General features: G+C 62.7%; 47 protein-coding genes (1 of these 47 cut by a window edge). 30 read left to right on the forward strand and 17 right to left on the reverse strand.

Going from position 1 to position 48401, the window contains the following annotated elements; translation table 11 throughout:
* Nucleotides 1-97, forward strand: partial view of a DUF1045 domain-containing protein gene (locus MGEO_RS07425; protein WP_085636086.1) — the 3' portion only. Its footprint begins 575 nt before the window's first position; only the last 97 of its 672 coding nucleotides appear in the window; the start codon falls outside the window, past its left edge; it ends in the stop codon at nt 95-97.
* 150 nt (nt 98-247) lie between these two features.
* Here MGEO_RS07425 and MGEO_RS07430 read toward each other — a convergent pair whose 3' ends face one another.
* Together MGEO_RS07430 and MGEO_RS07435 are read right to left on the reverse strand one after the other, a co-directional pair.
* The gene (locus MGEO_RS07430) at nt 248-1009 is read right to left on the reverse strand and encodes a FadR/GntR family transcriptional regulator (RefSeq protein ID WP_085636087.1); all 762 of its coding nucleotides are present in this window, start codon (nt 1007-1009) and stop codon (nt 248-250) included.
* Nucleotides 1010-1133: 124 nt separating this feature from the next.
* Entirely contained in the window at nt 1134-1796 is a 663-nt protein-coding gene (locus MGEO_RS07435) for a DUF1028 domain-containing protein (protein WP_085636088.1), read from the reverse strand.
* Between the two features lie 91 nt (nt 1797-1887).
* Between MGEO_RS07435 and MGEO_RS07440 the strand changes: the two genes are divergently transcribed.
* The 5 genes from MGEO_RS07440 (at nt 1888) to MGEO_RS07460 (ending at nt 9085) form a co-directional block, all read left to right on the forward strand.
* Nucleotides 1888-3462, forward strand: a complete 1575-nt coding sequence (locus tag MGEO_RS07440; protein WP_085636089.1) for an ABC transporter substrate-binding protein — start codon at nt 1888-1890, stop codon at nt 3460-3462.
* Between the two features lie 137 nt (nt 3463-3599).
* Nucleotides 3600-4547, forward strand: a complete 948-nt coding sequence (locus MGEO_RS07445) for an ABC transporter permease (protein WP_085636090.1) — start codon at nt 3600-3602, stop codon at nt 4545-4547.
* Nucleotides 4544-6430: a dipeptide/oligopeptide/nickel ABC transporter permease/ATP-binding protein gene (locus tag MGEO_RS07450; protein ID WP_085636091.1), complete on the forward strand. Its 1887-nt coding sequence runs from the start codon at nt 4544-4546 to the stop codon at nt 6428-6430. The genes MGEO_RS07445 and MGEO_RS07450 overlap by 4 nt, the downstream gene beginning before the upstream one ends.
* Nucleotides 6427-7392: an ABC transporter ATP-binding protein gene (locus MGEO_RS07455; RefSeq protein ID WP_085636092.1), complete on the forward strand. Its 966-nt coding sequence runs from the start codon at nt 6427-6429 to the stop codon at nt 7390-7392. The genes MGEO_RS07450 and MGEO_RS07455 overlap by 4 nt, the downstream gene beginning before the upstream one ends.
* 136 nt (nt 7393-7528) lie before the next feature.
* Complete coding sequence (locus tag MGEO_RS07460; RefSeq protein WP_085636093.1) at nt 7529-9085, forward strand: trimethylamine methyltransferase family protein; 1557 nt, start codon at nt 7529-7531, stop codon at nt 9083-9085.
* 9 nt (nt 9086-9094) lie between these two features.
* On the opposite strand, the gene MGEO_RS07465 is transcribed toward MGEO_RS07460, so the two are convergent.
* From MGEO_RS07465 to MGEO_RS07480, 4 genes are read right to left on the reverse strand one after another with little or no spacing between them, the layout of a single operon-like run.
* Nucleotides 9095-10435: an NAD(P)/FAD-dependent oxidoreductase gene (locus tag MGEO_RS07465; RefSeq protein ID WP_211297940.1), complete on the reverse strand. Its 1341-nt coding sequence runs from the start codon at nt 10433-10435 to the stop codon at nt 9095-9097.
* Nucleotides 10432-11928 carry an aldehyde dehydrogenase gene (locus tag MGEO_RS07470; RefSeq protein ID WP_085636095.1) on the reverse strand — a complete coding sequence of 499 codons (1497 nt, stop codon included), beginning with the start codon at nt 11926-11928 and terminating at the stop codon, nt 10432-10434. Before MGEO_RS07470 ends, MGEO_RS07465 begins: the two co-directional genes overlap by 4 nt.
* On the reverse strand, nt 11925-12839 hold the full coding sequence (locus MGEO_RS07475; RefSeq protein WP_085636096.1) for a dihydrodipicolinate synthase family protein: 915 nt from the start codon (nt 12837-12839) through the stop codon (nt 11925-11927). The genes MGEO_RS07470 and MGEO_RS07475 overlap by 4 nt, the downstream gene beginning before the upstream one ends.
* Nucleotides 12836-13546 (reverse strand): GntR family transcriptional regulator, encoded by a 711-nt coding sequence (locus MGEO_RS07480; RefSeq protein WP_085636097.1) that lies wholly within the window; start codon nt 13544-13546, stop codon nt 12836-12838. Before MGEO_RS07480 ends, MGEO_RS07475 begins: the two co-directional genes overlap by 4 nt.
* A gap of 181 nt (nt 13547-13727) precedes the next feature.
* Here MGEO_RS07480 and MGEO_RS07485 point away from each other — a divergent pair, with 181 nt between their 5' ends.
* The 10 genes from MGEO_RS07485 to ubiG all read left to right on the forward strand — a co-directional run bounded on the left by MGEO_RS07485 (nt 13728) and on the right by ubiG (nt 23585).
* Entirely contained in the window at nt 13728-14678 is a 951-nt protein-coding gene (locus tag MGEO_RS07485) for a GlxA family transcriptional regulator (RefSeq protein WP_085636098.1), read from the forward strand.
* Nucleotides 14679-14901: 223 nt separating this feature from the next.
* On the forward strand, nt 14902-15609 hold the full coding sequence (locus MGEO_RS07490; protein ID WP_085636099.1) for an ABC transporter permease: 708 nt from the start codon (nt 14902-14904) through the stop codon (nt 15607-15609).
* A complete protein-coding gene (locus MGEO_RS07495; RefSeq protein ID WP_085636100.1) occupies nt 15602-16357 on the forward strand; it encodes an ATP-binding cassette domain-containing protein in 756 nt (251 codons plus the stop codon). Before MGEO_RS07490 ends, MGEO_RS07495 begins: the two co-directional genes overlap by 8 nt.
* A gap of 25 nt (nt 16358-16382) precedes the next feature.
* Nucleotides 16383-17201, forward strand: a complete 819-nt coding sequence (locus MGEO_RS07500; protein ID WP_085636101.1) for a substrate-binding domain-containing protein — start codon at nt 16383-16385, stop codon at nt 17199-17201.
* A 200-nt stretch (nt 17202-17401) separates the two neighbouring features.
* Nucleotides 17402-19009: a GMC family oxidoreductase gene (locus MGEO_RS07505; protein WP_085636102.1), complete on the forward strand. Its 1608-nt coding sequence runs from the start codon at nt 17402-17404 to the stop codon at nt 19007-19009.
* A gap of 190 nt (nt 19010-19199) precedes the next feature.
* Nucleotides 19200-19547 carry a hypothetical protein gene (locus tag MGEO_RS07510; protein WP_085636103.1) on the forward strand — a complete coding sequence of 116 codons (348 nt, stop codon included), beginning with the start codon at nt 19200-19202 and terminating at the stop codon, nt 19545-19547.
* Between the two features lie 270 nt (nt 19548-19817).
* The gene (locus MGEO_RS07515; protein ID WP_158090982.1) at nt 19818-21050 is read left to right on the forward strand and encodes a DUF4214 domain-containing protein; all 1233 of its coding nucleotides are present in this window, start codon (nt 19818-19820) and stop codon (nt 21048-21050) included.
* 96 nt (nt 21051-21146) lie between these two features.
* Nucleotides 21147-22070, forward strand: a complete 924-nt coding sequence (locus MGEO_RS07520; protein ID WP_085636105.1) for an NAD(P)/FAD-dependent oxidoreductase — start codon at nt 21147-21149, stop codon at nt 22068-22070.
* Nucleotides 22067-22906: a hypothetical protein gene (locus MGEO_RS07525; protein WP_085636106.1), complete on the forward strand. Its 840-nt coding sequence runs from the start codon at nt 22067-22069 to the stop codon at nt 22904-22906. The genes MGEO_RS07520 and MGEO_RS07525 overlap by 4 nt, the downstream gene beginning before the upstream one ends.
* Complete coding sequence (gene ubiG, locus MGEO_RS07530) at nt 22878-23585, forward strand: bifunctional 2-polyprenyl-6-hydroxyphenol methylase/3-demethylubiquinol 3-O-methyltransferase UbiG (protein WP_085636107.1); 708 nt, start codon at nt 22878-22880, stop codon at nt 23583-23585. The genes MGEO_RS07525 and ubiG overlap by 29 nt, the downstream gene beginning before the upstream one ends.
* Before the next feature lie 15 nt (nt 23586-23600).
* Here the strand turns inward: ubiG and MGEO_RS07535 are convergent, their stop codons facing one another.
* Nucleotides 23601-23804 carry a hypothetical protein gene (locus MGEO_RS07535; protein WP_143746242.1) on the reverse strand — a complete coding sequence of 68 codons (204 nt, stop codon included), beginning with the start codon at nt 23802-23804 and terminating at the stop codon, nt 23601-23603.
* Nucleotides 23805-23860: 56 nt separating this feature from the next.
* Here MGEO_RS07535 and MGEO_RS07540 point away from each other — a divergent pair, with 56 nt between their 5' ends.
* The 11 genes from MGEO_RS07540 (at nt 23861) to MGEO_RS07590 (ending at nt 35940) form a co-directional block, all read left to right on the forward strand.
* Nucleotides 23861-25126, forward strand: a complete 1266-nt coding sequence (locus MGEO_RS07540) for a DEAD/DEAH box helicase (RefSeq protein ID WP_106299152.1) — start codon at nt 23861-23863, stop codon at nt 25124-25126.
* A gap of 202 nt (nt 25127-25328) precedes the next feature.
* Nucleotides 25329-25790: a (2Fe-2S)-binding protein gene (locus MGEO_RS07545; RefSeq protein ID WP_085636109.1), complete on the forward strand. Its 462-nt coding sequence runs from the start codon at nt 25329-25331 to the stop codon at nt 25788-25790.
* Nucleotides 25791-25792: 2 nt separating this feature from the next.
* On the forward strand, nt 25793-28039 hold the full coding sequence (locus MGEO_RS07550; protein ID WP_085636110.1) for a xanthine dehydrogenase family protein molybdopterin-binding subunit: 2247 nt from the start codon (nt 25793-25795) through the stop codon (nt 28037-28039).
* A 174-nt stretch (nt 28040-28213) separates the two neighbouring features.
* Complete coding sequence (locus tag MGEO_RS07555) at nt 28214-28924, forward strand: succinate dehydrogenase/fumarate reductase iron-sulfur subunit (protein WP_106299153.1); 711 nt, start codon at nt 28214-28216, stop codon at nt 28922-28924.
* The gene (locus MGEO_RS07560) at nt 28921-29250 is read left to right on the forward strand and encodes a succinate dehydrogenase (protein WP_085636112.1); all 330 of its coding nucleotides are present in this window, start codon (nt 28921-28923) and stop codon (nt 29248-29250) included. Before MGEO_RS07555 ends, MGEO_RS07560 begins: the two co-directional genes overlap by 4 nt.
* A complete protein-coding gene (gene sdhC, locus MGEO_RS07565; RefSeq protein ID WP_085636113.1) occupies nt 29247-29585 on the forward strand; it encodes a succinate dehydrogenase, cytochrome b556 subunit in 339 nt (112 codons plus the stop codon). Before MGEO_RS07560 ends, sdhC begins: the two co-directional genes overlap by 4 nt.
* Before the next feature lies 1 nt (nt 29586).
* A complete protein-coding gene (locus MGEO_RS07570; protein WP_085636114.1) occupies nt 29587-31350 on the forward strand; it encodes an L-aspartate oxidase in 1764 nt (587 codons plus the stop codon).
* Nucleotides 31351-31534: 184 nt separating this feature from the next.
* A complete protein-coding gene (locus MGEO_RS07575; RefSeq protein ID WP_085636115.1) occupies nt 31535-32491 on the forward strand; it encodes a fumarate hydratase in 957 nt (318 codons plus the stop codon).
* Nucleotides 32492-32606: 115 nt separating this feature from the next.
* Nucleotides 32607-33272: a fumarate hydratase C-terminal domain-containing protein gene (locus tag MGEO_RS07580; protein WP_085636116.1), complete on the forward strand. Its 666-nt coding sequence runs from the start codon at nt 32607-32609 to the stop codon at nt 33270-33272.
* Nucleotides 33269-34375 carry a sulfite oxidase gene (locus tag MGEO_RS07585; RefSeq protein WP_085636117.1) on the forward strand — a complete coding sequence of 369 codons (1107 nt, stop codon included), beginning with the start codon at nt 33269-33271 and terminating at the stop codon, nt 34373-34375. The genes MGEO_RS07580 and MGEO_RS07585 overlap by 4 nt, the downstream gene beginning before the upstream one ends.
* Nucleotides 34372-35940, forward strand: coding sequence for a thiamine pyrophosphate-binding protein (locus MGEO_RS07590; protein WP_085636118.1), 1569 nt, complete (start codon nt 34372-34374; stop codon nt 35938-35940). Before MGEO_RS07585 ends, MGEO_RS07590 begins: the two co-directional genes overlap by 4 nt.
* Before the next feature lie 2 nt (nt 35941-35942).
* On the opposite strand, the gene MGEO_RS07595 is transcribed toward MGEO_RS07590, so the two are convergent.
* The 3 genes from MGEO_RS07595 to MGEO_RS07605 are packed head-to-tail and all read right to left on the reverse strand — an operon-like array spanning nt 35943 to nt 38239.
* Complete coding sequence (locus MGEO_RS07595) at nt 35943-36560, reverse strand: glutathione S-transferase family protein (protein ID WP_085636119.1); 618 nt, start codon at nt 36558-36560, stop codon at nt 35943-35945.
* Between the two features lie 24 nt (nt 36561-36584).
* Nucleotides 36585-37328, reverse strand: coding sequence for a sulfite exporter TauE/SafE family protein (locus MGEO_RS07600; RefSeq protein WP_085636120.1), 744 nt, complete (start codon nt 37326-37328; stop codon nt 36585-36587).
* The gene (locus tag MGEO_RS07605; protein WP_085636121.1) at nt 37325-38239 is read right to left on the reverse strand and encodes a LysR family transcriptional regulator; all 915 of its coding nucleotides are present in this window, start codon (nt 38237-38239) and stop codon (nt 37325-37327) included. The genes MGEO_RS07600 and MGEO_RS07605 overlap by 4 nt, the downstream gene beginning before the upstream one ends.
* A 126-nt stretch (nt 38240-38365) precedes the next feature.
* Here MGEO_RS07605 and MGEO_RS07610 point away from each other — a divergent pair, with 126 nt between their 5' ends.
* From MGEO_RS07610 to MGEO_RS07620, 3 genes are all read left to right on the forward strand, one after another.
* On the forward strand, nt 38366-39343 hold the full coding sequence (locus MGEO_RS07610; protein ID WP_085636122.1) for a Bug family tripartite tricarboxylate transporter substrate binding protein: 978 nt from the start codon (nt 38366-38368) through the stop codon (nt 39341-39343).
* Nucleotides 39344-39418: 75 nt separating this feature from the next.
* Nucleotides 39419-39916, forward strand: a complete 498-nt coding sequence (locus tag MGEO_RS07615; RefSeq protein WP_085636123.1) for a tripartite tricarboxylate transporter TctB family protein — start codon at nt 39419-39421, stop codon at nt 39914-39916.
* Nucleotides 39913-41403 carry a tripartite tricarboxylate transporter permease gene (locus MGEO_RS07620; protein WP_085636124.1) on the forward strand — a complete coding sequence of 497 codons (1491 nt, stop codon included), beginning with the start codon at nt 39913-39915 and terminating at the stop codon, nt 41401-41403. The genes MGEO_RS07615 and MGEO_RS07620 overlap by 4 nt, the downstream gene beginning before the upstream one ends.
* On the opposite strand, the gene MGEO_RS07625 is transcribed toward MGEO_RS07620, so the two are convergent.
* The 7 genes from MGEO_RS07625 to MGEO_RS07655 all read right to left on the reverse strand — a co-directional run.
* A complete protein-coding gene (locus MGEO_RS07625) occupies nt 41396-42814 on the reverse strand; it encodes a 3'-5' exonuclease (RefSeq protein ID WP_085636125.1) in 1419 nt (472 codons plus the stop codon). The genes MGEO_RS07620 and MGEO_RS07625 overlap by 8 nt on opposite strands.
* Before the next feature lie 4 nt (nt 42815-42818).
* Nucleotides 42819-43319, reverse strand: a complete 501-nt coding sequence (locus MGEO_RS07630; RefSeq protein ID WP_085636126.1) for a hypothetical protein — start codon at nt 43317-43319, stop codon at nt 42819-42821.
* Nucleotides 43320-43344: 25 nt separating this feature from the next.
* Entirely contained in the window at nt 43345-45168 is a 1824-nt protein-coding gene (locus MGEO_RS07635) for a DUF294 nucleotidyltransferase-like domain-containing protein (protein ID WP_085636127.1), read from the reverse strand.
* Between the two features lie 99 nt (nt 45169-45267).
* Nucleotides 45268-47052 (reverse strand): sodium:solute symporter family protein, encoded by a 1785-nt coding sequence (locus MGEO_RS07640; RefSeq protein ID WP_085636128.1) that lies wholly within the window; start codon nt 47050-47052, stop codon nt 45268-45270.
* 5 nt (nt 47053-47057) lie between these two features.
* A complete protein-coding gene (locus MGEO_RS07645; RefSeq protein ID WP_085636129.1) occupies nt 47058-47345 on the reverse strand; it encodes a DUF4212 domain-containing protein in 288 nt (95 codons plus the stop codon).
* A gap of 93 nt (nt 47346-47438) precedes the next feature.
* Nucleotides 47439-48125 carry an adenylate kinase gene (locus MGEO_RS07650; protein ID WP_085636143.1) on the reverse strand — a complete coding sequence of 229 codons (687 nt, stop codon included), beginning with the start codon at nt 48123-48125 and terminating at the stop codon, nt 47439-47441.
* 5 nt (nt 48126-48130) lie between these two features.
* On the reverse strand, nt 48131-48401 hold a 271-nt coding region (locus tag MGEO_RS07655; protein ID WP_408607490.1), incomplete at its 5' end, for an AMP-binding enzyme.

Raw genomic sequence — 48401 nt, forward strand, 5'->3', positions numbered from 1 at the left:
ACTGCCGGCACCTTTCGTCATGGACGAGGTTGCCCTTGTCGGAGAGCGTGAGGATGGGCAGTTCGAACTCATTCAACGCTACGCCCTCACAGGTTGAAACGCATCATGCGCCTGCGCAACGGCGCCTTCCCGCGCGCCGACCGGCGTGATGGTTACGGCATTCTGCCCGTTTGGCAACGCTTTGTCGGCCTGCGCCAACGAAACCGGTCAGGGTAGAGACAGGGGGTGGTCAGAGGCACCATCCGCCTCAATCGTCCACGAACCGGCGCATCAACTGGGCTTCCTGTTCCTGCATGAAGGCTTCAGCAACCTGCATATGGGATGCCATGACCTCGCGGGCGCGGGCAGCATCTCCCCGCCTGAGTGCCTCGACAAGCTGAAGCTGGTGTTCGCGACCTTTGCGCCAGAGGTCGACGTTCGGCGGATCATAAAGGCCCCGGAACACCGTCAGATCGGTCAGGATCCGGGCCATGAACCCAATCACGAATCCCAGCAACCGGTTGTCCGAGAAATCCGCCAGCCGAGCATGGAATTCTAGGGATGAGATATGCTGCTGCTTCTCTTCTTCGGCGCTTCGGGCGGGTTCGGGATGGCGCTCGGCCAGAGCCTGCAATTCGTCGATCTGTTCGGCACTCAGGTGACCGGCGAGGCTGGCAACGAGCTCGGGCTCGAGCGCCTTGCGCATCTCATAGATGTCGGCGACGGAAAGGTTCTGAAAATAGAAGTAGTTTGCCAGAAGCGACCGGGCCCGCTCTGCGGACACCTCGCCAACGATGCTGCCACCGCCCGGGCCGGTCTTGGTCACGATGAGGCCCTGAGCCTCCAGAATTCGGAGTGCTTCGCGCACGGTGCCTTTGGAAACGCCGAATTCTGCGATCATCTCGCTTTCATTCGGGAGCTTGTCGCCCTGTTTCAGATCGCGCTCGACAACCCATTGCTTGATTTCGTCCGCCACCCGCACTGGGCGGGACCGTCGGGGTTTGGGTGCCTGCGCCGCACTGCCATCCATCGGGAACCTCAGATTTTATTATGATAAAAATATAGAGAGCCTGATCCGCCATGTGTAGCGGAATATTTATCATGATAATTTTGCGGTGTCCTGCCTTTGGTCCCGGCAGCTCGCGGAGGCAGGGTCAGGCCGGGCGTCGGGTCTTGTCGCTGATCACCGGCACTTCAGACAGCCAGTCGTGGTAGGGGGGCTGCTGTGCCTTTTGCAACAGTGTTGCCAGCGCGCCGAGGGGATCTTCGGAACAGTCGATCCGCAGGTCGAGCGGCGGGGCATCGGGTGTCAGTACCAGCAGGGCCGCTGACTGAAGCCCGCGACTGTCGCCCCCTGCGAACTTGGCGGCATTGAGGATGCGCAGCATCCGCTCTGCGGGCCGGTCCCGTGTGTCGCGCGCCGCGTCGGCCATCGCATCGAGCACCTCGGGTCCGGCCAGCATATTGCCCGATATGACCTGACCCGGTTCCGCCATGTGGTCCGCATGGGGAATGCTGTTCTGGCCGGTGAAAGCGGCGGTCGTGCCATTGCGGTCCAGCGCGGCAACCTGCCGGAACGCGCGCCCGTCATCCGCATCGGTCACTTTTGCCACGGCATCGCTGGCGGAGGTTCCACCGTACATGGCGCGCAGAATGTCGTCGCGCCAAAAGGTGCTGGGGGCGGTGCCCTGGGATGCGACCAACCCTGATTCGATGTCGCCGCGCAGCACCCATCCGCCGACGCATAGACTGCCCGTCGCCGCAGCGGCGGCGAAAACGCCCGTTTTCCGATCAAAAGTGAGAATCGAGAGGGTCATTCCTTGGGCCTAACACATTTTCCTTGAATTTATCATGATAATTTGCGTGACTTCAATTGATCATGATAAATAAACAGGGAAGGACTACCCAATGTCACTGCTGAAACTGTCCCGCCGGGCGATGTTGGCTGCCGGAGCAGCCACAGCACTTGCCCTTTCCCCGATGACGCTGTCTGCCCAGACGCCCCAAGGCGTTCTGATCGTTGGCCAGATTGCCGAACCCAAGGCGCTGGATCCGGCGGCGGTCACCGCCGTGAACGATTTCCGCATCCTGATGAACGTCTATGATGGTCTGGTCCGGTACAAGGACGGCACGCTTGAGGTCGAACCGGCGCTGGCCACCTCCTGGCAGATCAGCGACGACGGAACGGTCTACACCTTCACCCTGCGGGAAGGTGTCAGCTTCCATGACGGAAGCCCTTTCAATGCAGAGGCGGTGAAGTTCAACTTCGACCGGATGCTGGATGAGAACCACCCGTATCACGACACGGGTCCGTTCCCGCTTGCCTTCTTCTTTTCGTCGGTGGAGTCGGTCGATGTGGTTGATGACCTGACCGTGAAGTTCACTCTGAATGGACCATATGCGCCGTTCCTGTCGAACCTCGCCTATCCCACGGGTCTGATCGTTTCGCCAGCGGCGGTCGAGCAGCATGGCGCGGATTTCGGTCGTAACCCATCCGGCACCGGCGCGTTCAGGTTTGCGGAATGGCGATCGAACGAAGCGGTGGTGATCGAAGCCAACCCGGACCACTGGGACGGCACGCCCGAGCTTCAGGCGGTTGTGTTCCGCCCGATCACTGACGCCAACACCCGCACCGCGGAAATGCTGGCCGGTGGTATCGACCTGATGGTGGAAGTCCCACCCGTGGCTCTGAGCGAATTCCATGGCGACAGCTACACAGTGCATGAACAGGCCGGGCCGCATGTCTGGTTCCTGATCCTGAATGCCAAGGAGGGTCCCTTTGCGGATGTACGCGTCCGTCAGGCGGCGAACTACGCGATCAATAAAGAGGCCATCGTCAATGATGTGCTCGAAGGCACCGCCGAAGTTGCGGCGGGCCCGACACCTCCGGCTTTTGCGTGGGCGTATAATGAAAGCCTGGAGCCCTATCCCTACAATCCCGAAAAGGCGCGGGAGCTTATTGCGGAAGCCGGTGCGGAGGGCGCGGAACTGACCTTCTTCGTCACCGAGGGCGGATCTGGCATGCTCGATCCGGTCGCGATGGGAACGGCCATTCAGGCCGACCTTCAGGCGGTAGGTCTTGAGGTCAAGATCGAGACCTACGAGTGGAACACGTTCCTTGGCGAAGTGAACCCCGGTCTCGAAGGTAAGGCCGACATGGCGGAAATGGCGTGGATGACCAACGATCCGGACACGCTGCCATTCCTTGCTCTGCGGACCGCTGCGTGGCCGGATCAGGGTGGTTTCAACTCGGGCTACTATTCCAATCCGAAAGTAGACGAGCTTCTCGAAGCGGCCCGCGTTTCGACGGATCAGGACGAACGTGCGCGGCTTTACAAAGAGATGCAGACCATTGTGCAGGAGGACGCACCATGGGTCTTTGTTGCAAACTGGAAGCAGAACGCCGTCACCTCTGACCGGGTGGATGGCTTCAAGCTGCAGCCTTCCTTCTTCCTGCTGCTGGATGAGGTCGTAAAGAACTAAACGCGGGTCGGGCGGTTTTCGCCCAACCTGAACAGGGGGCATCGCCATCCGGACCCGGATCAGAGCCGGGCAAATGGCGAAGACCCCCTGTCGCCCCCCGGAGGTATCTGGAACACTGAGGCGGGAAGGGGGACTTGATGGCAGGCTACATTCTTAAGCGGTTGGTGTCGGCGATCCCGGTTCTTCTCGGGATCTCCGTCATCGTTTTCGTGATCATGGCAATGATTCCGGGCGATCCTGCCACAGCGATACTTGGCTCCTACGCCACGCCGGAAAACGTTGAGAAGCTGAACCGGGACCTTGGCTTGGACAAGCCGATGGTGCAGCGGTACTTCATCTGGCTGGGGAACATGCTGCAGGGGGACTTCGGGCGCAGCTTCTCGCTCAACAGAGCGGTGCTGGACGAGGTGATGGAGCGGTTCGGCGCGACATTGATCCTGGCCGGCACGTCCTTCGTCCTGTGTTCGATCCTCGGCATCGCGGCTGGCGTGGTTTCTGCGGCGCGACAGTACGGTTTTGCCGACAAGGCCATCACCTTTGCGGTGCTGCTGGGTATTTCGATCCCATCCTTTTTCCTCGGCATGATGATGATCCTGATCTTTGCGGTCCAACTGCGCTGGTTTCCGGTCTCGGGCATGTGGCCAATATACGGGGCGCGGGACCTCTCGGCGCTGATCAGTCATCTGACGCTTCCGGCACTGGCTTTGGCCGTCGTGGCGACAGGGGTGATCGCCCGGCTGTCTCGCTCTGCCATGCTCGAAGTGCTGCGACAGGATTTCATCCGAACCGCGCGCGCGAAGGGCGTGCATGAACGCTCGGTCATCTGGCGTCACGCGCTGCGCGCGGCCATGGTCAGCATCATCCCCGTTCTGGGCGTGCAGGCCGGGTTCGTCCTGTCCGGGGCGGTCTATATTGAAATGGTGTTCCAGTGGCCCGGCGTGGGACGGATGCTGGTGGATGCAATCCTCAAACGTGACATCCTGCTGGTTCAGGGCGGCGTTGTCTTTGTCGCTGCCTGCTACGTTCTGTTCAACATCGCGGTGGATGTGGCGCAAAGCCTGCTTGATCCGAGGATCAAGACATGAGCGGTTTTTTCCGGCTTCTTGCCCGAAACAGGCTGGCGCTGGCCGGGCTGATCGTGATGGGGCTTGTCGTGCTGCTGGCGCTTCTGACGCCGCTTCTTCCCTTGGCCGATCCGGATGTGACCAACACCGCCAACCGGTTCAAGCCGCCGCTGTCCGAGGGCGCGCTTCTGGGGACGGATCACCTGGGCCGCGACTTGCTGAGCCGTCTGATGTGGGGCACCCGACTGTCTCTTGCCGTGGGGTTCGCGGCAGCGGTGATCGCCGCAACGCTCGGGGCCGCCATCGGGATCATTGCCGGGTTCTACGGCGGGCGCACGGATAACGTGATCATGCGCGGCGTCGATATGTTGATGGCCTTTCCCTATATCCTGCTGGCGCTGGCGATCGTGGCTGCGCTTGGCCCCGGTCTGATGAACGCGCTGATTGCCGTGGCTGCGGTGAACATCCCGTTTTTCGCGCGCAACATCCGGGGCATCACCGTTGGCATTGCGCACAAGGAATTCGTCGATGCCGCACGGCTGTCGGGCATGACGGACGCGCGGATCATCGCGACCGAAGTGTTGCCCAACGTGGTCCCGGTGATCGTGATTGCCATGTCGACGACGGTGGGGTGGATGATCCTCGAAACCGCAGGTCTGAGCTTCCTCGGGCTGGGCTCGCAACCGCCGCAGGCGGATCTGGGATCGATGCTGGGCGAAGCGCGTTCGGCGCTGATCACCAATCCGCACACGTCCGTTGTGCCGGGCGTGATGATCCTGATCATCGTGATGGCGATCAATCTTCTGGGCGACGGCGTGCGCGATGCGCTCGATCCCCGGCTCAAGTCGGGGGCCCTGTCGCGCCCCATGCCGACAACGCTGGTCGACCGCTCCGCCCCCGTGCCCAAACCGTCCGACGACGGGCTGCTGTCGATCACCGCGCTCGAGACGCAGTTTCGCGTCAAGGACCGGGTCTATCGTGCGGTCGGTGGCGTCGATCTGCATGTGGAGCCGGGCGAATGCCTTGGCATCATCGGCGAAAGCGGATCGGGAAAATCGGTCACCGCTCTGAGTATCATGGGCCTTGTCGCCTCACCTCCGGGCGTCATCACAGGGGGGGCGGCGTACTACAGGGGCGACGATCTGATCGGTGCGCCCTATGAAGTGCTGCGTTCCCTGCGCGGCCGTCATGTGGCGTATATCTTTCAGGACCCGCTGGCGACCCTGCACCCGCTCTACACCGTCGGCGACCAGTTGATTGAGGCGGTCCGCGCGCATCATCCGACACCTCGGGCCGAGGCGCGGGTCCGTGCGATATCGTTGCTCAAATCGGTGCGTATCCCCAATGCCGAGCAGCGGATCGACAGCTATCCGCACGAGATGTCCGGCGGGATGCGGCAGCGGGTCGGCATTGCGATGGCTTTGGCAAATGATCCCGACATCATCATTGCGGACGAGCCGACAACGGCGCTCGATGTCACGGTGCAGGCGCAGATCCTGTCGCTCCTGAACGACCTGCGGCGCGAACGCGGCCTCGCGATCATCTTCATCACGCATGATTTCGGTGTGGTGGCGCAGCTGTGTGACAGGGTTGCCGTGATGTATGCTGGTCGGATTGTCGAGGGAGGGCCGACCGACACCATTCTGAATGCTCCGGCGCATCCCTATACGTCGCGTCTCATGGCCTGCGTGCCCGAGCTGGGGCAGGGCCGACGCGTGCTCGCAGCGATCCCGGGGCTTCCACCCGCAGTGGATAACCTGCCCACCGGCTGTGCCTTTGCCGACCGATGCCACAAGGTTCAACCGGCCTGCCGGACGGCTGACATTCCTCTGTCCGGGCCAAGTGACGGCAACCGGGTCCGCTGCATTTTCCCCATGACGGCATCATCGGAGGCATCGGCATGACACTGGCGCTCAGGCTGACCGGTCTGTCCAAGGATTTCCCCGTAGGCAAACGCCTTTTCGGTCCGCCGCGGGCTGTCGTGCATGCGGTTCAGCCGGTCACTCTGGATGTCGAGGAAGGCGAAACGCTGGGCATTGTCGGCGAATCCGGCTGTGGGAAATCCACGCTGGCCCGGATACTCGTGGGTCTCCTGCAACCCACCTCCGGCACAATCGAAATTGCGGGAAAGCCCCTGGACAACGCCGATCCGGCGGTTTTTGGCCGGATGATCCAATATGTGTTCCAGGACCCGATCAGCAGCCTGAACCCGCGCAAGACGATCCGGCAGATTATGGAAGCACCACTTCGGCACCTGCATGGCATGAGCGCCGACGCCCGCAGCGCGCGCATCCGCGAAATCTTTGCCGCCGTGAACCTGCGCGAAGAGTTTCTGGATCGGTACCCGCACGAGTTTTCCGGCGGTCAGGCGCAGCGGATCGGGATCGCGCGTGCGCTGGCGGCAGATGCCCGCATCCTGATCCTAGATGAGCCGGTGTCAGCCCTTGATGTGTCGGTGCAGGCGCAGGTGCTCAATCTTCTGGCTGATCTCAAGACGCAGTTCGGTCTGACCTATCTGTTCATCAGCCACGATCTCGCGGTGGTCGAAGCGGTCAGCGACCGGGTCGCGGTGCTCTATTTCGGCGCGGTCGTCGAAGTCGGCCCGGCAGAGCAGGTCTTTGCCCGGCCACGGCACCCCTACACCAGACTGCTGGCGGACAGTGCGCCGGTGGTCGGTCGGCCACTGTCTGCGCCCGAGGCCCGCGAAACGGAACTGCCGGATCCGCTCAACCCGCCCAGGGGATGCGCCTTCCGCGCCCGTTGCGCCCATGCCAGCGCGCTCTGCGGCGAAACGGCCCCGGCGCTGGAACAGCAACCCGACGGCGTTTGGGTGGCGTGCTATCATCCTCTGACGGGCGCGGGCTGACATCGGGCCGGATCGATTGGGCCGGCGGCATCGTGCCCAAATCCATGTCGCATTCTGCAAACGGACTTCGCAATTCGGCACGTGCGGGGGCGCTGTAGGGATGCAGCATGAGGTCACGCCGCCATAAGGACCTGACATGACCGATACACTGGCACACCCACGCGCGCGGGCAGGGGGCCGCTCGGCGCGCCGCATCCTGCGCAGTACGCGAGACATCACCATGCTGCCCGGCCTCGAACGCGCACTGCCGCTGTGTGAGGTGATGGACGGATCAGAGGTCGCACGTATCGATGCGGCGTCGATGGACATTCTCGAAAATGTCGGCGTCGTGTTCCGCGATCCCATCGCACTTGACGATTGGCGCAAGGCCGGGGCGAAGGTGTCTGGCGAAACGGTCTATCCGGATCGCGGACTTGTCCGCGATCTGATCGCGACAATCCCGGAAACCTTCACCTACCATGCGCGCAATCCGGGCAACAACGTTCAGCTCGGGGGGCGCCACTCGGTATTCGTGCCCATGACCGGTGCGCCCTATCTGCGCGACCTCGATGATGTGCGCCGGAACCCGACGCTCGATGATCTGGCGATGTTCCACAAGCTGTCGCACATGCTGCCCGCAATGCATTCGACCGCGCACCACATCGTCGAGCCCTATGATCACCCGATCAGCCACCGTCACCTGCGGATCACCTATTCGTCGATGAAGCATTCGGACAAGATGTTCATGGGCATGACAACGTCTCCCAGGAATGCGGAGGATGTCATTGAGATGTGCGCCATCCTCTTCGGCGAGGATTTCATCGAAACCCATCCCGTGACCACCGGCAACTGCAATGGCAACTCGCCTCTGGTCTGGGACGAAACCATGCTGGGCGCAATGCGCGCATTCTGCCGCGGCAATCAGCCGGTTCTATGCTCGCCCTTCGTTCTTGGCGGGGCAAATACCCCGGCCAGCGTGCCCGCAAGTGTGGCGCAGCTGAACGCCGAAGCGCTGAGTGCTCTGGCCTATACACAGATCATCCGCCGGGGATGCCCGGCGATTTACGGGCATTACCTCTCGACGGTCAGCATGAAGTCCGGCGCACCGATGGCCGGTACGCCCGAGATCAGCCTGATGAACTTCATGATTGGACAGATGGCCCGGTATTATGGCGTGCCTTGGCGCACCTCGAACACGCTGGGTGGGGCCAAGACCTTTGACGCGCAAGCCGGGTACGAAAGCGCGACAACGCTCTCTTCCGTTCTGCACGCCGGGGCCAACTACATCTGGCACAGCGCGGGCTGGAACGAGGCCGGGATGCACTGTTCGGTGGCGAAGTTCGTCGTCGATGCCGAACAATGCGCCATGGCGTACCGGATGGCTGAAGGCCCCAAGTGGCATGACTTCGACGAAGCCTTGTCCGCAGTCCGCGACATCGGACCGGGTGGGCATTACCTTGGCCATCCGCACACGCAGGATAATTTCCAGACCGCCTTTTTCATGCCGGAGCTGTTCGACAACAATTCGATAGAGCAATGGATTGCGGAAGGTTCGAAAGAGATCACGCAGCGCGCGCTGGAACATGCCCATGCGCTGCTGGCCGCCTATGAGGAGCCGACGCTCGATGAGGCCCGCAACGAGGCGCTTCTCGACTATATCGCACGGCGGGAACGGGAAATCCCGGCGGCGGATGCTTTGAATCAGGAGTATTGACCGGAACGGTCATTCTGCAGCGGCCTGCCATTCTTTCCAGCGAAGGATGACATTCGCGCCGATATCCCGGATCGGGATCGGCGGCAGGCGGGTTGGATCGGCCTCGGCGCCGAAATGGCGGGTCACCTGGGTTTTGATGCCCCCCGCCAGTTCGGCCGCGCCGATCCCGGTCAGTGTGCCGCGTGCCGTGCCAAGCCCGTTCTGAACGCAGCCGGCAAAAAGCCCGTCCTCGATCTCCCGCATGACGGCCACGCCATTGCGCGACAGGCACAGATGACCAGCCCAGGCATGTTCCATCTTCATCCCTGCAAGCTGGGGAAACCGGGTGTCGAACTTGCGCTGCATGACGCGCGCCGCGCGGGCTATGTCGCCCGCCCGTGCCGCCATGCCAGATCGCAACACCGCACAGGTGCGGGTGATGATCCGGTTGCCCCCCTGGCCGCTGTCGATCCGGCGGACTGTGGTGCCCATCGGATCGGAGGGCGTCACGCCCCAGCGCGGCGCCCCACCGAGCCTGCGCAGCGTGTCGTCGTCCAACTCGGGTGTCATGACAGCGAACAGAAACAGCTGCATCAGGCGGCCCGGCGCGATGCCAAAGCTTTCGAGGTGGCCGTTCACCGTCAGAATGACACGCGGCGTGGTGATCACCGCCTTTGCGGTCTGAACCCGCCATGTCTGCCCCTCGCGGACAAACCCGTGAACCGGAGTGCCGGTGTGAATGGCCACACCTGCGGCAGCCAGCCCTTTTGCCAATCCCCGGACGTAGCCCGCAGGCTGCAGCATGACTGTACCGGGCGTATAGAGCCCCGAGCGGTAGTGATGTGAACCCGTCAGCTCTGCCATCTGCTGCGGGTCGAGCATTTCGCTGTGCTCATTCAACCCCGCGAGATGCCGGGCATAACTCTGGTTATGCGCCTCAGCGGCAGCAGAGGCCGCTCCGTTTACTTTGCCTGCCGGGTCGAAATAATCCGGGTCGATCCCGTACTCCTCGACGGCCTGCCGGGCAAAGCCAATGGCATGACGGTTGAGAGCGATCATCGCTCTGTCGTCCCCTGCACCGGCATAATCCTCTGACGCCAGATCGTGCGGCAGATCGATCATGAACCCCGAATTCCGCCCCGCCGCCCCTTCGGCAATCCCGCCGGCATCCAGAAGGCAGATGCGCGCGTCGGGCTCGAGTTGCCGCAGGCGCCGGGCGGCTGACAGCCCGGCGAACCCTGCACCGATCACCACGGCATCGGCGGTCGTGTCCTGATCGAGCGGGTCGAAGACAGGGGCTTCGGGCAGAATGGAGTTCCACGCCGCCGGTCCCAACTGCCGCGGAAGCCGCAGCGCGCTGTAACGCATCAGGCGACGCACTCCTCTGCATCGTCGGAGAGGTCGATCCAGATTGTCTTGAGCTGGGTGTATTGATCGTGGGCATGTACTCCGTTGTCACGTCCGCCGAACCCCGACTGCCGGTATCCGCCGAAGGGGGTCGAGATGTCCCCCTCGCCAAACGCGTTTACCGTGACGGTCCCGGCCCGCAGCGCCCGCGCGCCCCGGATCGCCCGTTTCACATTCGCGGTGAAGATCGACGCGGCCAGCCCGTAATGGGTGTCATTGGCCAGAGCGATGGCCTCATCGAAGCTGTGGACCGTCAGCACCGACAGAACCGGACCGAAGATCTCTTCCCGCACCTGCGGCGCGTTGCGGTCGGTGATGTCGAGCACCGTCGGTTCCACGAAGCCTTTTTGTGTGGCCCCACCGACAAGCACCGTCTGCCCCTTGAGGTAGCCGCACACCTTGTCGAAATGCGCGGCGCTGACCAGAGCACCGACCCTCATTTCCGGGTCGAGCGGATCTCCCATCGGCCATTCCCGAAGATGCGCCGCAATCCGCTCAAGAAGCGCGTCCTTGACCCCGGCCTGCACGATGAGCCGCGAAGAGGCGGAACAGTTCTCGCCCATGTTCCAGAATGCGCCGTTGACCACATGCGCCGCCACCCGGTCGAGGTTTTCTGCGTCGTCGAGGACAATGGCGGGGTTCTTGCCCCCCATTTCAAGCGTCACTTCCTTGAGGTTGCTTTCCCCGGCATAGGTCAGGAATCGCCGTCCCGTTTCCGTCGAGCCTGTGAACGAGATCATGTCCACGTCCATGTGGCGACCCAAAGGTTCGCCCACCTCTGGGCCATTGCCCGTCACCACGTTCAGAACACCCGGCGGCACCCCGGCCTCCATTGCCAGTTCCGCGACGCGCAGCGCGGTCAGCGATGTTTCTTCGGCCGGTTTGACCACGACCGAGCATCCAGCCGCCAGCGCCGGACCGATCTTCCACGCCAGCATGAGCAGAGGGAAGTTCCACGGCAGCACCAGACCCACGACACCTACGGGTTCGCGCACGATCATCGCGATGTGATCGTCGGACGCGGGCGAGACCTGATCGTAGATCTTGTCGATGGCCTCGGCATGCCATTTCAGACAATGGATGGTTTCCGGCACATCGACGGTCTCGCAGTCAAAGATGGTCTTACCGCTGTCGAGGCTTTCCATCACCGCAAGTTCCCGCGCGTTGCGGGACATCAGCTTGCACAACCGGATCAATACGTCCTTTCGCTCTGCCGGGGGCAGCGCGGACCACCGCCCGTCCTCAAAGGCGTCGCGGGCCTTCTGAACGGCGAAATCCACGTCTGCGGCTCCGCAAGCCGCAATCTTTGCCAGCACCTCGCCGGTTGCCGGGTTGATCGTGTCGAACGTCGAACCCGAAGCAGCCGAGCGGAACCCCCCGTTGATGAAGGCACCGGTGGGCAGGGTCAGACCGGCGGCTATGGCCTTGTATTCTTCGGTGGTGAGAAGAGTGCTCATGCCGCTGCCTCCGCAGAGTTGATCTGTGCCACGGTGCGCTGAAGAACGCGCACCACCTGTTCAAGCTGCCGTTTGTCGTCTTTGCCCAACGGGCGCAGCGGTGGGCGGGGCGGTCCGGCATGCAACCCGTTCATTTCGACCCCGTGCTTGATGCACTGGGTGAACTTACCGCCCTGTTCGAGCACCCGCATAAGCGGCATCATTGCTGACATGATGCGCCGACCGCGTGCGAAGTCGCCATCGACCGCGCAGGCGCGCCACAGCGCGATGTGCTCGGCAGGCAGGAAGTTCGACCCGCCGCACACCCATCCGGGCGCGCCCCAGGCAAAGAATTCGAGCGCCTGATCGTCCATGCCGCAGCACATCTGGATGTGCGGGTAGTCCCGCGCCAGCAGGTGTACGCGATTGATGTCGCCGGAACTTTCCTTGATCGCCTGCACATTGCGCGACCGCCCGACCCGGTCAAGAAACTCTTCGTCCATGCCGACGCCCATGCGACCGGGGTAGTTGTAAAGCATGATCGGCAGATCGGCGGCGCGGTCGATGGCAAGCGTGTTGAGCGCATTTTCGCGCTCTGTCGGAACCGCGTAGGGCGGGGTTCCCACAAGGATCGCGTCTGCGCCGATCTTCGCGGCATGTTCCGCCATCGCAATGGAATCGGGCAGGCGGATGGCCACTGTCCCCACCATCAGCGGAACACGCCCTTTGGTCGCGTCACGCGCTAGCGCGGCAAGCTCCATGCGTTCTTCCATCGACTGGGCGTAATACTCGCCGGTCGACCCGCCGTTGATGATCCCGTGTACGCCTTGTGCCACGAGATAGTCGATCATCGCGACAAAGCTGTCGCGGTCGATCGTCCCGTCCTCGCGGTGCGGGGTGATGACCGGGGTCCAGATCCCTTCGAAATTCATGATGCTCCTTTCGCGGCAAGGCCGCTCCCCAGCGGTTCCCGAAGGCCCTCGGGCGTAACGAACCGTTCGATTTCAGCCCGGCTCAGATCCCAATGCGCGATGGCAAGGTCGGCGGCGCCGTCGGCATCGCCCGCCTCGATCAGGTCGATCAGTTGATCATGCTGATCGGCGGCGACCGCACGTTGATCGGCAAGAGCAGGCGTGCGCGGATTGTAGAAGGTCATGCCGATCCGGGTATGGTCGATCAGTAGTCGGCGCAGGCTCGGCGTCAGGTATTCATTGTCGGCCATCTCGCCGATGATCGCGTGGAACCTCTCATTGGCGAGCGCCCGCTCTGCCGTGCCACCTTCGCGGATCGCCCTGCGGAACAGGGTTTGTGCGTCCTTCAGACGCATGATCTGTGCCGGAGTGGCAAACTGTGCAGCAAGCCGCGCGGTGGCGGCATAGATCATCGGGGCGGCTGTAAAGAAATTGCGCAGTGTCTTGTGCGTCATGGGCGCAACCTGCGCACCGCGGCCTTCGTGCAGTTCGACATATCCCTCACCGCCCAGTTGCCGCAGGACTTCGCGCAAGGGGGGGCGGGACATGCCGTATTCCTCGGCGAGCTGCGTTTCGTCCAGATAGGCCCCCGGTTCCAGTGTCTGTGTCAGAATGCGCCGACGCAGGTCGTCGAGGCAGGCGGTTTTTCGGGCTCGGGTTTCGCTCATCTGTCCCTTCCTCGCGCGCCGGGCTGGTGGTCAGTGTGCTGGGATGTATATCTAAATAATTATTATTGTCTACTGAGATTCTTTATGGCTTCATGTGATCGTCACGCCCCCGCATTCGGGCATGAATGGTCCCGTAATTCGATCCGGGGTGCTGCCAACGAGAGAAAGGAAGGGGCGCTGAATGCCACCGCAGCACTTTGTCTTTGCGCTGGTCGAGGATTACACGCACATGGCCTTTGCCTGCGCGGTTGATCCTCTGCGCATCGCCAATCTGATCAGCGGCGAGGAGTTGTATCGCTGGTCCTACGCGTCCGAGGACGGTCGCATCGCGCAGGCCTCTGACGGCTCGCGGCTTGAGGTGCAGTATGGCTTCTCCGAGCTTCCGGACTGTGACCGGTTGTTCCTGCTGTCCGGTATTCACATGCAGAAGAAGGACACCTCGCGCCTGATTGCCGCGCTGCGCCGGGTCGACCGGACGCGCCGGACCGGGATCGGCGCTCTGTGTTCCGGCGCCTGGGTGCTGGCAAAGGCCGGGTTTCTCGATGGTCGGCAGGCGGCGATCCACTGGGAATACCACGACAGTTTCATGGAGGAATTCCCCGAGGTTGCGCTGGTCCGCAACGTGTTCGTGTCGGATGAGAAATATGTGACAGCGTCCGGAGGCACAGCCACGGCGGATCTGATGCTGCACCTGATCGAACAGGATCACGGGTCGGACCTGTCTCAGGCAGTGGCAGACCAGATGGTCTACAGCGCCGCCCGCGCGGCGACCGCAGAGCAGAAAGTGTCGCTTCAGTCGCGGCAGGGGATGCGCAACCCGCATCTGGCCCGAGCGATCCAGATGATGCGCGATCACCTTGACGATCGGGTGACACACACGGCGCTGGCCGAGGCAACAGGCGTCTCGGTCCGGCAGTTGGAGCGCATGTTCGGCAAGTATCTCAACACCTCGCCCAAGAAGTTCTACATGGAACTGCGCCTCGAACGCGCGCGCCACCTGTTGCTGCAAACCGAGATGTCGGTGATGGATGTCGCGCTGGCCTGCGGGTTCGAAAGTTCCGGCCATTTCAGCCGCGTCTACCGTGCCGCATATGGCGTGACCCCGATGTTGCAGCGGGGCAAACTGACGTAACGGAGCAGGGCGGAGCAATTATTTTTACCGCTTGGTAAAATTCCTTGGCGCTGTACGATGTTCGCCCCTGGATTGCGTTGCATATCTTCCGGAGATCGCGCGATGGATCGGGCTCATGTTGCCGGACAACCTCCCTTGCAATCAGCAAAATATGTGCCTTGAACTTCTCTTTGTTAACTGCATAGCTTGCGATGTCCGTAAATAATGCAGTTTGAGGGAAAATTTGCAAAGCATTGGAGATGCTCTGGGTCTTGCTGTGGCGCTGGTTCTGTCCGGCGATCCGGATCTGCTTGAGATCGTCCTGCTGTCCCTGCGCGTCAGCCTGTCCGCGACTGTCATCGCCTGTCTGATCGGACTGCCCGTTGGGGCGCTTGTGGCGATTGGGCGGTTCCGGGGCCGCAATGCGCTGCTTGTTTTCATGAACGCGTTGATGGGCCTGCCGCCTGTTGTGGTGGGGCTTCTGGTCTATCTGCATCTGTCGCGCTCGGGTCCACTGGGATTTCTTGGTCTGCTCTACACGCCGACGGCGATGATCATTGCGCAGGTGATTCTGATCGCGCCGATCATTGCAGCGCTGTCGCGGCAGGTGCTGGAAGACCTGCACACCGAATATGCCGATCAGTTCCGATCGCTGTGCCTCTCGCGGGTGCAGACGGTGCAGGCGCTTCTGTGGGACGCGCGCTATTCTCTGCTGACTGTAGGTCTGGCCGGGTTCGGGCGCGCGGTGGCCGAGGTCGGGGCAGTGATCATCGTTGGTGGCAATATCGATCACCTGACCCGCGTCATGACCACGGCCATTGCGCTTGAAACCTCGAAGGGGGAACTCGCGCTGGCGCTTGCGCTGGGCATGATCCTTCTGATCATCGCGCTTGGCGTAAATGCCGCCGTGCAATCGGTGCGCATGACGGCGGCCCGGCAGGCCTATGTCTGACGCCGCCGCGATGCCCTTTGCGCAATCCGTCCGCTCTGCCGTGCCATCGGTATTGATGCCGCTTCGGGTGCGCGACCTTGTTCTGCGTTTCGGAGAGATCACGGTTCTCGATCACCTTTCGCTGGACCTCGGTCCGCGCGGATGCACGATGATTATGGGGCCGAACGGCGCAGGCAAGAGCCTGCTGCTCAAACTGCTGCACGGCCTGATGCAGCCCACGGCGGGACAGATCGACTGGGGTGGGCAGGGGCCAACGGACGTCACCGCACGTCAGGCGCTTGTATTTCAGAAACCGGTTCTGCTGCGGCGCTCGGTTCGGGCCAATATCGAATTCGTTCTCAAAGCGCGCTGCAAGAGACCTGGCGAAAGCGCCGAGTTTCTGGAACATGTGGGCCTGAGCCACAAGGCCGACCAGCCGGCACGCCTGTTGTCGGGCGGCGAGGCGCAGCGTCTTTCGCTGGCCCGTGCGCTGGCGACCGATCCCGAAGTTCTGTTTCTCGACGAGCCCACGGCCAGCCTCGATCCCGCATCCGTTCTGGCCATCGAGCGCATCGTCAGTGACGCGCGCAACCGCGGTGTGCGCATCATCTTCGTGACACATGACGTCGGGCAGGCACGGCGCATGGCGGATGATGTCGTGTTCATGCACCGGGGCAAGGCGGCCGAGCACAGCCGGGCCGATGACTTTTTCCCCGATCCGCAAAGCAGCGCGGCGCGGGATTTCCTGAACGGAAGAATTGTCGTCTGACAACCAACACAACGGGAGGGCTTTCATGTTTGCAAGAACACTTGGCGCGACGGCTTTGGCCCTGACGCTCGCGGGCGCGGCGTCGGCGCAGGAACAGTCGATCCTCGTCCAGTCGACCACGTCAACGGCCAATTCGGGTCTTTACGACTACCTGCTGCCGATCTTTCAGGACAAGACAGGTGTTCAGGTGAACGTGGTCGCCGTAGGCACCGGTCAGGCGATCAAGAACGCCGAGAACTGCGATGGCGACGTGCTGCTGGTCCATGCGAAGCCATCCGAGGAAAAATTCGTTGCGGCGGGTTTCGGGACCGAACGCACCGACCTGATGTATAATGACTTTGTCATTGTCGGCCCGGCGGCCGATCCAGCGGGTGTCGGCGGCATGTCCGATGTGCAGGGCGCGCTGTCGCAGATCGCTGAAAAAGGCGCGATGTTCGCCTCGCGCGCTGATGACAGCGGAACCCACAAAAAGGAAATGGCGCTCTGGGCCGACAGCAGTGTCGATCCGACGTCCGCATCCGGCGGCTGGTACCGCGAAACCGGCTCTGGCATGGGGGCAACGCTCAACGCGGGTATTGGCATGGGCGCATATGTCATGACCGACCGCGCCACGTGGATCAGCTTTGCCAACAAGCAGGACTACCAGATCGCGGTGCAGGGCGACGAGGACATGTTCAACCAGTATGGCGTGATCCCGGTCAACTCCGAGAAATGCCCGTCCGTGAATGTGGACGCTGCCCGGACATTTGCCGATTGGCTGGTCTCCGACGAGGGTCAGGAGGCCATTGCAGGCTTCAAGGTGGCCGATCAGCAGCTGTTCTTCCCGAACGCTCCGGGCAATTGATCCAAAGGTCGGGGCGGCTCAAGGGTCGCCCCGGACCACAGACGCGCACAGACATGATCGCTGCTGTCGATCGCTGCGCGTCAGACCTCGCCAACCACCCCGTTCCGGATTAGCGTGGCGCAACGCACAGGGGCGCATCAGGCGGGCACAGCCTGCATCGGGCGACACTCTGATCGCAGAGCAAAACGGGGAGGGGCGAGATGCAGGACCATGGAACCTATGACTATGTCATCGTCGGTGCAGGCAGCGCCGGATGTGTTCTGGCGAACCGGCTGAGCGAGGACCGGGACACGCGGGTGCTGCTGCTCGAAGCGGGCGGCTCGGACAATTATCACTGGGTGCATATCCCGGTCGGATACCTCTATTGCATCGGCAACCCGCGCACGGACTGGGGGTTCAAAACCCAGCCCTGCGACGGTTTGGGAGGGCGGTCTCTCCTTTATCCGCGTGGCCGGTTGCTGGGGGGCTGTTCGTCAATCAACGGTATGCTCTACCTGCGCGGTCAGGCCGCCGACTACGACGGATGGCGTCAGCTGGGCCTTGCAGGCTGGGGCTGGGACGACGTTCTGCCCTATTTCCGGAAATCCGAGGATTACTACGGAGGAGAGGATGACCTGCACGGAGCGGGCGGTGAATGGCGCGTCGAGGAACAGCGCCTGCGCTGGGACATTCTCGATGCGTGGAAAGACGCCGCGGTGCAGGCGGGCATCCCCGAGACGCCGGATTTCAACCGTGGCGACAACTTTGGTGTGGGGTATTTCAAGGTCAACCAGCGCGCAGGCTGGCGTTGGAGCACGGCAAAAGGGTTTCTGCGTCCCGCGCGGAACCGGCCTAACCTGACGGTTCTCACCCATGCGCAGGCCGACCGGGTTCTGTTCGATGGTCGCCGTGCGTCAGGCGTTCAGTTCCGGCACAACGGGTCGGCCTCGCGGGTCAGCGCACGGCGCGAGGTCATCCTGTCCTCTGGCGCCATCGGGTCTCCACAGATCCTGCAGCTGTCGGGCATCGGTCCGGCGGATCATCTCCACAGCCTGGGTATCGACGTCCTGCACGACCAGCCCGGCGTCGGTTCCAACCTTCAGGACCATCTGCAGATCCGTTGCGCCTACCGGGTCCGGAACGCCAAGACGTTGAATACGATGGCCAATTCTCTGATCGGAAAAGCCAGGATCGGGCTTGAGTACCTGCTGACGCGGTCCGGCCCGATGTCAATGGCACCAAGCCAGCTGGGTGCGTTCGCCCATTCCTCTGCGGATGTTGCGACGCCGGATCTTGAGTATCACGTTCAGCCGGTCACGCTCGAGGCATTCGGCCAGCCGCCGCATGACTTTCCCGCCATCACCGCAAGCGTCTGTCACCTGCGCCCCGAAAGCCGGGGCCATGTGCGCATCAGTTCACCGGATCCGACGGCGCATCCCGAGATCCAACCGAAATACCTGTCCACCGAAGGTGATCGCCTCGTGGCTGCGCGCGCGATCCGGCTGACGCGCCGGATCATGGAGCAACCGGCGCTGGCTCCCTTCACGCCCGAAGAGTTCAAACCGGGGCCCACCTACCAGACGGATGCCGAGCTTGCCGAAGGTGCGGGCCAGATCGCATCGACGATCTTTCACCCGGTCGGCACCGCGCGCATGGGCACCGATGCCGAGGCCGTTGTCGATGCCGACCTGCGGGTGAACGGAGTGGACGGGCTGCGGGTCGTCGATGCGTCGGTCATGCCGCGCATCACGTCCGGCAATACCAATTCCCCGACAATCATGATCGCGGAAAAGGCAGCCGATCTGATCCGCGCCAAAGCGATGGCCTAGGCGCGGCAATCCAGGCTGTTCAGGTTCGGTCGGCCCACATTGGGCCGTATCCAAAGTGGATGCCTCAAACCGGTCAACTCCCCGGCGTTGCACTGTTTTTTGATTGTCTCGCTTCATGAGACAATTGACTTGCCGGGCGAATCCACCCTCAGTTGGCGCATCGCAACTCTAACGGGATTTTTCGGATTTTATGGAAAACGAATTTGAACAGACGCTTGCCGCCTCGCTGTCGTCGCTGGCTCCGATTGCGGGTTTCGGGGGGCTGACGGCCCCGGCCACGGAAGCCGACCTTCTTCAACTGACCGTCGGTGAATATCTTGATCTGCTGGATGCAGCGGAACAGGCGCTGCAGGCGCAACGCCCGCAGATTCAGGCGCTCATGTCCAATCCGCAGTTCACCGCCGATCTCGATGGTGAAGCACTGGCGTTTCTGCAGGACTGGGCCGATGGGGACTTTACTCTGATCACGGATGCCTTCGATCAGGCACGTGCGGCGCTCAGCGGTGTGCCGCGCAGCACACTGCTGGTCGATGTGTAGGGCCTCGACGGCAATGGCGGCACACTGCGCGACGACATCGAACAGGCCTTCGCCGATGCCGATGCGCGGCTGGCAGAGCTGCTCTGGAGCGAAAACAACGGTCTGTTCACCTCCAGCACGTTCACTGTCGATCCCGACACCGGAAGCTGGTTCATTTCCGGAACCGATCTGAGCGGATCGACACTTGCCGAACTGTGGGCCATCGTCGGCGAAGCTGCAGGCAATGCGATCATTGCCTATTTCGAATCCCAGACCACCCTGATCAACCAGTTGATCGACCAGGGAACAAGTCCTGCCGCCTTTGCTCAGGCCGAAGCTGCGGTTGAATCCGCGTCCGCTTCTGCGATCGAGGCGCTGCAGGGGTTCGGCCAGACCCTTACCACAAGCCAGGACGTCGATCTGTCGTCTTTCGAGGCCCTGGCGCTTGCGCAGTATCAGTCCGTGATCAGCGCGGTGGCGGCGGCTCTGCCCGATCTGGAAGCGGCGCTCAGCCAGCTGGTCATCGGCTCGCGCAACTCCGACCCGACCTTCGTGGTCAATCTCGAAGGCGACGTGAACGGATCGGACGAGGGTGACTGGTTCTATCTCAATGACGAGGACAACACCTTTGACGGCGGCATCGGTCAGGACGTGGTCTTTGCCTTTGGCGGCAATGACCGTCTGACCGGCGGTGCGGATGACGACACCCTCTTCGGGGGCGAAGGCAATGGTGACACTGCGGTCTATTCCGGGCCGCAGGGGCGCTACACTCTGCAGATCTCGGCTGATGGCGTGTCGGTGATTGACCGGGCAGGGACCGACGGCACTGACAAACTGAACGAGATCGAACTGCTGTCTTTCTCTGACAATGCAGAATTCAATCTTGCAAATCAGGTGGGTATCGCGTCGCTCAGCCCGGAGGATATCGCAACCTTCGTTGAGCTTTACATCGCCTATTTCAACCGCGCGCCGGATGCCGAAGGTCTCAATTTCTGGGGATCGGCCTTTGCCAACGGCTTCTCGCTCGAGGCGATTGCCACGCTGTTCCTCGATCAGCCGGAAACACGGGCCACCTATCCTGACACGCTGACCAATCTGGAATTTGCGACGCAGGTCTACAACATCGTGCTGGGTCGGACGCCGGATCAGGACGGTCTCGACTTCTGGGCGGGGGCGCTTGACGGCGGTGGCGTGACCCGTGACCAGTTCATCCTCGAGGTGCTGCGCGGGGCCAAGGCAGAGCCGCCTGCTGGCGCAACGCAGGACTTCATTGATCTGCAGCTGGGCGACCGCGCATATCTGAGCGACAAGACCGATATCGGGACCTATTTCGCGGTCATCCGCGGCTTGTCCGACGTCAGCGAAGCGGATGCGGTGATGACCCTCTTCGTGCGCGGAGACCAAAGCAGCATCGACGCGGCCTTCAACGCGACGAACCAAGCCTACAACGAAGCGGTTGCAGCCGACAGCGGGGATATGCTGATCCAGCTGGTTGGCGTGGTGGACGATCCTTTCGCCATCTAAGCGACCGGTTCCGCCCTGTGACAGCGCGCCCCTCGACGGGCGCGCTGTTCGTTTTAGCTAACGCCTCACAGGGAAACGCTGACGAGGCAGAGCATTATGAAAATCGCCATCATCGGGTCAGGCATGGCCGGGCTGGCCTGTGCGGCGCGCCTGTCCAAGGCGGGATTGCCCCCGACCGTCTATGACAAGGGCAGAGGATTGGGCGGTCGCATGGCCACCCGCCGTGTCGAGGGCGGGCTCCAATTCGACCACGGCGCACAGACGATCCCCTGCGAGGATTCCGCATTCTGCACTCTTCTTGAGGATGCGAGGGCAAGCGGCCACGTAGCTGACTGGGATATGGGCGACGGCACCCCCAAAGCTGTTGGCACACCGGGCATGACGGCCCTTGCAAAATATCTGGCCCAAGGTCTCGACCTGTATCAGCAAACCGAAATCACATCAGTGACCCAGACGGGCGCGGGGTGGGACCTGACCGCAGATCACGCAGTTGGAACCTATGATCGCGTGATCTGCACCGCACCTGCGCCGCAGACTGGCAAGCTTGTCGGTCACGCCCTGACAGACACGCTCGATCACGTTGCCTATGCGCCCAGCCTGACACTGATGGTGGCGCTCAATCGCCCGCTCGATGCGCCCGACACACAGGCCAACCCGACCGATGCCTTGGCATGGATTGCCCATGACAGCGCGAAACCGGGGCGTCCGTCGCAATATTGCTGGGTTACGCAGGCCAGCGCTGAGTGGAGCGTCACACATCTGGAACTGAGCAAGGACGAGATCGCCGCGCGGATGCTCGACCTCTTTCTCACCCATCACGGGCTTGAGGCGACCGACGTGGCCTACGCTACTGCCCATCGCTGGCGCTATGCGCTGATCACACACCCACTGGGCCAATCCTTCGTTACGTCGCCCGATGGAACCCTCTACGCCGGTGGCGACTGGTGCCTCGGCCCCCACATCGAACACGCCTGGCGCAGCGGAACCGCCATCGCACAGGACATTCTGCGCGCCGCATGACCCTCAGCGATCCCCGCATCCAACGGCTGATCACCCTGATCCGAGCCGCACTTACCCCACCGCCGGGCAAGGGGCGCATTGCGCTTGCGCTGAGCATGGGCGCGCTCTGCCACCTGATCTTTGCCATCGCCGTTCTGTCGATGATGGCTGCCATGTTCTTCGGCATGAGCGAAAGCTTCGGCACCGTCCCATGGCCATGGGCGATCCCCGTCAATACGCTGCTGATTCTGCAATTTCCGCTGGTGCATTCGTTCCTGCTCTCCAAACGCGGAACAAAGATCGTTGCGCAGCTGATCCCCGGACCCCATGGCGGCACACTTTCCACCACCACCTACGCCATCATCGCCTCTCTGCAGCTCAGCGCGCTTTTCCTGCTTTGGACTCCCAGCGGCATCATCTGGTACCGCGCAGACGGAACGGCGTTCATCCTGATCTGCACCGCCTACGCCGCCACATGGCTGCTGCTGCTCAAAGCCAGCTTCGACGCTGGCGCCGAGGTGCAATCCGGCGCGCTGGGCTGGATGTCGCTCTTGGGCAAGATCAAACCGGTCTTTCCGGACATGCCGACGCAGGGCCTCTTCCGGCATATCCGGCAGCCGATCTACGTGGCCTTCGCTCTCACCCTCTGGGCTGTTCCGGTCTGGACGCCCGATCAACTGGCGCTTGCGATCAGCTACACCCCCTATTGCCTGCTCGCTCCGCGTCTGAAGGAAAAACGCTTCGAACAGCGCTACGGCGCCGCATTTGATCGCTATCGCGCAGATGTGCCCTATGTCCTGCCCAAACTCACCTCTACGGAGCCGAAAGATGCCGCCAACCGCGCGCAACAACCTTGAGATCTACGATGATGTCGCCGCGCAATGGTGGTCTGACGACATCCGCTGGGTCCGCACGCTCAAGAACATGGTTCCGGGGCGGTTGAGCTGGTTCGATAAACAGTTCGACTGGCAGGGCAAAGACGTGCTCGACCTCGGTTGCGCGGGGGGCTTCATGGCCGAGGCGCTCGACGACCGGGGCGCGCGCGTCACCGGCATCGACCCCGCGTCCGAGGCCATAGCCGCCGCCCGCGCCCATGCCGAGGCCGGGGGGCGCGCGATCCGCTATGATGTCGGCGTGGGCGAGGCGCTGCCCTATGCCGATGCGAGCTTTGATGCAGTGGTCTGTGTCGACGTGCTGGAACACGTCCAGAGCCTGCCCAAGGTGATCTCCGAAACCGCCCGCGTGCTGCGCCCCGGTGGGCTTTTCCTCTTCGACACGATCAACCGCAACCCCATCGCCCGACTGGCCACCATCACCATGGCTGAGGACGTGCTGAAACTGCTCCCCAAGGGCACGCATGATCCCGAGATGTTTATCAAACCCGCAGAACTGCGCACCGAACTCGACAAGGCCGGGTTCACCACCGGCAAGATGGTCGGCCTCGGCCCGCGCGGGATCAACGGCAAAGGCGATTTCACATTCGGCCGCGTACCCGGCACGATGATCATCTACATGGGCACAGCGCGAAAATCATAAGGCCGCGCCACCGCTTTAACGGTTGACTTGTGCGGCCGCAGGCCCCATGTGCACGCCATCGCCGCGCAGCCGCGTGAGCTTGCCGCGCCCAACCAACTGGCGCATCGGCGATACAGATTTCAGTTCCCCATCACGCAGGGTTCCTGACGCAGGTCCAGACAGCACGGGATGCGCCCGGTCTGTCTTAAGGGTCTGCGTGCCCTCGCTCGCCGCGGACATGCGGCACAACCCCATCCGTCTGCGGAGACCCCGCAGGCGGAGGTAAAGGATACACATTGTCGACTTTTGACACGCTGGGCCTCAAGCCCGACCTCATGACCGCCCTCAAAGACGCGGGCCTCAAGACACCGACCCCGATCCAGACCAAAGCCATCCCTCTGGCGCTCCAAGGCCAGGACGTTCTGGGCCTTGCCCAGACCGGCACCGGCAAAACGCTGGCCTTTGGCCTTCCGCTCGTCAGCCACCTGCTCGACGCGCCCGAACGCCCCGCCGCGCGCACCGCAAAATCGCTGATCCTCGCGCCGACGCGGGAACTGGTAAACCAGATCGCCGACAACCTGCGCATGCTCACGTCCAAGACCAAGCTGCGCGTGACCACCGTCGTCGGCGGCCAGTCGATCAACAAGCAGATCCACCAGTTGCTCAAGGGCACTGACATCCTCGTCGCCACGCCGGGCCGGCTGATCGATCTGATGGACCGCAAGGCGGTCGATCTGCGCACCGTCAAACACCTTGTCCTCGACGAGGCCGACCAGATGCTCGACATGGGGTTCATCCACGCCCTGCGCCGCATCGCGCCCAAGCTCGGCACGCCGCGCCAGACCATGCTTTTCTCGGCCACCATGCCGAAACCGATGGAAGAGCTCAGCCGCGCCTATCTCACCAACCCGGCCAAGGTGCAGGTCTCGCCTCCGGGCAAAGCTGCCGACAAGATCACCCAGTCGGTGCATCACCTTGCCGGTAAGGCCGAGAAAGCCGCCAAGCTGCGCGAGATCCTGAGCGCCGATCCCGACGCCCTGACATTGGTATTTGCGCGCACCAAACACGGCGCGGAGAAGCTTATGAAGGGTCTCGTGGCCGACGGGTTCAACGCCGCCTCGATCCACGGCAACAAGAGCCAGGGCCAGCGTGACCGCGCCATCAAGGCGTTCCGTGACGGTGAGATCACGGTGCTGGTCGCAACCGACGTTGCCGCGCGCGGCATCGACATTCCGGGCGTGGCCTATGTCATCAACCATGACCTGCCCGAAGTGCCGGACAGCTACGTCCACCGCATCGGTCGCACCGCCCGCGCAGGCCGTGAAGGCGAGGCGATCGCCTTCTGCGCACCGGACGAAGCAGACCTGCTGCGCCAGATCGAAAAGTTGATGAAGATCGAGATCCCTGTCGCCAGCGGCACCGCACCGAAAGACCCGGTCGCCCGCAAGCCGCAGCAGCGCGGTCAGGGCCGTGGCAAGGGGCAGGGGCGCCCGGCAGGCAATGCCGCCGCCAAACCCAACGGCAACCGCCGCCGCCGCAACCGGTCGCGCAAGGCCGCCTGATCTCCTCGCGCCCTAAGGTTTCTTTAGGCTTCAAATACCTCAGGGGGGTGTGGGGGACAGCGTCCCCCCACCTGTCGGAGCGGCGCAGCCGCTCCGATCCCAACCGATGGCAGCTTACCGGATTCCCCAAGGTCACCCCTCCCACAGGGCAGCGCCGCGCCTATGTTAAGGCCAAAGCCAGTGACAGACGGAGCGCGCCGCGATGCAACTCAGGATCAACGGAACCCTGCATGAGGTCGATGTCGAAGAGGACATGCCGCTTCTCTGGGTGCTCCGCGATGAGCTGGGCCTGACCGGCACCAAGTTCGGTTGTGGCATCGCCCAATGCGGTGCCTGCACCGTTCATCTCGACGGGGTTGCTGTCCGTTCCTGCCAGACCTGGGCCAGTGACGCCGAAGGTGCCGAGATCATCACCATCGAAGGATTGGGCACACCCGACCTGCTTCACGCCGTGCAGGAAGCGTGGTTGACCGAACAGGTGGCCCAATGCGGTTTTTGCCAGTCCGGCCAGATGATGCAGGCCGCCGCGCTGCTTTCGGAAAACCCGCAACCGACCGACCAAGACATCGACGACGCCATGTCCGGCAATCTCTGCCGCTGCGGAACCTATCCCCGCATCCGGGCTGCCGTGAAACGCGCCGCCGCGGCGATGCAGGAGGGCTGATCATGGGACGTCTGAAAACCATCGCCCGCCGCACCTTCCTGATTGGCTCTGCTGCCGTTGTCGGCGGTGTCGCCTTTGGCGTCTACACGGTGCGCAAACCGCATGAGAACCCGCTGACGGCCGGGGCGGGCGAGGCGGTTCTGACACCTTACGTCAAGATCACCGCTGACGGCATCACCCTGATCACCCCCCGCGCGGATTCGGGGCAGGGGGTCTACCACGTGCAGGCCGCCCTGATCGCCGAGGAGCTGGATGTAGATCTCGACCAGATCAAGGCCGATCCCGGCCCACCCAGCCCGGCCTATTGGAACACCGCTCTGGCGGCCGAAGCGGCCGAGTTCATGGTGCCTGCCGCTGGCATGATGCAGGACATGGCCGAAGGCGCGGTGAACTCTGTGATGAAGGTGATGGGCCTCCAGATCACGGGCGGTTCCACCACCGTGCCGGACCAGTTCGAAAAGCTGCGTCTGGCGGGCGCGTCGGCGCGTGAGACGATCAAGACGCTGGTGGCCGAGCGGGAAGGTGTCGCGGTCACGGACCTCACCACCGCGTCCGGCAACGTGATTTTACCAGATGGTCAAAAAATCCCCTACACCAGCCTCGCCGCCGATCTGGCGGATGCCGAAGTGGTGCAGGACGTCCCCCTCCGTGACCCGTCGGAATGGCGCTATCTCGGCAAGCCGATGCAGCGGATCGACATGCTGGCGAAAAGCACGGGCACACAGGAGTACGGTATCGATGCATCGGTCGACGGCATGGTCCACGCGACAGTGCTGATGAACCCAGCGCAGGGCGGTGGGATGGCGGACTATGACGCCTCCGAAGCGCTTGCCATGCGGGGCGTCAAGGCCGTGGTGCCGATCACCGGCGGCCTTGGGATTGTCGCCGACAACACCTGGCGCGCGTTCCGCGCCGCGCAGGCAATCAACGTCACGTGGGAAGACCCAAGCTTTCCGCTTGAACAGGCCGACCATTGGGCGGCGCTCGAAGTCGCCTTCACACCTGACGCGCAGGACAGCCAGAAGCGCAATGATGGCGATGTGGACGCCGCACTCAGCGACGACGAGGTCCTTACCGCCGAGTACCGCGCGCCCTATCTGGCCCATGCGCCATTGGAGCCGGTCAACGCCATTGTCCGCGTCGACGACGACCGCGCCGAGGTCTGGACCGGCACACAGATCCCGCGCTTCATTCAGGCCAATGTCAGCCGGATCACCGGCATCCCGGCGGACAACGTCACCGTGCATGTTCTGATGATGGGGGGCAGTTTCGGGCACCGTCTGGAAGACGAGGTGGTCAAACAGGCGACCGAGATCGCGATGCAGATGAAGGGCACGCCGGTCAAGCTGACGCTCTCGCGCGAAGAGGACATGATCCACGACTTCCCCCGCCAGATCGCCATGGCGCGGATGCGTGGCAAGGTCGCCAACGGTCAGGTCGAGGCGCTGGATCTCGGGATCGCCATGCCCTCGGTTGTCGCCTCGCAACTCAGCCGCCAGAACCAGTCCGCGCCCGGTCCGGACAGCCAGATTGTGGCGGGCGCGTGGGAACAGCCCTTTGCCATCCCGCACCAACGGGTGACGGGCTACCGCGCGCAGCCGCTGGCGCCGATCAGTTCATGGCGCTCGGTCGGCGCGTCCACCAACGGGTTCTTCTTCAACGCCGCATTGGACGAGTTGATCGAAGCGGCAGGGTCCGATCCTCTGGAGGAACGCTTGCGCCTGTGCAGCGATCCGCTGGCGCGGCAGGCGTTGGAGGCGGTGGCCGAGATGTCGGACTGGTCCGGTATTGGTGGCATGGCCAATGGCTCCAGGACCGGGCGGGGTGTCGCCCTGACCAAATCCTTCGGCGTTCACTGCGCGCAGGTGATTGAGGTTACGGACACCGACGCAGGCCTCCGCATCGACAATGTGTGGGTGGCCGCCGAGGTGGGCCGCGTGGTCGATCCCGTGAATTTCGAGAACCTCGTGCAGGGTGGCGTGATCTACGGGCTTGGTCACGCAATGAATTCCGAGATCACCTATGCGGGCGGTGTGGCCGAACAGTCGAATTTCGACATGAACCCCGGCATGCGGTTGCACCAGTGTCCCAACATCTTTGTGCGTGGGCTGGAAAACGGCGACCGGGTGCTTGGGATCGGGGAACCGCCGGTGCCGCCCGCCGCGCCTGCTTTGGCGGGGGCGATCTGGGCGGTGACGGGCACGCGGCTGCGTGAGATGCCGTTCAACAAGACGGTGCGTTTCGTTTGAGGGGGAGCGATATTTTACCGGTTGGTAAAGGATCGCTTCGTTCTTAAATCGAAAGCATTTCTTACAGATAAGGTTAAAATATTTGCCTTTTCGTTACCTTATCTGACCGTTATTCTGTCGCCCAACCAACGGGAATGACGAAAGGCGGGCTCTCAGGTGCCAGAGCGAGACCACTTGACTGTGACAGTGCTACGCGGTGGCCCCGACGCGCCGCTGCAGCCTCAGACCTTCGAGGTTCCGGCTTATGACAACCAGACAGTTCTGGATGTCGTGTCGTGGATTCAGCAGAACGCCGACCCGACCCTGACTTACCGTTTCGCCTGCCGGGTCGGCATGTGCGGCAGCTGCGCGATGATGGTCAACGGCGTGCCGCGCTGGACCTGCCGCACCCATGTCAGCAAGGTTCTCGACGGCAATACCATGGAGGTCGGGCCGCTGCGCAACCTTCCGGTGATCAAGGACCTAGCCGCCGACATGGACCCGTTTTTCGACAAATGGGTCGCGGCAGAGGGCAGGCACCACCCGACCCGCAGCCGGGATGAAGCAATCGCCCCGATTGATCCGGTGGCGGAAGAGCGGCAGGCGGCGAATGCGGGGATCGAATGTATCAACTGCTCGGTCTGCTATTCGGCCTGTGATACCGTTGCGGGCAATCCCGATTACCTTGGACCGGCGGCGCTGCAACGGGCCTGGACGCTTTACAACGACGCCAAGGATGCGGACCGCGATGCGATCCTTGATGCGGTGTCCGGACAGGGCGGCTGTCATTCCTGCCATTCGATGGGATCGTGCACCGCTTACTGTCCGAACGAGCTGGACCCGCTTTCGGCCATTGCCGGGCTGAAGCGGGCAACGGCCAAGCGGTTTTTCGGGGGGCGCAAATGAGCGAATTTCACCTCTACATGGCGCAACGCCTGTCGGCGCTGGTGATGGCGCCCTTTGTGATCGTGCATATCGGTGTGATGATTTACGCCATTCAGGGCGGGCTATCCGCGGCAGAGATCCTTGGCCGCACACAAGGCTCGGCCTTCTGGTTCGCTTTCTACGGCCTCTTTGTGGTGGCCGTGTCGATACATGCGGCCATCGGTCTGCGCACCATTCTTGGCGAATGGGCAGGTCTGCGCGGCGGGGCGCGGGATGCGGTTTCGGCTGTGATCGGGCTGGGCCTGCTGGCGCTGGGCGCGCAGGCGGTCTGGGCGGTGACGGCATGAAGGTCGCGCGTGCTCATCCGCTCTGGTTGGCCTACCTGCTGCACAGGCTGTCGGGCCTTGGCCTCGCGCTCTTCCTGCCGCTGCATTTCTGGGTGCTGTCCTATGCTTTGAACGACGCGGCCAAACTGGACGCGTTCCTGACCCTGACCGAAATGCCGTTGGTCAAGCTGGCGGAGTTCGGACTCGTGTTTCTTCTGGCGGTGCACTTCTTCGGCGGGCTGCGCCTGATCGCGCTTGAATGGCTGCCGTGGTCCGCACCACAAAAGACATGGGCGGCCGCGGCGGTGGCCGGGTCGTTCCTTGTCTCCACAACCTTCCTCTTGCAGGCGATCTGATATGTTTTCGACAAAAGACATCGACCGGCACGATACCGACATCCTGATCCTCGGCACCGGGGGCGCGGGGATGTTTGCCGCGCTGCACGCGATGCAGAGCGCGCCCGAGGGCACCAAAGTGACCATCGCGGTCAAGGGTCTGATCGGCAAATGCGGCTGCACCCGGATGGTGCAGGGCGGCTACAACGTGGCGCTGGGCGGTGGCGACAGTGTCGAGCGGCATTTCATGGACACGATCCAGGGGGGCAAATGGCTTCCCAATCAGGACATGGCGTGGCGGCTTTGCGAACAGGCCGTCGTGCGCATCCGCGAGCTGGAGAACGAGATCGGCTGTTTCTTCGACCGCAACGCGGACGGGACGCTGCACCAGAAAGCCTTTGCCGGGCAGACGGCGGACCGGACGGTGCACAAGGGCGACCTGACGGGGATCGAGATCATCAACCGGCTGATGGAGCAGGTTCTGTCGCGCCCGGTCGAGAAGCTGCAGGAGCACCGGGCCATCGGCCTGATCCCGACGAAGGACGGATCGGCGCTGGCCGGTGTGCTGATGATCGACATGCGCACCGGGCGGTTCCGGTTCGTGCGCGCCAAGACGGTGCTGATGGCGACGGGCGGTGGCCCGACCATGTACAAGTACCACACGCCCTCGGGTGACAAGACGATGGACGGTTTGGCGATGGCGCTGCGCGTCGGTCTGCCGCTGCGCGATATGGAGATGGTGCAGTTCCATCCGACCGGGCTCTTGGCGGGCGATCACACGCGGATGACCGGGACAGTGCTTGAGGAAGGTCTGCGCGGGGCCGGGGGGCAGTTGGTGAACCATTCGGGCCAGCGCTTCATGTTCGACTATGACGCCAAGGGCGAACGCGCGACCCGCGATGTGGTGAGCCGGGGCATCTATGCCGAGATGCGCAAGAACAACAATCCGGAACAGGAAGGTGTGTTCATTTCGATGTCGCATCTCGGGCCGGACATGGTGCGCGAAAAGTTCAAGGGTATGGTCAAACGCTGCGCCGATTGCGGGTTCGATCTGGCAGGCGGTCTCGTCGAGGTGGTGCCGACGGCGCATTACTTCATGGGCGGTGTCGTGGTTGATGTGGACACGCGCACGGCGATGGAAGGGCTGTACGTCGCCGGGGAGGACGCAGGCGGCGCGCATGGGTCGAACCGGCTTGGCGGCAATGGTGTGGCGAACTCAACCGTTTATGGCGGCATCGCGGGCGATGTGATGGGCGCTGACATTCGGAGCATGGACGCGCTGCGCGACCCGGACGAGAGCGTTCTTGAGGCAGAGTTGGTGCGCGCCTGTCACCCGCTGACCCGCAAGCCGGAACTGGTGCTGCCCTTGCGCAAACAGTTGCAGGACGCGATGTGGGACGAGGTTGGCGTGATGCGGACCAAGGCCGGGCTGAAGCGGGGTCTTGATCGGATTGCTGAGATTTCGGAGGGCTTGATGGATGTCGGCGTGGCGTCGGAGTCGCTCGCCTTCAACCTGACATGGCATGACTGGCTGAACCTGCGGTCGCTCTGCGATATTTCCGAGGTGATCACCAAGGCGGCACTGGCGCGGGAGAACTCGCGCGGGGCGCATTACCGCGAGGACTTCCCTGATCCCGGCGCGATGGAAGAGAGCTATTTCACCGTCGCGCGGCAAGTGAATGGCGCGGTCGAGGTGGGGCGCGAGGACGTGCAGTTCACCATCGTGCGGCCGGGCGAGACCGTGCTGCCCGAGGGGGAGCCGGAGACATTGGTGGCGGCGCAATGAGATCAGGTTTGAGCAACACTGGCGCGACTGCGCCATGCCCGACCTCCCCCACGGGAGGGCATTTGTCGATCCGCCCGCAGTCTGCGCGTCGCGGATGCTTTAAAGTTCGACGCGAGGCAATTGTGACATCCGCCCTCCCGAGGTCGGGCATGGCGCAGTCGCGCCTCGGCACCGGAGGCACAGCATGATCCCGATCGACCTGATCCAGAAAACCGCCGAAACCCTGATGGACAAGGCCGCCATCGAGATCCCCGAGGATTACCTCGACGGTCTCCAGAAGGCTGCCAAAACCGAGGATGGCGACCTGTCGTCCTTTGTTCTCAAGGCGATGCTGGAAAACTACGAAGCCGCCAAGGAAGACCGACGTGCGATGTGTGGCGACACCGGCGTGCCGCGCTGGTTCGTGAAACTGGGCAATGATGCCAGGGTCGAGGGCGGCATGTGCGCCCTTGAAACCGCGCTGCGGCGGGCGACGGCCAATGCGACCAACGGCGTACCCCTGAGGCCGAACCGGGTGCACCCGCTCTGGCGGACGGATCACAACAACAACGTGGGGATCGGCGCGCCCGAGATCGAATACGGGTTCGAGCCGGAGGGCGAATGGATCGACCTGATCACCGTTCACAAAGGCGGGCTGTTCGGCACCGACTACCGGATGCTGTTCCCAAGTGACGGCATTCAGGGGATCAAGCGCTTCTACCTCGACAGCCTGATGGCCTTCGGAAAACGCGGATTGGCTTGTCAGCCGGCGATCATCGGGATCGGGCTGGGCGGATCGAAGGATATCTGCATGACGCTGGGCAAGCGCGCCTCCGTGCTGCGCACCGTGGGAAGCCGCAATTCGGACCCGCGCATTGCCGAGATGGAGGAGGAGTTCAAGGAACTGGGCAACTCCATCGGCATGGGCGCGATGGGTTTTGTCGGGAAGAACATGGTGATCGATTGCAATATCGAGGTGGGCTACTGCCACACCGGCGGGATGCCGATGTCGGTGCATGCCTTCTGCCTGTCGTCGCGCCGGGCCGTCGCGCGGATCTACCCCGATGGCCGGGTCGAGCACCGCACGGATCCGGACTGGTTCACACCCTATCAACGGCGCGAGACCGTCGATTGGGAACCGATGCGCGAGGCGGCGGAATGAGGCGACAAGGCTTTTCGAAAAGCCTTGGTGCCGCGATTTCGAAATCGCGGGTGAAGCCGCTTACAAGCGACTTGGTCCAAGCGCCTTCGAAGGCGCTTTCACGGAAGGATGGCCAATGAAACCGCGTGAAATCCGACTGTCGACGACACCGACGCCCGAGGCGATTGCCGAGTTGCGGCTGGGAGACATCGTCTATCTGGACGGGTTGATGTACACCGCGCGCGAAGGTGTCTACATGCGCGCGCTGGAGGAAAAAGCCAACATTCCCATGGAGTTGCCGTCCGAAAGTGCGGCGAATTTCCATTGCTCTCCGGCGGCGCGGATCAACGCGGATGGCAGTTTCGACATGGGGGCGGTGACGGCAACTGCCTCCTTCCGCTTTGCCAAGTGGTTGCCGGAATGGATGGAGAAAACCGGCGCGAAGCTCATCATCGGCAAGGGCGGCATGTCATCGAAGGACTACAAGTCCTACTTCGTGCCCAACGGCGCGGTGTACCTGTCGACTGTCGGCTATGGCACCGGTGCGCTGCTGGGGCGCGGCGTGGAAAACGTCGAGGCGGTGCACTGGAACGAGGAACTGGGTCTTGCGCAGGCCATGTGGGTCATCAGGTGCAACAGGATGGGGCCGTTCATCGTGGCCTCCGATCTCAATGGCGATTGCCTGTTCGAACGGGAAAATGCCAAGATCGCGCAGAATATCGAGCGGGTTTATGAAGGCACGAAACCCGCCGTGCTCAAGCGCTACGGCGAAAGCGATGACCGGTCTGACGAGGTGATATGACCAACAACCCATTTGCGCCGGGGGCCAAGCGCCCGGAGGTGACCGAAGGCGTGTTTTCGCCTGAGGAAGTTGCGCTGGCGAACCGCAATTCGGGTGCGCTGCTCGAGACCTTGGGGCTGGAGATCACACCCACCGGCACGCATTACCTGCTCAACCATTTCGATGTGCCCGTGCTGTCCGAGGCCGGGCATGTGCTGCGCTTTGAAGGGGCGTTAGATGCACCCTACGCGCTGACGATGGAGGAGATCCGCGCGTTGCCGGAAAAGACCATGCCGGTAACACTGGAATGTGCGGGCAACGGTCGCGCCGGGGTGAGCCCGCGCTGTTTCTCGATGCCCTGGATGTACGAGGCGGTGGGCACGTCGGAATGGACCGGTACACCGCTTGCGCCTCTGCTGGAGCGAGCGAAACCGCAAGCCGGCGTGCAGGACTTCGCCTTCCTTGGCGCGGATTTCGGGTTCGACAAAGGCCAGCCGCACTACTTTGGCCGCAGCCTGACGCCCGCGCAGATCGCAGAACTCGACGTGATGCTCGTCTGGGGCATGAACGGTCAGCCGCTTCTGCCGCAGCATGGGGCGCCTCTGCGGATCATTGTGCCGGGCTGGTACGGGATGGCCTCGGTCAAATGGCTGACGACCATCGAGGCGCTGACAGAGCGGTATCAGGGCTTCCAGCAGGTGCAGACCTACCGTCTGCGCAAGGACGAGGACGACCCCGGCACGCCGATCACCACGATCCGGGTCAAATCGCTGATGAAGCCGCCGGGCGTGCCCGATTGGGTGACGCGGCAGCGCTGGGTGCAGGCCGGACGCGTGACGCTGGAAGGGCGCGCGTGGTCGGGTGGCGGTGTTCCGATCACGCGGGTTGAGGTGCTCTTGGGCGACACATGGCAGGACGCCGAGTTGACCGGACGGCCTGACACCTACGCCTGGACCGGCTGGCGCATCGACTGGGATGCGACGCCGGGTGTCTATGACCTTGCCTGCCGCGCCACCGATGCCAACGGCACCACGCAACCGCTGGAGGCACCGTTCGACATGGCAGGATTTGCCAACAATTCCGTACACCGCGTGCGTGTGCATGTGGCGGAGGCCGGCGCATGACGCGGGGCGCAGATGTGGTGATGCAGACCCTTGCGGCGCATGGGGTCAAAAACATCTTCGCACTCTCGGGCAACCAGATCATGCCGCTTTTCGACGCCAGTCTGGATGCCGGGGTGCGGCTGTACCATACGCGCCACGAGGCGGCGGCCGTCTATATGGCCGAGGGGTATGCGCAGCTGTCGCGCGGGTTGGGGGTCGCTTTGGTGACCGCCGGGGCAGGGCTTGGGAACGCGCTTGGCCCGCTCCTGACGGCGCGGGCATCTGACACGCCGGTTCTGCTGCTCAGCGGGGACAGCCCCGTGGGCAGGGATGGGCAGGGCGCGTTTCAGGAGATGGATCAGGTCGCCCTGACACAGTCGCTGACCAAATGGTCGGTGCGGGTGACACGGGCCGAGGACCTTTCCGGGACCCTGCACAAAGCGGTGCATGTGGCGCTGTCCGGGCGACCTGGACCGGTACATGTCTCTTTGCCGGCAGATGTGCTGTTGGCAGACACCGGCATGATCAGCGAAGCGATTGCAGAGGCCTCTGCCGACACAAATGTTGCGGCGTTGTGTGATTGGCTCAGCGCTGCACGAGCGCCGCTGATCGTTCTCGGGCCTGCGCTGAACGCAACCCGTCAGCCGGACCTGGCAGAGCGGCTGGAGCAGGCGACGGATGCCCCGGTCATCGTGATGGAAAGCCCGCGCGGTCTGAAGGACCCGTCGCTGGGGGCTTTGACGGATGTCTTTGCCGAGGCGGACAGGGTTCTGCTTCTGGGAAAACCGATGGACTTCACAGTGCAGTTCGGTGCAGCCGCGCCACGGGCGGGTTGGGCGATTGTTCATGCCGACCGTGACGAACTGGCCCGCGCGCAGTTGAACTGCTCTGAACGCCTGACGCTGAGGCTCGAGGCCGATCCCGTGGATGTGGCGCGGGGGCTGTCCTATGGAAGCGGGTCTGAACAAAGCAGCGCTTGGCGCGACCGGGTTCATGCGGCCTGTGCGCGCCGAAGCGAGATCGTTCGTCAGGAGTCTCCCATTGATCCCAGCGGGTTGTGCGCGGCTGTTCAGTCATCGCTCGAAGGCCTGCCTGACCCCGTGGTGATTTGTGATGGCGGGGAATTCGGGCAATGGGCGCAGGCGGGCGTATCGGCGTCACGCCGGATCATCAACGGCGTTTCCGGCGCGATTGGTGGCGGGCTTTGTTATGCAATGGCGGCACGCGCGGCGGATCCGACTGCCACGGTAATCGCTCTGATGGGCGATGGTACGGTCGGCTTTCATCTGGGAGAGTTCGAAACGGCGGTGCGGGAGGATCTGCCCTTTGTCGCGATTGTCGGAAATGACCAGCGTTGGAATGCGGAACATCAGATACAGCTGCGCGAGTTCGGGGCAGACCGGTTGCATGGCTGCGCACTGAGCGAGGCGCGGTATGACGAGGCGGTGGCGGCGCTTGGCGGGTTTGGGGCTCTGGTCACAAAACTGAGCGAACTTCCGGGCGCGATCGAGGCCGCGATTGGTTCGGGCAGGCCCGCCTGCATCAATGTGCTGATGGAGGGTCGCCCGGCGCCGGTTGTGGCCTGAGTCTAGAGACCATGTACCGCCATCACCGCCAGTGTCGCCGGACGTGCGAGCATCGCGGTGTGATGGGCGTGGAGCTTGGGGAACTGCGCCACGTCCACGCCTGCTTTCATCAGCCAGCGCGGGGCGAGGAAAAGATAGGCATCGCACAGTGTGTAACGGTCGCCCATCGCCCAAGGCCCTTTCAGATAATGGGTTTCGATCAGGGCTGCGCAGTCGTGCAAATTCGACGCGACTTTCTTCTTCATCGCCTCCTGCGCTTCGGCGCTGTCGGCCCACCGCGCACCGCGCAGATTGTGGGCGAATGCGACATGCATCGTGGCACAGAGATAGGCGTTGAGCGCGTCCGCTTCGGCCCGCTCAAAGGGCGTGTCCGGCAGCATGTGCGCTTCGGGGTGCGTGGCGGCGACATAGGTCAGGATCGCAGGGTTTTCGGTGATCACCCCGTTCGGCGTTTGCAGCGCGGGCACACGCGCTTTGGGATTGATGGCGAGATAAGACGCCTCATGGTGCGCGCCCTGGGTGATGGGCACCTCATGCGCGGTGTAATCTGCGCCGACCTCTTCCAGAAGAAGGTGTGAGGCAAGGGCGGAACTGTCTTTTGCAAAGTAGAATGTCAGCACGCGGTATCCTCCGGTCTGCGATGCCTAGATGAAAGCCCGGATCAGGATGCCCAGCCCCAATAGCAGGGACAGACCGATCAGCAGGCGACGAAACACATTGTCAGAGATGCGCCGGAACACCGCAATCCCGATCTGCGCCGCCAGCAGGGATGTGGGCAGGGCAATCAGGAACGCGGTGATCGTGGTCGGGGTGTATGCTTCGCGCCACCAGAGCATCACTGTCGTGGTGAACAGGACGCTCACGTTGAAGGGTTGCAGGACCGCCCGGGTTTCGGCTTTCGGCCAGGGGCGCATGGAGCACCAGATCACCGGCAATGCGCCCGACAGGGATGCCATTCCGCCGAGCACACCGCCTGAAAGTCCGATCAGAGAATCGAGCACCGGGGTGCGGCGTTCAAATTTCGGAAGGTTCGCGCGAAAGCTGAAGAAGCCTCCGTAAAGTATCAGCAGGAAACCAATAATCAGTTTCAGTGTGTCGGCGTCGATGAACGACAGCAGTGATATTCCAACGGGAACGCCAAGCAGACCGGGGATGATGAAACGCATCAGGCGCGGCACGTTCCGGCCAAGCGCGTCACGCACCACCCACAGTCCCTGAAGCCCGGTAGTGACCGACATCAGCGACACAACGGCAACCGCGCTTATCGGGTTCAGCGCGACAAGGAAGAACCCGAGGGCGAACAGTGCTGTTCCGGTTCCGGCCAGCCCGTTCACGAAACCGCCGGCCATCGCGCCGAGCGTAATAAATGAAATCGCTTCGAACGTCATGCAGAGATGGCCGATTCTGTGCGGGTGTCGTCCGGCGGGTTGTCCTCAACAGCGCGCAGCATGGCGGCGTGGATTTCTTCAATCACGCGCAGTTTTGGATGCTCTTTGCGGTAGGCCAGCCCCAGAACCCGGCAAGGCGCGTCTTCTCCAAGAGACAGACGGTTGAGCGGCAGGGCATAAGCGGTCTTGACGCAGGAGCGCGGTACAATCGACACCCCGAGATTTGCGTGAACCATGCTCGAAATCGCTTCGAGGTTTTCCAGTTCCATCGCTTCCGACACGCGAATCCCGGTTTTCTGCAACCATGTCTCGATCAGCGTGCCCGCCACGGCGTCACGGTTGAAGCGGATAAAGGGCTGCGTTTCCAGTACTTTGACGGGGTCCTCTTCAGTCACTTCCGAGCCGGTGATCAGGTGCATCGGTTCATCGGCGATCTCCAGAAAGGCCACGCCGGGCGGCATGAGGACCGGTTTTGTGATGATCGCCACGTCGTAGGTGCCCCGGTTCAACCCGGACAGAAGCGCTGCGGTCAGGCCTGGTCGAATCCGCACGCGAAGGTCGGGGTACCGTGCGCGCAGGATCGACATCGACAGCGGAGCCAGCCCGATCAGCGTGGTCGGAACAGCACCAAGATCCACCTCACCCGTCAGCCCGTCATCGCCGAGGACGGAGGGTACGAGGTTGTCGTAATCCATCACCAGCGTTCGCGCGCGTGCCACCACCGCACGGCCCAGCGGGGTCAGTTCGGGCGTACGATGGCTGCGGTCGAACAGGGCAATCCCGAGTTCGGCTTCAAGAGTACGCATCTGCTGGCTGACCGCAGCATGGGTGATGAAAACCGCATCAGCTGCTGCGCTGAAGGTCCTGTGGTCTGCGACTGCGACCAGCGTTTTGAGCAATCTGATGGACATTCAGGGGTTTGTGCAGTTTTTGCTTACAGAACTTGTAATATTTTATTTCTTCGTCAAAGCTCTACTTAAGGATAACCTAAGTCAAGAGCCCGTCACAGGGTCAAAATCTAAAACTGGGAGGAGACTATGAAGCTAAGGACACTTGGTTCTGTATTGGCGCTCGGGGTGGGCCTGATTGCCGGAACTGCAATGGCGGAATATCCGGAACGCCCGATCAACATGATCATCCCCTACGGCGCCGGCGGCGCGACCGACATTTCGGCCCGCACCATTGCCGAGCCTCTGGGCACAGCCGTGGGTCAGGCGCTGGTGATGGCGAACGTCACCGGGGCAGGCGGCGCAACCGGTTCGGTTGCCGTTCAGAACGCGAATCCCGATGGTTATACGATGCTGTTTGCTCGTGTCGGCTCGCACTCGGTGAACCCGGCCATGAAAGCGACGCTGCCCTATACGCTTGACGATTTCCGCTTCGTGACGGTCTACGAGATCAACCCTGTCGCCTGCGCGGTGCGTCCGGACAGTGGTATCGACTCGATGGAGGATCTGGTGGCAAAGGTCGCCGAGGGCGGGGTCAGTTACAGCTCGTCCGGTGTGGGGTCTCTGCTGCACCTTGCCGGCGCGATGGTTCTGAGCGAGTTCGGTGTCGAAGATCCGCTGACACAGGCGACGCACATCCCGCAGCAGGGCGGCGGCGCGGCAGCGACAGCGGTCCTGAACGGCACGGCAACTTTCATCTGCACCAACTCGTCCGCACTGGCGAGTTTTGTGGCGAATGGTCAGCTCAAGCCGCTGATGGTGACAACGGCAGAACCCGTGGTGGGCTTCGATGCGCCGACCGCGAATGATCTTGGCAAGCCCGCACTGAACAAGCTCGTGGGCTGGACCGGGATCGCGGGTCCCGACGGTCTGCCGGACGATGTTGCGGCGAAGTGGGGTGAATGGATGGCGGCGGCCACCCAGGACGAAACTTTCCGTACCACGATGGAAGCACGCGGCTCGGTCATCGAACTGATGGATCCCGAAACCGCAAACGCCTTCATCCTCGAACAGTACAACACGTTCAAAGCCCTTGTGGATCAACTGGGTATGCGGATCGAAGGCTGATCTGACCTGATCCGGAACTGACCTGCGCCGGGGCCTCATGGCCCCGGCGTTTCCACCTGCGGAGCCTTGCACACCATGTCTGAGAAATCCTTGCATCTGCGCTTGGGGATATTCATGTCCCTGTTTGCGCTGTTCCTTGTGCTCTATGCCATACCCAGTTTCGTTTTCGCGCCGTCCAACGTTGGCAAAATCGTCCTGTCGCCCCTGTTCTGGCCGTATGTGCTGGCGGGCCTTGCCGGGATTGTCGGGCTGGCGCTGATCGCAAATGCGCTGACATCCGCGCAGGATACACCCTTCGAGGATGAAGAGACCGAGCACCCCGAGGGAGCGGCCCCGTGGATGCGGCTGGGCGCACTGGCGGTGATCATGGTTCTGGTCATGTTCGGTCTGCCGCGCCTTGGCATGGTCTGGACCGCGATGCTGGCCTTCGCGGCCTGCGCATTCCTGTTCCGCACACGGCATCCGATCCTTGCGCTGGTCTGCGCGGTGGTGGTTCCGCTTTTGCTCTACGCGTTCTTTGCGCATGTCGCCGGCGTGGCGATCCCGCAGGGTAACCTCGTGAGGCTGCCATGAGCCTGATGGATTCCCTCGCCGCCGGCCTGTCGCTGGTTGGCAATGTCGAAGCATTCTTCATGCTGTTCTGCGGGTTGGTCATCGGTGTGATCGGTGGCGCCATTCCGGGGCTTTCGGCCACGATGGCGGTGGCCCTGACACTGCCTTTCACCTTTTCCATGGCCCCGATCAACGGCATCCTTCTGCTGCTGGGCGTCTATAAAGGCGGCATCTTCGGCGGATCGATCCCGGCGATTCTGATCAAGACACCGGGTACACCGGCGTCGTCGGCTACGATCCTCGACGGTCACCCGATGGCCGAACGGGGCGAGGCGGGCAGGGCGCTGGGAATGGCGCTCTATGCGTCCTGCACGGCGGACGCGGTGTCGAACCTCGCGCTGATCCTGTTTGCCGGGTGGCTGGCGTCATTTGCGCTCAATTTCGGCCCACCCGAGTTCTTTGCGCTGATCCTGTTTTCATTGACCATCATTGCGGGTGTTTCGGGCGAGAGCCTCCTGCGCGGTGCGCTGTCCGCGCTGGCGGGTCTGCTTTTGGCAACCGTGGGGCTTGATCTGGTCTATGGAACCAACAGGTTCACCTTTGGCGATCCGAACATGATGGGCGGGCTGAACTTCATCGCCGTGCTGATCGGCCTGTTCGCGATTCCGGAGATCATTGCGATGGCATGGAATCCCGTGGCGCATCTGGGCCGCGCCCGCGCCCTGGGCAAGACGCGCTGTACGCTGGCGGACTATCTGGGCAGCTTCAAGAGCATCATCCGGGGCAGCATGATCGGAGTGTTCCTTGGTTCCATCCCCGGCATCGGAGCTGCGCCTTCAGCCTTCCTGAGCTACTCCGAAGCGCGCCGCACGTCGAAGAACAAGGCCAATTTCGGCAAGGGTGAGATCGAAGGCGTTGCCGCCTCCGAGGCCGGAAACAACGGGGTGGCAGGCGCGACCCTGATCCCGCTCCTGGCGCTTGGCGTGCCGGGTGACGTGATCACCGCGATCATCATCGGTGCGTTCATGGTCCACGGCCTTCAACCGGGACCGATGATGTTCATCCTGAACGTCGACATCATCTACGGCCTTTTCATCGGCCTGATCGTGAGTTCGGTGTTCCTGCTGATCGTCGGGTCGGTCGCGATCCGAGGTTTCCGGTTTGTGGCCGATGTGCCCAAGCGCATCCTGATGCCTGCGGTTCTGATACTCTGCATCTACGGTGTGTTTGCGGTGAACAACAACATCTTCGATGTTGGCGTGATGTTCGTCATGGGTTGGCTGGGCTATATCATGATGCGCAACCGTATTCCGGCGGCACCGTTCCTGATCGCGTTCATCCTTGGTCCGTTGCTTGAGGACAACTTCCGTCAGTCGATGCTGATGTCGGGCAGCGATCCGCTGATCCTGTTCCGCGGGCCGATCACGTGGTTCTTCTGGCTGCTGACCGGGGTGACGGTGTTAGCGATCACCCGCAGCACGCTGCGCAAGCGGGTGCCGCTCAGTTGAGATCTTCGAGGAGGCGACCGTGGCGGCGCGTCTCCTCGATCACCTGACCGAAGGTGGTCAATCCCCGTGCTTCCAGCATGGGGAGCATTTTGACCAGCACCTCGGCTGTCGCCTTGGCATCGCCAAGCGCGGTGTGCCGCAACTCGGTTGGGATTGTGACATTCAACCGGTCACACAGTGCGTCCAGAGTATGGGTCTCGCTGGCACCGAACAGAACGGCCGACAGAAGAACCGTATCGAGGATCGGATGATCCCAGGTGACGCCCGTTTCCTTGGCCTGACGATGCAGAAATGCCATGTCGAAAGGCGCATTGTGAGCGACGATCACCGCATCGCGCGAGAAATCGTGGAACCTGCGGGCAACCACCCGGATATCCGGCTGACCCCGCACCATCGCGTCTGAGACCTTGTGCACCTTGGTCGAGGCAGGGGGGATCGGGCGACCGGGATCCACCAGTTGGTTGATCACTTCGCCTTCGATGATGCGCCCGTTCAGTACCCGGACGGCGCCCAGTTGCACGATGTCATCCTTGTGCGGCAGCAACCCCGTGGTTTCGGTGTCGAACACCGAGAAACACAGACTGCGCAAAGGCCGATCAAGAATATCGGCCTCCGCCGCCCCGGCGGGCCGTTCCAGAAGATCGAAATCATAGACCAGCGGACGTGCGGCATCGGGTGAGATATCGAGCGTCTGACTGTCGATGATCATCAGGTAGCCGCCGCCCTCCATCGGTTTCAGTTTGGTCTCAAAGCTCTGCGCACCATCGTGAGACTGTGCGGTGAATGACACGTCCAATCCGGTCTTGCGCAGCTTGCCCACAGCGGCATCCAGCGATTTGGGATCGAAATATTCGGTGATGGCCGCGTTCAGCCGGGCGACACCCAATTGCGCCAGCACCTCTGCCGCCTGACCGTCGTAAAGCACGATCTGCCCGGTTGGATTGACAAGTATTGTCGCCACCGGAATTTCCGTGAGAAGGGCTGTCAGGCGCGCCTTCTCGGCGTTGAGCCGGGCGGTTTCCGCGGCAACGGCCTGTGCCGTACTCAGCGCCGTTTCGTTCAACTGCCGTGTCACCGCAGAGGCCGCCGGGGCGAGGTCGCCAAGGTAGCGCGCGGCCTGCATGTCGAGATCGCCATCGACACCGGCATGCGCGCGTGTGCGCATCTCTGACGCCAGCCGCTCGATCGGTTTGGCCACGTTCTCATCGAACAGAAGCCAGATGCCGACCGTAAGCCCCAGGATCAGGAACGCCGCGAGGATGGTGGCAAAGGTAAAGCCGTTTTCGACCGTGGTCTCCAGCGCGCGGCCGTAGCCGAACCAAAGCGCGACACCGACAGCCGCCAGACCGCCGAGTCCCAGAAGACAGAAGAACAGAAAAATGCGGAACCGGAGGCTGAGTTTGGACAGCATCGCGTTACCCCCTTTCACACACACCGCTGACGATCGGGTCATCGCCGTTCGTGCTGCGCCAAACCGGATCGCCACCGTCACCGAAGGCCGGATCGGCCCTTTGTGCAGTCTCGCAATTGACCATCAGTTCCACCGACTGCACCGGCGACCAGCGCCGGAAAAAATAGAGGTCGGCCATGAACAGGTTTGCGTTCTCGGTATTGGACCGGACATTGCCGGTATCAAGCGCGATGAACCTGTCCGTATAGGGCGCAAAGTATGTCCAGGGGCGATAGATGGCGGTGCTCTCGGCAGTCTCTACCACCTTGAGACCTTCGGGCAGTGCCGATGATGTGCGCTCGTACCAGCTGTATTCGCTGCTGATCGTGGTGCCGAGCATTGCCGCACCTGCGGCGACAGGCACCATCCATTTCGGGATGCGTCCCCCTGCGATCCGCGTGATGAGCATCATCACGCCAGCGCCTGCCAGACCGGCCACGATCACCGCAATCAATTCCAGAAACATCAGTCGTCCTCCCAAACGATGCGGATCAGCTCAGCATTCCGCGCCCATGCCCGACAGCCGATTGCAGCGACTTTATCACGACAAAGGCATCGCGAAGATGACTTCGCTCAAAATCCGACAGGTCCGTCGGGCTTAGGAAATTGTCGGGCATGATGCCAGAGCGAACCTGTTCGGCTTGATGCTCCAGCCGCGTTTCCGCGATCAGGTCATACGCATCCTTCAGGTCCTGCCCGCCGGAGCCGCTCAGCACCCCCGCTGCTATCGCCGCTTCGAGCCGCGCGGCCGTGTTCACGGCGGTCAGCTTGCCTTGCAACGCGTAGATGCGGCCAAGATCGACCACCGGCACGACGCCGTTGTGCTTGAGGTCGATCTGGTTCTTGTGCTCGCCCGACCGGATTGTCGCGAACCCGCGCAGAAGGCCCAGCGGCGGTGTGTGCTTGAGTGAGTTCGACACCATGTGCGCCACGAAGATCGAATTCGCGGCGGCCTTGCGCAGGGTCTCGGCCTGCAGATCCTCGAACAGCCGGGTCGCGCCACCGATGGGGCGCAGGTCGAACATGACGCTGGCCAGCATCTGCGCCTCGGGCGAGGGGGTCTTGATCCAGCCCGCGAAATACTCGCGCCACACACGCACCGGCTGCCGCCAGCGCGGATTGGTCGCCATCATGTCACCGGGGCAATAGACATAGCCGCAGGTATCAAGCCCGTCGCAGACAAACCGCGCCAGGGCCCAGAAATAAGGCATGTCGGCCTCGGTCACGCTGTCATCGAGGAAGAGGCAATTGTCCTGATCGCTGACGCCGGTCTGTTCCTGCCGCCCCTGCGATCCACAGGCGAGCCAGAGATAGGGCACCGGGGCCGGTCCAAGCTTGGCTTCGGCCAGTGCAAGCAAACGGCGCGTTGCGGTGTCGGCCACATCGGTGATCAGCCGGGTGATCACCTCGTGCCGATTGCCGCCCGCCACAAGCTGCGCCAGAAGTTGCGGGATGCGTTTGGTGACCTGCGCCATCTCTTCGGCGCTGTCTGAGTGAGCAATCTCCGAGACCAGTTCAGCCGAGCTGACCGCCTGAAACCGGGTCAGGTCGGTCTGGGTGACGATGCCCACCAGCTTGCCCGCCTGGCACACCGGGATATGCCCGATCCGCCGCTCCATCATCATGTGCAGCACGTCCGACCCGATGGCTGACGGGGGCAGGGTGACGGGGTCTGGGGTCATGATCTGTGTGATCGGTGTGTCGAAGGGCAACCCGTCGCCCACCACCTTGCCCGACAGGTCGCGGATGGTGGCAATCCCGCGCAGCGCATCCTTCTCGGCGATACAGATCGACGAGACCCGCGCATCGCGCATCAGGCGGGCGGCGGTCTGCACGTCGGTCTCAGGGGGGCAGGTGAGAGGTTTGGTCGCCATCAGCGTCTCGACCCGCGTCGTGGCGAGGCTGGCCTTGTTGGGTTTCTCGGTCCGGCTGCGGTTAAAGAAGCGCCGGAAGGCCGGATCTTCGTTCATCGCCTGGTGAAAGCGCGCGGCCGGGAGCATCAGCACAATCGTATCGGATACCGCCCGTGCCGAGGTCAGGCTGGCCCCGTCGCGCAGCAGCCCGCGTTCGCCGAAGGAATTTCGCGCGCCAAGCAGCGAGATCGGAACGTCATGCTCATCGCGGATTTCAACGTCGCCTTCGTAGACGACAAACAGCCCCTCAAGTGGACTGTTCAAGGCATAGATCATTCCGCCAGCCGGGATCTGCCGCACCTCGAAGGCGGTGATCAGCGTTTTCAGCGCCGCCGGCTCCATCGAGTCGTAGGGATGGATGGCTGACAGGAATTGCGCGAGGGCCGAAGCGGACAGCGTCATGGAAATACCCGTATCTAAGAAAAAGTCCCGCCCCGGAATACCGGCGCGGGACCGCGTTGTCAGGGGGCGTCACCCCGAAGGGTGACGCGTCCTGTTGGCTTAGTGGTCCTGAGCCGCACCTGCACCACGGGGGATGCGGACGCTTTCAACCAGCTCTTCGATCTCACGCGGGATCGGAGCCGACATCTTGGACACGGTGAAGGCCACGGCAAAGTTGATCGCCGCGCCGACCGCACCAAAGCTGGTCGACTTGATGGTGCCCAGAAGCGGGTCAGCATCGGTGAAGCTGTTGGTGTCAGGGATGAAGAACCAGCCCTTGTGCAGGAAGATGTAGATCAGCGTCACGACGAGACCCGAGATCATCCCTGCCACGGCACCCTTGTTGTTCACCTTGGTGAAGATGCCCATCATCAGTGCCGGGAAGATCGACGCCGCCGCGAGGCCAAAGGCCAGAGCCACGGTCTGCGCCGCAAAGCCCGGAGGGTTGAGACCCAGATAGGTTGCCACTGCGATGGCGATGGCCATGGCGACACGGGCGGACATCAGTTCGCCTTTTTCGCTCATGTTCGGTGTCAGCTGACCTTTCAGAAGGTCATGGCTGACCGCCGAGGAGATCGCCAGCAGAAGACCCGCCGCGGTGGACAGAGCAGCCGCAAGGCCACCCGCCGCCACGAGGCCGATCACCCAGCCCGGAAGGTTCGCGATTTCCGGGTTGGCCAGCACGAGGATGTCACGGTTGAAGTTGGTCAGCTCGTTTGCCGAACCCCAGCCTGCTGCTTCCATGGCGGCCTTCGCGTCTGCGTTGCCGTCGTTGAAGTAAGCGATGCGGCCGTCACCGTTCTTGTCTTCCCAGCCCAGAAGGCCGGTCTGCTGCCAGGTCTGCATCCAGTCATAGGCGGGATCGGACTCGATGGTCTCGAGCGACACCGGCTCACCCGATGCGCCGTTCGGCCAGAACTGCTCGGTGATGTTCAGGCGTGCCATGGCACCCACGGCCGGAGCGGTGAGGTACAGCAGCGCGATGAACACCAGCGCCCAGCCTGCGGACCAACGTGCGTCAGACACTTTCGGCACGGTGAAGAAGCGCATGATCACGTGCGGCAGACCTGCCGTACCGATCATCAGCGACAGGGTGAAGAGCACCATGTTGAACGTGTCGCCGTTATGCGCCGTGTATTCGCCGAAGCCCAGTTCGCGAACGATCTGGTCAAGCTTCGCCAGCAGCGGCTCGCCGGATGCCGAGTGATCGCCGAAGAGACCAAGCGCCGGGATCGGGTTGCCGGTGAGTTGCAGCGAGATGAAGATCGCCGGGATGGTGTAGGCCAGGATCAGCACGCAGTACTGTGCCACCTGGGTGTAGGTCACACCCTTCATGCCGCCGAACACCGCGTAGGCGAACACGACAACCGCACCGATCAGAAGGCCGGTGGTGTTGCTGACTTCGAGGAAGCGGCCGAAGGCCACGCCCACACCGGTCATCTGACCGATCACGTATGTGACCGAGGCCACGATCAGACAGATCACGGCCACAAGGCGCGCGGTCGGGCTGTAGAAGCGGTCGCCGATGAACTCGGACACGGTGAACTTGCCGAACTTGCGCAGGTAGGGTGCAAGCAGCAGCGCCAGCAGCACGTAGCCGCCGGTCCAGCCCATCAGGAAGGTCGAGTTGTCATAGCCGACAAAGGCGATGAGACCGGCCATCGAGATGAACGACGCCGCCGACATCCAGTCGGCTGCGGTGGCCATACCGTTGGTGACCGGGTGAACGCCGCGTCCGGCAGCGTAGAACTCCGATGTGGAACCCGCGCGGGCCCAGATCGCGATGCCGATGTAAAGCGCAAAGGACGCGCCCACAAACAGCAGGTTGATGGTAAACTGATCCATGACCCTTACTCCTCGTCCACGCCGAATTCTTTATCGAGCTTGTTCATGCGCCAGGCGTAGAAGAAGATCAGTGCCAGGAAGACAATGATCGATCCTTGCTGGGCAAACCAGAAGCCAAGATCGGTGCCGCCGACGGCAATGCCCGACAGCATCGGACGCAGCAGGATGCCGAATCCGAAAGAACAGATGGCCCAGATCACCAGGCTCACCAGAATGATGCGCACGTTTGCCGACCAATAGCCCGCATCGGACTTCTGGCCAGCCTGCGCTGTTTGAGATGTGTGGTCCGCCATTGCGGCTCCTCCTCTTCCTCCGTTGAACGTGCCCCGGGGGTGCGGGGAACGTATCCGTTGTGGCGCGGCGCAAAGGCCGCGTTTGGCCACCGCTCAGGCGGTGGCGCGTCGAACGATGTCGCCAAGCGTGCTGGCGATCTCGTCAATGGCTCCCATCGCATCCACTCGGGCAAGCGCACCCTGTGCGTCGTAAAATGCGATAAGAGGGGCTGTCTGAGCATGATATGCATCAAGGCGGGCTGCGACGGTTTCCGCGTTGTCGTCGGCGCGGCGCTTGAATTCGGTGCTGCCGCACTTGTCGCATGTGCCGGCCACGGCAGGGGCTTTGAACGTGTCGTGATAGCCTTCGCCGCAGTCGCCGCAGGTGAAGCGGCCGGAGATCCGGTCGACCATGGCGGCATCATCCACGTCGAGGCTGATTGCCGCGTCGATCTTCTGACCGCTTTCGGCCAGCAGCGTGTCCAGCGCTTCGGCCTGGACCGTGGTGCGCGGGAAGCCGTCGAGGATCACGCCCTTGGCACAATCGGCATCGGCCAGACGGTCACGCAGGATGGCGATGACGATGTCGTCGCTGACCAGCTCACCGGCTTCCATCACCGCTTTGGCCTGTTTGCCGGCGTCCGTGCCCGCAGCCACAGCGGCGCGCAGCAGGTCTCCGGTGCTCAGTTGAACAAGGCCGAACTGCTCTTCCAGCATCCGGGCCTGTGTGCCTTTGCCGGCACCCGGAGGGCCAAGCAGGATCAGAACCGGGGCGGTTGTCGGGGTTTTGCTTCCGTCCATGGCCATTACCCCCGGTTCATCCGGTTTTCGATGAGGTCATCGACGACGGAGGGGTCAGCGAGTGTTGAGGTGTCGCCGAGGGCGCCGTAGTCGTTTTCGGCGATCTTGCGCAGGATGCGGCGCATGATCTTGCCGGAGCGGGTTTTCGGCAGGCCGGGGGCCCACTGGATGAGGTCGGGCGATGCGATCGGGCCGATCTCGGTGCGGACCCAGGTGCGCAGCTCTTTCATCAGCTCGTCGCTCGGCTCCACGCCGTTCATCAGGGTGACGTAGCAG

The sequence above is a fragment of the Marivita geojedonensis genome (assembly GCF_002115805.1).
Taxonomy (GTDB): domain Bacteria; phylum Pseudomonadota; class Alphaproteobacteria; order Rhodobacterales; family Rhodobacteraceae; genus Marivita; species Marivita geojedonensis.

Coding starts and splice junctions, on each gene's coding strand:
- MGEO_RS07550 (WP_085636110.1), top strand. CDS start 25,793: ATGGGACGTCTGAAAACCATCGCCCGCCGCACCTTCCTGATTGGCTCT.
- MGEO_RS07495 (WP_085636100.1), top strand. CDS start 15,602: ATGTCTGACGCCGCCGCGATGCCCTTTGCGCAATCCGTCCGCTCTGCC.
- MGEO_RS07625 (WP_085636125.1), bottom strand. CDS start 42,814: ATGCTGTCCAAACTCAGCCTCCGGTTCCGCATTTTTCTGTTCTTCTGT.
- MGEO_RS07450 (WP_085636091.1), top strand. CDS start 4,544: ATGAGCGGTTTTTTCCGGCTTCTTGCCCGAAACAGGCTGGCGCTGGCC.
- MGEO_RS07435 (WP_085636088.1), bottom strand. CDS start 1,796: ATGACCCTCTCGATTCTCACTTTTGATCGGAAAACGGGCGTTTTCGCC.
- MGEO_RS07570 (WP_085636114.1), top strand. CDS start 29,587: ATGTTTTCGACAAAAGACATCGACCGGCACGATACCGACATCCTGATC.
- MGEO_RS07635 (WP_085636127.1), bottom strand. CDS start 45,168: ATGACGCTGTCCGCTTCGGCCCTCGCGCAATTCCTGTCAGCCATCCAT.
- MGEO_RS07470 (WP_085636095.1), bottom strand. CDS start 11,928: ATGAGCACTCTTCTCACCACCGAAGAATACAAGGCCATAGCCGCCGGT.
- MGEO_RS07520 (WP_085636105.1), top strand. CDS start 21,147: ATGAAAATCGCCATCATCGGGTCAGGCATGGCCGGGCTGGCCTGTGCG.
- MGEO_RS07510 (WP_085636103.1), top strand. CDS start 19,200: ATGGAAAACGAATTTGAACAGACGCTTGCCGCCTCGCTGTCGTCGCTG.
- MGEO_RS07650 (WP_085636143.1), bottom strand. CDS start 48,125: ATGGACGGAAGCAAAACCCCGACAACCGCCCCGGTTCTGATCCTGCTT.
- ubiG (WP_085636107.1), top strand. CDS start 22,878: ATGCCGCCAACCGCGCGCAACAACCTTGAGATCTACGATGATGTCGCC.
- sdhC (WP_085636113.1), top strand. CDS start 29,247: ATGAAGGTCGCGCGTGCTCATCCGCTCTGGTTGGCCTACCTGCTGCAC.
- MGEO_RS07640 (WP_085636128.1), bottom strand. CDS start 47,052: ATGGATCAGTTTACCATCAACCTGCTGTTTGTGGGCGCGTCCTTTGCG.
- MGEO_RS07460 (WP_085636093.1), top strand. CDS start 7,529: ATGACCGATACACTGGCACACCCACGCGCGCGGGCAGGGGGCCGCTCG.
- MGEO_RS07590 (WP_085636118.1), top strand. CDS start 34,372: ATGACGCGGGGCGCAGATGTGGTGATGCAGACCCTTGCGGCGCATGGG.
- MGEO_RS07455 (WP_085636092.1), top strand. CDS start 6,427: ATGACACTGGCGCTCAGGCTGACCGGTCTGTCCAAGGATTTCCCCGTA.
- MGEO_RS07600 (WP_085636120.1), bottom strand. CDS start 37,328: ATGACGTTCGAAGCGATTTCATTTATTACGCTCGGCGCGATGGCCGGC.
- MGEO_RS07605 (WP_085636121.1), bottom strand. CDS start 38,239: ATGTCCATCAGATTGCTCAAAACGCTGGTCGCAGTCGCAGACCACAGG.
- MGEO_RS07630 (WP_085636126.1), bottom strand. CDS start 43,319: ATGTTTCTGGAATTGATTGCGGTGATCGTGGCCGGTCTGGCAGGCGCT.
- MGEO_RS07505 (WP_085636102.1), top strand. CDS start 17,402: ATGCAGGACCATGGAACCTATGACTATGTCATCGTCGGTGCAGGCAGC.
- MGEO_RS07580 (WP_085636116.1), top strand. CDS start 32,607: ATGAAACCGCGTGAAATCCGACTGTCGACGACACCGACGCCCGAGGCG.
- MGEO_RS07575 (WP_085636115.1), top strand. CDS start 31,535: ATGATCCCGATCGACCTGATCCAGAAAACCGCCGAAACCCTGATGGAC.
- MGEO_RS07475 (WP_085636096.1), bottom strand. CDS start 12,839: ATGAATTTCGAAGGGATCTGGACCCCGGTCATCACCCCGCACCGCGAG.
- MGEO_RS07430 (WP_085636087.1), bottom strand. CDS start 1,009: ATGGATGGCAGTGCGGCGCAGGCACCCAAACCCCGACGGTCCCGCCCA.
- MGEO_RS07480 (WP_085636097.1), bottom strand. CDS start 13,546: ATGAGCGAAACCCGAGCCCGAAAAACCGCCTGCCTCGACGACCTGCGT.
- MGEO_RS07610 (WP_085636122.1), top strand. CDS start 38,366: ATGAAGCTAAGGACACTTGGTTCTGTATTGGCGCTCGGGGTGGGCCTG.
- MGEO_RS07585 (WP_085636117.1), top strand. CDS start 33,269: ATGACCAACAACCCATTTGCGCCGGGGGCCAAGCGCCCGGAGGTGACC.
- MGEO_RS07545 (WP_085636109.1), top strand. CDS start 25,329: ATGCAACTCAGGATCAACGGAACCCTGCATGAGGTCGATGTCGAAGAG.
- MGEO_RS07560 (WP_085636112.1), top strand. CDS start 28,921: ATGAGCGAATTTCACCTCTACATGGCGCAACGCCTGTCGGCGCTGGTG.
- MGEO_RS07615 (WP_085636123.1), top strand. CDS start 39,419: ATGTCTGAGAAATCCTTGCATCTGCGCTTGGGGATATTCATGTCCCTG.
- MGEO_RS07445 (WP_085636090.1), top strand. CDS start 3,600: ATGGCAGGCTACATTCTTAAGCGGTTGGTGTCGGCGATCCCGGTTCTT.
- MGEO_RS07440 (WP_085636089.1), top strand. CDS start 1,888: ATGTCACTGCTGAAACTGTCCCGCCGGGCGATGTTGGCTGCCGGAGCA.
- MGEO_RS07620 (WP_085636124.1), top strand. CDS start 39,913: ATGAGCCTGATGGATTCCCTCGCCGCCGGCCTGTCGCTGGTTGGCAAT.
- MGEO_RS07535 (WP_143746242.1), bottom strand. CDS start 23,804: ATGTCCGCGGCGAGCGAGGGCACGCAGACCCTTAAGACAGACCGGGCG.
- MGEO_RS07645 (WP_085636129.1), bottom strand. CDS start 47,345: ATGGCGGACCACACATCTCAAACAGCGCAGGCTGGCCAGAAGTCCGAT.
- MGEO_RS07525 (WP_085636106.1), top strand. CDS start 22,067: ATGACCCTCAGCGATCCCCGCATCCAACGGCTGATCACCCTGATCCGA.
- MGEO_RS07485 (WP_085636098.1), top strand. CDS start 13,728: ATGCCACCGCAGCACTTTGTCTTTGCGCTGGTCGAGGATTACACGCAC.
- MGEO_RS07500 (WP_085636101.1), top strand. CDS start 16,383: ATGTTTGCAAGAACACTTGGCGCGACGGCTTTGGCCCTGACGCTCGCG.